The sequence below is a fragment of the Nonomuraea sp. NPDC050328 genome, assembly GCF_044459405.1.
Taxonomy (GTDB): Bacteria; Actinomycetota; Actinomycetes; order Streptosporangiales; family Streptosporangiaceae; genus Nonomuraea.
On sequence record NZ_JBITIW010000013.1, the window covers coordinates 167,493 to 223,607 of the forward strand.

Annotated in this window: 55 protein-coding genes and 1 pseudogene (2 of these 56 running past the window's edge); 19 read left to right on the plus strand and 37 right to left on the minus strand. The window is 72.2% G+C overall.

Annotation, left to right across the window (positions count from 1 at the left end; genetic code table 11):
* From ACIBG7_RS37360 to ACIBG7_RS37400, 9 genes are all read right to left on the minus strand, one after another.
* Window positions 1-545: the 5' end (the start) of an ornithine cyclodeaminase family protein gene (locus tag ACIBG7_RS37360; RefSeq protein WP_397339296.1), read on the minus strand. It extends 604 nt beyond the left edge of the window; 545 of the gene's 1,149 nt are visible here — the first part of the coding sequence; its start codon is at window positions 543-545; the stop codon falls past the left edge of the window.
* Window positions 546-633: 88 nt separating this feature from the next.
* Complete coding sequence (locus tag ACIBG7_RS37365) at window positions 634-1,593, minus strand: proline racemase family protein (RefSeq protein ID WP_397339297.1); 960 nt, start codon at window positions 1,591-1,593, stop codon at window positions 634-636.
* Window positions 1,590-2,591, minus strand: a complete 1,002-nt coding sequence (locus tag ACIBG7_RS37370) for a proline racemase family protein (protein ID WP_357931438.1) — start codon at window positions 2,589-2,591, stop codon at window positions 1,590-1,592. The genes ACIBG7_RS37365 and ACIBG7_RS37370 overlap by 4 nt, the downstream gene beginning before the upstream one ends.
* Window positions 2,588-3,481 (minus strand): dihydrodipicolinate synthase family protein, encoded by an 894-nt coding sequence (locus ACIBG7_RS37375; protein WP_397339299.1) that lies wholly within the window; start codon window positions 3,479-3,481, stop codon window positions 2,588-2,590. Before ACIBG7_RS37375 ends, ACIBG7_RS37370 begins: the two co-directional genes overlap by 4 nt.
* Window positions 3,465-4,829, minus strand: coding sequence for an NAD(P)/FAD-dependent oxidoreductase (locus tag ACIBG7_RS37380; protein ID WP_397339300.1), 1,365 nt, complete (start codon window positions 4,827-4,829; stop codon window positions 3,465-3,467). The genes ACIBG7_RS37375 and ACIBG7_RS37380 overlap by 17 nt, the downstream gene beginning before the upstream one ends.
* Window positions 4,826-5,077 (minus strand): (2Fe-2S)-binding protein, encoded by a 252-nt coding sequence (locus ACIBG7_RS37385; RefSeq protein WP_357931429.1) that lies wholly within the window; start codon window positions 5,075-5,077, stop codon window positions 4,826-4,828. The genes ACIBG7_RS37380 and ACIBG7_RS37385 overlap by 4 nt, the downstream gene beginning before the upstream one ends.
* On the minus strand, window positions 5,074-6,204 hold the full coding sequence (locus ACIBG7_RS37390; RefSeq protein ID WP_357931426.1) for an FAD-dependent oxidoreductase: 1,131 nt from the start codon (window positions 6,202-6,204) through the stop codon (window positions 5,074-5,076). The genes ACIBG7_RS37385 and ACIBG7_RS37390 overlap by 4 nt, the downstream gene beginning before the upstream one ends.
* Window positions 6,205-6,276: 72 nt before the next feature.
* The gene (locus tag ACIBG7_RS37395) at window positions 6,277-7,251 is read right to left on the minus strand and encodes a helix-turn-helix domain-containing protein (RefSeq protein WP_397339301.1); all 975 of its coding nucleotides are present in this window, start codon (window positions 7,249-7,251) and stop codon (window positions 6,277-6,279) included.
* 63 nt (window positions 7,252-7,314) lie between these two features.
* Window positions 7,315-7,863 (minus strand): hypothetical protein, encoded by a 549-nt coding sequence (locus tag ACIBG7_RS37400; protein WP_397339302.1) that lies wholly within the window; start codon window positions 7,861-7,863, stop codon window positions 7,315-7,317.
* Between the two features lie 51 nt (window positions 7,864-7,914).
* On the opposite strand from ACIBG7_RS37400, the gene ACIBG7_RS37405 reads away from it, so the two are divergent.
* Window positions 7,915-8,886, plus strand: coding sequence for a COX15/CtaA family protein (locus ACIBG7_RS37405; RefSeq protein ID WP_357931418.1), 972 nt, complete (start codon window positions 7,915-7,917; stop codon window positions 8,884-8,886).
* Window positions 8,887-8,894: 8 nt separating this feature from the next.
* Window positions 8,895-9,581, plus strand: coding sequence for an ElyC/SanA/YdcF family protein (locus ACIBG7_RS37410; RefSeq protein ID WP_357931415.1), 687 nt, complete (start codon window positions 8,895-8,897; stop codon window positions 9,579-9,581).
* On the opposite strand, the gene ACIBG7_RS37415 is transcribed toward ACIBG7_RS37410, so the two are convergent.
* The 4 genes from ACIBG7_RS37415 to ACIBG7_RS37430 form a co-directional block, all read right to left on the minus strand.
* Entirely contained in the window at window positions 9,554-10,750 is a 1,197-nt protein-coding gene (locus ACIBG7_RS37415; protein WP_397339303.1) for a PrsW family intramembrane metalloprotease, read from the minus strand. The genes ACIBG7_RS37410 and ACIBG7_RS37415 overlap by 28 nt on opposite strands.
* A 17-nt stretch (window positions 10,751-10,767) precedes the next feature.
* A complete protein-coding gene (locus ACIBG7_RS37420; protein ID WP_357931410.1) occupies window positions 10,768-11,709 on the minus strand; it encodes a cation diffusion facilitator family transporter in 942 nt (313 codons plus the stop codon).
* Window positions 11,699-12,001, minus strand: coding sequence for a metalloregulator ArsR/SmtB family transcription factor (locus ACIBG7_RS37425; RefSeq protein ID WP_357931407.1), 303 nt, complete (start codon window positions 11,999-12,001; stop codon window positions 11,699-11,701). Before ACIBG7_RS37425 ends, ACIBG7_RS37420 begins: the two co-directional genes overlap by 11 nt.
* A 120-nt stretch (window positions 12,002-12,121) precedes the next feature.
* The gene (locus ACIBG7_RS37430; protein WP_397339304.1) at window positions 12,122-13,075 is read right to left on the minus strand and encodes a heme o synthase; all 954 of its coding nucleotides are present in this window, start codon (window positions 13,073-13,075) and stop codon (window positions 12,122-12,124) included.
* 261 nt (window positions 13,076-13,336) lie between these two features.
* Here ACIBG7_RS37430 and tkt point away from each other — a divergent pair, with 261 nt between their 5' ends.
* From tkt to ACIBG7_RS37480, 10 genes are all read left to right on the plus strand, one after another.
* Window positions 13,337-15,367: a transketolase gene (gene tkt, locus ACIBG7_RS37435; protein ID WP_357931714.1), complete on the plus strand. Its 2,031-nt coding sequence runs from the start codon at window positions 13,337-13,339 to the stop codon at window positions 15,365-15,367.
* A 2-nt stretch (window positions 15,368-15,369) separates the two neighbouring features.
* The gene (gene tal, locus ACIBG7_RS37440) at window positions 15,370-16,464 is read left to right on the plus strand and encodes a transaldolase (protein WP_357931404.1); all 1,095 of its coding nucleotides are present in this window, start codon (window positions 15,370-15,372) and stop codon (window positions 16,462-16,464) included.
* Window positions 16,465-16,486: 22 nt separating this feature from the next.
* Window positions 16,487-18,067 carry a glucose-6-phosphate dehydrogenase gene (gene zwf / locus ACIBG7_RS37445; RefSeq protein WP_397339340.1) on the plus strand — a complete coding sequence of 527 codons (1,581 nt, stop codon included), beginning with the start codon at window positions 16,487-16,489 and terminating at the stop codon, window positions 18,065-18,067.
* Entirely contained in the window at window positions 18,067-18,981 is a 915-nt protein-coding gene (locus tag ACIBG7_RS37450) for a glucose-6-phosphate dehydrogenase assembly protein OpcA (protein ID WP_357931398.1), read from the plus strand. Before zwf ends, ACIBG7_RS37450 begins: the two co-directional genes overlap by 1 nt.
* Window positions 18,982-19,069: 88 nt before the next feature.
* Window positions 19,070-19,846, plus strand: a complete 777-nt coding sequence (gene pgl, locus ACIBG7_RS37455; protein ID WP_397339305.1) for a 6-phosphogluconolactonase — start codon at window positions 19,070-19,072, stop codon at window positions 19,844-19,846.
* A gap of 60 nt (window positions 19,847-19,906) precedes the next feature.
* The gene (locus tag ACIBG7_RS37460; RefSeq protein WP_397339306.1) at window positions 19,907-20,581 is read left to right on the plus strand and encodes a DUF4129 domain-containing protein; all 675 of its coding nucleotides are present in this window, start codon (window positions 19,907-19,909) and stop codon (window positions 20,579-20,581) included.
* Window positions 20,578-21,048 carry a hypothetical protein gene (locus ACIBG7_RS37465; RefSeq protein WP_357931389.1) on the plus strand — a complete coding sequence of 157 codons (471 nt, stop codon included), beginning with the start codon at window positions 20,578-20,580 and terminating at the stop codon, window positions 21,046-21,048. The genes ACIBG7_RS37460 and ACIBG7_RS37465 overlap by 4 nt, the downstream gene beginning before the upstream one ends.
* On the plus strand, window positions 21,049-22,023 hold the full coding sequence (locus tag ACIBG7_RS37470; RefSeq protein WP_357931386.1) for a MoxR family ATPase: 975 nt from the start codon (window positions 21,049-21,051) through the stop codon (window positions 22,021-22,023).
* A gap of 73 nt (window positions 22,024-22,096) precedes the next feature.
* Window positions 22,097-23,353 (plus strand): DUF58 domain-containing protein, encoded by a 1,257-nt coding sequence (locus ACIBG7_RS37475; RefSeq protein WP_397339308.1) that lies wholly within the window; start codon window positions 22,097-22,099, stop codon window positions 23,351-23,353.
* Between the two features lie 197 nt (window positions 23,354-23,550).
* A complete protein-coding gene (locus ACIBG7_RS37480) occupies window positions 23,551-24,039 on the plus strand; it encodes a hypothetical protein (protein WP_397339309.1) in 489 nt (162 codons plus the stop codon).
* Between the two features lie 19 nt (window positions 24,040-24,058).
* On the opposite strand, the gene ACIBG7_RS37485 is transcribed toward ACIBG7_RS37480, so the two are convergent.
* Entirely contained in the window at window positions 24,059-24,820 is a 762-nt protein-coding gene (locus ACIBG7_RS37485) for a hypothetical protein (protein WP_397339310.1), read from the minus strand.
* Window positions 24,821-24,880: 60 nt separating this feature from the next.
* Between ACIBG7_RS37485 and ACIBG7_RS37490 the strand changes: the two are divergent.
* Window positions 24,881-25,312: pseudogene (locus ACIBG7_RS37490) on the plus strand (Clp protease N-terminal domain-containing protein); the annotation flags it as partial.
* A gap of 210 nt (window positions 25,313-25,522) precedes the next feature.
* Here the strand turns inward: ACIBG7_RS37490 and ACIBG7_RS37495 are convergent.
* On the minus strand, window positions 25,523-26,575 hold the full coding sequence (locus ACIBG7_RS37495; RefSeq protein ID WP_397339311.1) for a GNAT family N-acetyltransferase: 1,053 nt from the start codon (window positions 26,573-26,575) through the stop codon (window positions 25,523-25,525).
* Window positions 26,576-26,641: 66 nt separating this feature from the next.
* Between ACIBG7_RS37495 and ACIBG7_RS37500 the strand changes: the two genes are divergently transcribed.
* A complete protein-coding gene (locus ACIBG7_RS37500; protein ID WP_397339313.1) occupies window positions 26,642-28,042 on the plus strand; it encodes an NAD(P)/FAD-dependent oxidoreductase in 1,401 nt (466 codons plus the stop codon).
* A gap of 47 nt (window positions 28,043-28,089) precedes the next feature.
* Complete coding sequence (locus tag ACIBG7_RS37505) at window positions 28,090-29,694, plus strand: amidohydrolase (protein ID WP_397339314.1); 1,605 nt, start codon at window positions 28,090-28,092, stop codon at window positions 29,692-29,694.
* 72 nt (window positions 29,695-29,766) lie between these two features.
* On the opposite strand, the gene ACIBG7_RS37510 is transcribed toward ACIBG7_RS37505, so the two are convergent.
* From ACIBG7_RS37510 to gap, 5 genes are all read right to left on the minus strand, one after another.
* The gene (locus tag ACIBG7_RS37510; RefSeq protein WP_357931366.1) at window positions 29,767-30,111 is read right to left on the minus strand and encodes an RNA polymerase-binding protein RbpA; all 345 of its coding nucleotides are present in this window, start codon (window positions 30,109-30,111) and stop codon (window positions 29,767-29,769) included.
* 65 nt (window positions 30,112-30,176) lie between these two features.
* A complete protein-coding gene (gene secG / locus ACIBG7_RS37515) occupies window positions 30,177-30,407 on the minus strand; it encodes a preprotein translocase subunit SecG (protein ID WP_357931363.1) in 231 nt (76 codons plus the stop codon).
* A 128-nt stretch (window positions 30,408-30,535) separates the two neighbouring features.
* Complete coding sequence (gene tpiA, locus ACIBG7_RS37520; RefSeq protein WP_357931711.1) at window positions 30,536-31,291, minus strand: triose-phosphate isomerase; 756 nt, start codon at window positions 31,289-31,291, stop codon at window positions 30,536-30,538.
* 17 nt (window positions 31,292-31,308) lie between these two features.
* On the minus strand, window positions 31,309-32,481 hold the full coding sequence (locus ACIBG7_RS37525; protein WP_397339316.1) for a phosphoglycerate kinase: 1,173 nt from the start codon (window positions 32,479-32,481) through the stop codon (window positions 31,309-31,311).
* Window positions 32,478-33,482 carry a type I glyceraldehyde-3-phosphate dehydrogenase gene (gap, locus tag ACIBG7_RS37530; protein WP_357931358.1) on the minus strand — a complete coding sequence of 335 codons (1,005 nt, stop codon included), beginning with the start codon at window positions 33,480-33,482 and terminating at the stop codon, window positions 32,478-32,480. Before gap ends, ACIBG7_RS37525 begins: the two co-directional genes overlap by 4 nt.
* A gap of 217 nt (window positions 33,483-33,699) precedes the next feature.
* Between gap and ACIBG7_RS37535 the strand changes: the two genes are divergently transcribed.
* Window positions 33,700-34,248 carry a hypothetical protein gene (locus ACIBG7_RS37535; RefSeq protein WP_397339317.1) on the plus strand — a complete coding sequence of 183 codons (549 nt, stop codon included), beginning with the start codon at window positions 33,700-33,702 and terminating at the stop codon, window positions 34,246-34,248.
* 4 nt (window positions 34,249-34,252) lie between these two features.
* Entirely contained in the window at window positions 34,253-34,702 is a 450-nt protein-coding gene (locus ACIBG7_RS37540) for a hypothetical protein (protein WP_397339318.1), read from the plus strand.
* Window positions 34,703-34,752: 50 nt separating this feature from the next.
* Here the strand turns inward: ACIBG7_RS37540 and whiA are convergent, their stop codons facing one another.
* The 8 genes from whiA to uvrA form a co-directional block, all read right to left on the minus strand.
* Window positions 34,753-35,733 (minus strand): DNA-binding protein WhiA, encoded by a 981-nt coding sequence (gene whiA, locus ACIBG7_RS37545; RefSeq protein ID WP_357931354.1) that lies wholly within the window; start codon window positions 35,731-35,733, stop codon window positions 34,753-34,755.
* An 84-nt stretch (window positions 35,734-35,817) separates the two neighbouring features.
* On the minus strand, window positions 35,818-36,753 hold the full coding sequence (yvcK, locus tag ACIBG7_RS37550) for a uridine diphosphate-N-acetylglucosamine-binding protein YvcK (RefSeq protein ID WP_357931708.1): 936 nt from the start codon (window positions 36,751-36,753) through the stop codon (window positions 35,818-35,820).
* Between the two features lie 608 nt (window positions 36,754-37,361).
* A complete protein-coding gene (gene rapZ, locus ACIBG7_RS37555; RefSeq protein ID WP_357931353.1) occupies window positions 37,362-38,225 on the minus strand; it encodes an RNase adapter RapZ in 864 nt (287 codons plus the stop codon).
* A gap of 20 nt (window positions 38,226-38,245) precedes the next feature.
* Entirely contained in the window at window positions 38,246-40,156 is a 1,911-nt protein-coding gene (gene uvrC, locus ACIBG7_RS37560; protein ID WP_357931350.1) for an excinuclease ABC subunit UvrC, read from the minus strand.
* A 32-nt stretch (window positions 40,157-40,188) separates the two neighbouring features.
* Window positions 40,189-40,683, minus strand: coding sequence for a Rieske (2Fe-2S) protein (locus ACIBG7_RS37565; protein WP_397339319.1), 495 nt, complete (start codon window positions 40,681-40,683; stop codon window positions 40,189-40,191).
* Window positions 40,684-40,714: 31 nt separating this feature from the next.
* Window positions 40,715-41,179 carry a Rieske (2Fe-2S) protein gene (locus ACIBG7_RS37570; protein WP_397339320.1) on the minus strand — a complete coding sequence of 155 codons (465 nt, stop codon included), beginning with the start codon at window positions 41,177-41,179 and terminating at the stop codon, window positions 40,715-40,717.
* Between the two features lie 117 nt (window positions 41,180-41,296).
* Window positions 41,297-41,722, minus strand: a complete 426-nt coding sequence (locus ACIBG7_RS37575) for a Rieske (2Fe-2S) protein (RefSeq protein WP_357931343.1) — start codon at window positions 41,720-41,722, stop codon at window positions 41,297-41,299.
* Between the two features lie 167 nt (window positions 41,723-41,889).
* Window positions 41,890-44,730 (minus strand): excinuclease ABC subunit UvrA, encoded by a 2,841-nt coding sequence (gene uvrA, locus ACIBG7_RS37580; protein ID WP_357931340.1) that lies wholly within the window; start codon window positions 44,728-44,730, stop codon window positions 41,890-41,892.
* A gap of 219 nt (window positions 44,731-44,949) precedes the next feature.
* On the opposite strand from uvrA, the gene ACIBG7_RS37585 reads away from it, so the two are divergent.
* Together ACIBG7_RS37585 and ACIBG7_RS37590 are read left to right on the plus strand one after the other, a co-directional pair.
* Window positions 44,950-45,738, plus strand: a complete 789-nt coding sequence (locus ACIBG7_RS37585) for a maleylpyruvate isomerase family mycothiol-dependent enzyme (RefSeq protein WP_397339322.1) — start codon at window positions 44,950-44,952, stop codon at window positions 45,736-45,738.
* 10 nt (window positions 45,739-45,748) lie between these two features.
* Window positions 45,749-46,390 carry an MBL fold metallo-hydrolase gene (locus ACIBG7_RS37590; protein WP_357931336.1) on the plus strand — a complete coding sequence of 214 codons (642 nt, stop codon included), beginning with the start codon at window positions 45,749-45,751 and terminating at the stop codon, window positions 46,388-46,390.
* A 151-nt stretch (window positions 46,391-46,541) separates the two neighbouring features.
* Here the strand turns inward: ACIBG7_RS37590 and ACIBG7_RS37595 are convergent, their stop codons facing one another.
* The 9 genes from ACIBG7_RS37595 to steA form a co-directional block, all read right to left on the minus strand.
* Window positions 46,542-46,796, minus strand: coding sequence for a hypothetical protein (locus tag ACIBG7_RS37595; protein ID WP_397339324.1), 255 nt, complete (start codon window positions 46,794-46,796; stop codon window positions 46,542-46,544).
* Window positions 46,797-46,881: 85 nt separating this feature from the next.
* The gene (locus tag ACIBG7_RS37600; protein ID WP_357931334.1) at window positions 46,882-47,703 is read right to left on the minus strand and encodes a CDP-alcohol phosphatidyltransferase family protein; all 822 of its coding nucleotides are present in this window, start codon (window positions 47,701-47,703) and stop codon (window positions 46,882-46,884) included.
* Window positions 47,690-48,331: a phosphatidylserine decarboxylase gene (locus ACIBG7_RS37605; RefSeq protein WP_357931331.1), complete on the minus strand. Its 642-nt coding sequence runs from the start codon at window positions 48,329-48,331 to the stop codon at window positions 47,690-47,692. Before ACIBG7_RS37605 ends, ACIBG7_RS37600 begins: the two co-directional genes overlap by 14 nt.
* Window positions 48,332-48,429: 98 nt before the next feature.
* Window positions 48,430-49,401, minus strand: a complete 972-nt coding sequence (locus ACIBG7_RS37610; RefSeq protein WP_397339325.1) for a TerC family protein — start codon at window positions 49,399-49,401, stop codon at window positions 48,430-48,432.
* 727 nt (window positions 49,402-50,128) lie between these two features.
* Window positions 50,129-51,538, minus strand: coding sequence for a glycosyltransferase (locus ACIBG7_RS37615; protein ID WP_397339326.1), 1,410 nt, complete (start codon window positions 51,536-51,538; stop codon window positions 50,129-50,131).
* Window positions 51,539-51,758: 220 nt separating this feature from the next.
* The gene (gene murJ / locus ACIBG7_RS37620; RefSeq protein ID WP_397339327.1) at window positions 51,759-53,468 is read right to left on the minus strand and encodes a murein biosynthesis integral membrane protein MurJ; all 1,710 of its coding nucleotides are present in this window, start codon (window positions 53,466-53,468) and stop codon (window positions 51,759-51,761) included.
* 88 nt (window positions 53,469-53,556) lie between these two features.
* Entirely contained in the window at window positions 53,557-54,396 is an 840-nt protein-coding gene (locus tag ACIBG7_RS37625) for a hypothetical protein (RefSeq protein WP_357931319.1), read from the minus strand.
* A 2-nt stretch (window positions 54,397-54,398) separates the two neighbouring features.
* Window positions 54,399-55,364 (minus strand): copper transporter, encoded by a 966-nt coding sequence (locus ACIBG7_RS37630; RefSeq protein WP_357931317.1) that lies wholly within the window; start codon window positions 55,362-55,364, stop codon window positions 54,399-54,401.
* Window positions 55,361-56,115 carry the 3' portion of a putative cytokinetic ring protein SteA gene (gene steA / locus ACIBG7_RS37635; RefSeq protein ID WP_357931314.1) on the minus strand. The gene runs 442 nt beyond the window's last position, so 755 of the gene's 1,197 nt are visible here — the last part of the coding sequence; its start codon lies beyond the right edge, outside the window; the stop codon is at window positions 55,361-55,363. Before steA ends, ACIBG7_RS37630 begins: the two co-directional genes overlap by 4 nt.

Here is a 56,115-nt window from a genome sequence, read left to right on the forward strand (position 1 = left end):
TACCCGGCCTCGACGGTGAGGCCGAGGGCGCGGCAGTGGTGGGCGAGGGCCTCGGCCCGGGCGACGTCGCGCCCGATGAGGGTGACGTGCTCGATGGGCCGGACGGCGCGGATGGCGGTGATGTGCGCCCAGGCCTGCGGCCCGGTCCCGAAGACGGTCAGCCGGCGGGCGTCGGGCGAGGCGAGGTGCCGCACGGCGACCGCGGAGACCGCCGGGGTGCGCAGCGAGGTGAGCGCGACCCCGTCGAGCACGGCGAGCGGCGCGAGGGTGTCCCGGTCGAACAGCAGGTACGTGCCCTGGATCCGGGGCAGCCCCCGCCGCGGGTTGTCCGGCGCGACGCTGACGATCTTGACCCCGGCGTAGGCCGGTCCCCCGGCGGGCATCATGAGCAACTGGCCGCCGGCCAGGTCGACGTGCGAGCGCGGCGGGGTGGTCTCGGGGTCGAGCCCGGCGCGCAGGGCGTTCTCGAGGACCTGGATCGCGTGGGACACCGGCACGAGGCGCGTGACGGTGTCGGCGTCCAGGTACGGCAGGGCGGCGGTCATGTGCCAAGTATGGAGTGATCGGGCGAACCGGAGCGAAGGGCGCGGTGCTTCACCCCGGTCCGCATAGAACTCATTCCCCCGAAACCACTCATCGAAGGCTGAAACCGGTGCCGATCGGGTCATCAGGATCCAGCTCGAACGTGTGCCGCCCGGTCCGGTAGGCCATGCCCTCGATCTCCGGCACGATCCCGCCGTCCACGACCTCGGCCACCCGCCCGGTGAAGACGCTGCCGACGATGCTCTCGTGCGTGAGCGGCCCCTCGAAGCCGTCCTCGTGCAGCAGCGCGAGCCGGGCGGCGGTGCCGGAGCCGCACGGCGAGCGGTCGACCTCGCCGTCGGCGAAGACGGTGACGTTGCGCTGGTGCCCGGGGCCGAGCTCCTCGTGGAAGATCACGCCGTAGACGCCGGACAGCCGGGGCTCCTCCGGGTGCGCGGTGGCCGGGTGCCCGGCCAGCTCCGCCTTGATCCGGCGGCCCAGCGCGATCAGCTCGGGCAGGTCGCCGGGCGTCACCGAGAGCCCGAAGGCGGCCGCGGGCACCGAGGCGTAGACGGCTCCGCCGTACGCCAGGTCGGCCTCGGCCCCGGCGGCGGGCACGCCGCGGGCCAGCACGGAGGAGACGACGTTGCGGAAGACGACGCCGGTGACCCGCCCGCCGGAGCACCGCACCCGGGCCGTGACGCGGCCGGAGGGCACGTCGACGACGACGTCGGTCTCGCCGTCGGCGGCCGCCTCGACCAGGCCCTCCTGCACGGCGTGCACGCCCAGCGCGATGGTGCCGTGCCCGCAGGCGGTGGAGTAGCCGTCCTTGTGCCAGAACAGCACGCCCAGGTGCGCGCCGGGCGAGTCCGGCGGGACGAGGAAGCAGCCGTACATGTCGTCGTGCCCGCGCGGCTCGTGGCACAGCAGCCGCCGGACCGCGTCGAACTCCGGCCGGGCCGCGTTGGCCCGCCGGTCAAGCACGGAGGCGCCGGGGATGTCCGGCCCGCCACCGGTGACGATCCGGAACGGCTCGCCACCGGTGTGGTAGTCGACAGTCTCGATGATCACAGGATGAAGCCCTCGGGGAACGGGTCGCGGGGGTCGAGGAAGTACTGGGCGGTCCCGGTGACCCAGGCCCGCCCGGTGATCGTCGGCAGCACGGCCGGCCGCCCGCCGACGGTGGTCTCGCCGATCAGCCGGCCGATGAAGCGGGTGCCGATGAACGACTCGTTGACGAAGTCGCGCTCCAGGGGCAGCTCGCCGCGCGCGTGCAACTGGGCCAGCCGGGCGCTGGTGCCGGTGCCGCACGGCGAGCGGTCGAACCAGCCGGGGTGGATGGCCATGGCGTGCCGGGAGTGCTCGGCGGTGGAGCCGGGCGCGGCGAAGTAGACGTGGTGGCAGCCGCGGATGCGCTCGTCCTCGGCGTGCACGGGCTCGCCGGCGGCGTTGATCGCCTCCATCGTGGCCAGGCCGGCCGCGATGATCTCGTTCTTCGCGGCCCGGTCGAAGGGCAGCTTGTAGTCGTCCAGCGAGACGATGGCGTAGAAGTTGCCGCCGTAGGCCAGGTCGTAGCGGATGGCGCCGAAGCCCGGCACCTCGACCGAGGCGTCGAGCCGGTCGGCGTAGGCCGGCACGTTCCGCAGCGTGACCGCCATCGCCCGGCCGTCGTCCACGGCCACGTCCACCTCGACCAGCCCGGCCGGCACCTCCAGGCGCACGGTGGTGACCGGCTCGGTCACCTCGACCATGCCGGTCTCCACCAGCACGGTCGCCACCCCGATGGTGCCGTGCCCGCACATCGGCAGGTAGCCGGACACCTCGATGAACAGCACGCCCCAGTCGGCGTCGGGCCGGGTGGGCGGCTGCAGGATGGCGCCGCTCATCGCCGCGTGCCCGCGCGGCTCGTTCATCAGCAACTGCTTGATGTGGTCGTAGTTGTCGCGGAAGTAGATGCGGCGCTCGGCCATCGAGGCGCCCGGGATCACCCCGACGCCGCCGACGATCACCCGGGTGGGCATGCCCTCGGTGTGGGAGTCGACGGCGTGGAAGACGCGCTTGGTCCTCATCGCAGCCCCTCCGCCAGCGCCTTCTCGGTGGCCGCGCGGATCGAGGTCTCCATGTCGGGCAGCAGCGGCAGCCGCGGCGCGCGGCACGGGCCGCCGTAGCGGCCGGCGAGGTCCATGGAGAGCTTGATCGCCTGGACGAACTCGGTCTTGGCGTCCCAGCGCAGCAGCTCGTGCAGCTTGCGGTAGAGCGGCAGCGCCGTCTCCAGGTCACCGGCGAGGGCGGCGTGGTAGAGCTCGGCGCTGGAGACCGGCAGCGCGTTCGGGTAGCCGGCGATCCAGCCCACCGCGCCGGCCAGGGCCAGCTCCAGCAGCGCGTCGTCGGAGCCGATCAGCAGGTCCAGGCCCGGGGCGAGCTCGGCCAGTTCGTAGGCCCGGCGCGGGTCGCCGGTGAACTCCTTGACCGCGACCGCCAGCCCCTCCTCGTGCAGAGTGGCCAGCAGCCGCGGAGTCAGGTCGACCTTGGTGTCGAAGGGGTTGTTGTAGGCCACGATCGGCACGCCCGCCTCGGCCACCTCGCGGTAGTGGGCGATCACCGTGCGCTCGTCGGCGCGGTAGGCGTTCGGCGGCAGCAGCAGCACAGACCCGCAGCCCAGCGAGGCGGCGTGCTCGGCCCAGCGGCGCGACTCGGCCGAGCCGTAGGCGCCCACGCCCGGCATCACGTTGCGCCCGCCGACGGCCTCCACCGCGACCTCGACCACGCGGGCGCGCTCCTCGGGGGTCAGCGTCTGGTACTCGCCCAGCGAGCCGTTGGGCACCACGCCGTCGCAACCGCTGTCCACCAGCCACCGGCAGTGCTCGGCGTAGGCGTCGTAGTCGACCGACAGGTCGGCGCGCAGGGGCAGCGCCGTGGCGACCATGATGCCCTGCCAGGGCTTAACGCGGTTGGTCATCGGAGATCCTCTCAAGCGAGCCGAGCGTGATCGGCTGGGCGACGGGACGCCGGGGAGCCTGGGGCGCCTCCCCGGCGAGGCAGGAGACGGCGTAGCCGCACATCCGGCCCTGGCACCAGCCCATGCCTGGGCGGGCCAGCAGTTTGATGGAGCGCGCGTCGGTGGCGCCGAGCTCCTGCGCCTCGCGGACGGCGCTGAGCGGCACCTCCTCGCAGCGGCACACGAGGGTGTCGGCGGCCAGCCAGTCCTGCCAGCCGGGCCGCACGGGGTAGGCCTCCTGCAGCGCGCGGGCGAAGGAGCGCAGTCTGGTACGGCGCAGCAGCAGGTGCTCGGGGACGGCGAGTCCGGCGACCGCGTGACCGGCGATGCGGCCCTCGATCTCGGCCAGTGCCGCGCCGCCCACCCCGGCGGGCTCGCCCGCCGCGTAGACGCCCGGGACGCTGGTGCGCTGCTCCTGGTCCACGGTGAGGATCGGGCTGCCGTCGGCGTCGTTGGCACTGGCGCAGCCGAGCTGGGTGGCGAGCTCGATCTGCGGCAGGAAGCCGTAGCCGACCGCCACGGTGTCGCACTCGACGGTCTCGGTGGAGCGCACGCGCCAGTCGCGGTCCAGCCGGGCGACGGTGACGTGGGTGACCTCATCGTCGCCGTGCGCCCGTACCACAGCGCTTCTCGTGCGGTACGGCACGCGGTGCCGTACCAGGGTGGCGGCGTACCCGGCCGCCTCGCCCGCCTTGGCGGCGGCCAGGACCGGGTGCCTGGCCAGGCCGAGCCCGCCGGAGGCCTCCAGCACCGCGGCCACCTTCACCCCGGCGCGGGCCAGCCCGGCGGCCACGGGGAGCAGGAACGGGCCGGTGCCGGCGACGACCACGCGCCGCCCGGCGGCGACGCCGTGTCCCTTGAGCAACGCCTGCGCGCCGCCGGGGGTGAGCACGCCGGGCAGGTCCCAGCCGGGGAAGGGCAGGGGCCGGTCGTGGGCGCCGGTGGCGATCAGCACCGCCGCGCCGCGCAGGGCGACCGGTTCCTCCTCACGCTCGCCGGCCAGCGCCTGCACGGTGAAGCCGGCCGGGTCGCGGATGATCGTCCAGACCCGGTGTCCGAGGAGCACGTCGGCCGAGGCGTGCAGGGCGTCGCTCTGCCGGAGGAACCGGTCGAGGCCGTGGTGGAGTTTGCCGTCGGTGGCGCCGGGCAGGTGGCGGAAGTACTGGCCGCCCAGGCGCGGGCCGGCGTCGAGCAGGGCGACGCGCAGGCCCGCCCGGGCCGCGGTCAGCGCGCCGGCGACGCCCGCCGGGCCGCCTCCGACGACGAGCAGGTCGTAGCCGGTCATGTAGCCGGTCATGGTGCCGGTCATGAGGTGCTCACCGAGTCTCCGGGCCGGGCCTCCACCAGGCAGGCGCGTTGTTCGGGCGCGCCGTTGACGCTGAGGAGGCAGTCGAAGCAGACGCCGATGCCGCAGAACAGGCCGCGAGGCCGCGCGCCGAAGCGGGTGCGCCGCCACGAGCGGATGCCGGCGGCGTGCAGGGCGGCGCCGATGCTCTGCCCGGGCCGCACCGGCACGGGACGGCCGTCCACCGTGATCTCGAATCCGTCCTGGTTCATGCGTCCTCGAAACGGTCGGGGCGAAACGGGTGCAGGTCGAGCGCGGGCGACTGGCCGCTGAGGAGCTGGGCCAGCAGGGCGCCGGTGGCCGGCGCCAGGCCGATGCCCGCGCCCTCGTGCCCGCAGGCGTGGTAGAGCCCGCGCACGCGCGGATCGGCGCCGATGACCGGCAGGTGATCGGGGCAGTAGGGGCGGAAGCCGCAGTAGGTGCGGATCACGCGCCGCTCCCGCAGGACCGGGAAGAGCGCCACGGCCTGGGCGGCCAGCCGCTTGAGCACGGTGAGCGAGAGCGTGCGGTCGAAGCCGACCCGCTCGCGGCTGGCCCCGATGAGGACCGTCCCGGCGGGCGTGCCCTCGACCACGGCGGAGGTCTCCAGCCCGGCGTTGTCGCTGGCCACGTTGGTCACGTAGGCCGCGGTGTAGACCTTGTGCCGCACCAGGGGCTCGGCCAGCGGCTCGGTGACCAGGATGAAGCCGCGCCTGGGCATGATCGGCAGGCTGACCCCGGCCAGGGCGGCGACCTCGCCGCCCCAGGTGCCGGCGGCGTTGATCACGGCTCCGGCCAGGATGTCGCCGGCGGAGGTGCGCACGCCGGTGACGCGCCCGCGCTCGACGCGCACACCACGCACCTCGACGCCGGTGCGCAGTTGCAGCGCGCCGTGCCCGTAGTTGTCCTGCGCGGCGCGGATCAGCCGGGCGGCGGCGAGCATGGGCTGCACCTGGGCGTCCTGCGGGTAGAACACCCCGCCGGCCAGCCCGCCGGCCAGGTGCGGCTCGTAGGCGTGCAGGCCGGCGGCGACGGTGTGCTCGACGTCCTGCTTGGCGGCCAGCGCGGTGAGCTGGGCGAGCACCTCGGGCGTCTCGGCGACGACCAGGCCGCCCTTGGCCTCGAACTCGAAGTCGGCGACCTCGGCCAGCTCGCGCCAGAGGCGGTTGGAGTGCACGGCCAGGTCGAGCTCGGGTCCGGGCTCCTTGTCGGAGACCAGGATGTTGCCCTCGCCGGCGCCGGTGGTCCCGCCGGACACCGGCCCGCGGTCCAGCACGGCCACGTCGAGGCCCGCGCGCGCCGCGTAGTACGCGCAGGCGGCCCCGACGACGCCGGCGCCGACGACGATCACGTCCGGCATCCCTCACCTCCTCAGTAATATGTCACATACCTTAACCCATCGGCGTGTGCTACTGGGAGGGTCAATACCCGTTTATCCGGTCTGGCGGAGCAACTCGGTCGCCAGCGACGTCCGCTGGTACAACACCGCCCTGCCGTCCCGCCGCGAAGTCACCAGGCTGGTACGGCGCAGCACCGACAGATGCTGGCTGACCGCGGCCGGCGTGAGCCCCACCTCGGCGGCGAGCTGCGTGGTCGACAACGGCAGGTCCAGATGGGCCAGCAGCCGCGCCCGGCTGTGCCCGATCAGCTCGCCCAGCGGCTCCCCCCTGGTCCGCGGCGCGCGGTCCCAGACCGTGGCGAACCCGCGCGGCGGATAGGCGAACATCGACGGCCTCGGCTCGTCGAAGCGCATCACCAGCCGCGGCCAGGCGAACACGCACGGCACCAGCACCAGCCCGCACCCGCGCAGCAGATGCTCCCCGTCCCACGCGGGCGTCAGGATCCGCATGCCGGGCCCGCCGCGCTCGATGCCCGGGTGCAGGTCGGCCAGCAGCTTGGCCAGCCCGCCCGTGGTCACCGCCTGCGCCCGGTAGCCCAGGTCGGCGTCGGCCAGCGCGCGCAGCCGCGGCCACACCGGCCGCACCGCGGCCCGCCAGTAGGCGGCCAGCTCCTCGGCCAGCCGGCCGAGCTCGCGCTCCGGGTCGTCGTACAGGCCCGCCAGCCGCTCCGGCACCGGGCCGTCGCCGCGCAGCTCGTCGATCGAGGCGCGCACCTCGGCCGCGGGGGTGGCGCGGACCCGCTCCAGCTCGGCCTCGAACTCCGCGCCCGCCACCTCCGGGGCCGGCGTCAGGAAGTCGGCCGAGAAGTGCGGGCCGCCCACCAGGGCGCCCAGCAGCTCCAGCCGCAGCCCGCCGAGCAGCGGCGTGACCGAGGCCAGCCAGGGGCGGAAGGCCTCCTGCCGGCTCGGGTCGCCCAGCACGTGCACGCTGGCCACCGTCTCGGCCAGCGGGGAGCGCGCGAACCGGATGCGGGCCAGGTCGTCGGGACCGAGATGCACGTCGATCACGCTTGCGACGGTACCGGCGTCACATCCAGACCCGGTCACGAGCCGGCGACTTTTGGGCCGGGGCTAGAAGCGCCAGGTGTAGACGTACCAGTCGCCCGACAAGTGCTCGTAGGCCGTCGGGTCCGGCTTTGCCGGCACCCCCTCGGGGAACCAGGCGAAGCCGTACCGGTCGATGAACCCGGAGTCCCGCACCACGAGCAGCGCCCCCTCGGGGAGGTTCTCGGCGAACTCGATGTCGTAGAGCCCGACCGACGCCCCCTGGACCCCGGCGGTGAAGCCGGAGGAGGCGAAGGCCGTCAGCGCCGGCTCCGACAGGTGGAAGCGGACGAGCAGCGGCACGTCGGCCTTGACCAGCCCGTAAGTCGCCACGAGCAGCACGGGGGCCACCGCCCAGCTCCAGAGCCTGGCCGGCCGCAGGCGCAGGGCCAGCACGGTGACCAGCCCGGCGAGCCACGCCAGGCCCACCACCAGCCACGCCGTCCCGGCCGCCAGCAGTACGCCGAACCACCCGCCGGGGATGCTCGTGGCCCACCAGGTCACCAGTGCCGCCGCCGTCGCGGCGCCGGCCGTCAGCAGGCCGACGCGGCCCGTCCATAAGGATCCTCGCTGCATGCCGTCACCCTAAGGGCGGGACCGGTCACCCCGCCGCCTACCATCGAGGACGTGAAACTGCTCCAGCCTCGGACGATGACCGCGTGGGCGTTGGCCGCCGTGGTGGTCAACTCGCTCATCACCGTGACCGGCGCCGCCGTGCGGGTGACCGGCTCGGGACTGGGCTGCCCGACCTGGCCCAAGTGCACCCCGGACAGCTACGTCCCGGCCGCGCACGAGGACATCCCGCTGATCAACACGCTGATCGAGTTCGGGAACCGGCTGCTGACCTTCCTGGTGCTCGCGGTGGGCGTGGCCGTGCTGGTGGTGGCGATGCGGCAGTTCCCGCGCCGCCCGGTGCTGGTCAGGCTGGCCTGGCTGCAGCCGATCGGCTGCGCGGTGCAGGGCCTGTGGGGCGGCCTGGTGGTGAAGACGGCGCTCAACCCGGTGACGGTGAGCGTGCACTTCCTGCTGTCGATCCTGATGACGGCGGCGGCCTGGATGCTCTACGCCCGTGCCAAGGAGGGCGACGGCCCGGTGCGGCGGCTGGTGCACCGGGACATCGTGCGCCTGGGGTACGTCCTGGTCGGGGCGGTGGCGGTGCTGCTGGTGGCGGGCGTGGTGGTCACCGGGACCGGACCGCACTCGGGCGACGCGATCGCCTCGCGCTTCGACTTCGACATCGAGACCGTCGCGCGGCTGCACGCCGACGTGGTCTACCTGGTCGTGGGCCTGACCTTCGCGTTGCTGTTCGCGCTGCACGTGACCGACGCGCCCAAGCCGGCCCGGCGGGCCGCGCTGGCGCTGCTCGGCATCGAGCTGGCCCAGGGCTTCATCGGCTACCTGCAGTACTTCCTCGCGGTGCCGGCCGCGCTGGTGGGCCTGCACGTGCTGGGCGCCTCGCTGGTGTGGATCTTCACCTGCCGGCTGGTCACCTCGCTGCGCACCCGCGGGCCCCTCCCCTCCCCCGCGGTTTCCGGCGCGGAGCAGGGGGAGTATGTCAAGGTTGGTAGCGAAAGGTCGGCCACTCCCCCACCTGCCTGAGGTGCCGTTTGTCACGAAAAGTGCTTCGTCGTAGCTTTCAAGGCGTCGCCGTCCTGAGCCTGCTCGCACTCGCCCCGCTCACCTGGGCGTGGCTGACCAGCGACCGGCACCGGGTGATCGCCCAGGCGCCGGACTGGCCGGGGAGCGTGCCGTACGCGCCGACCGCGCTGGTGCTCGGCGCCGGGCTGTACGGCGGCCGGCCCTCCCCCATGCTGGCGGCCCGCCTCGACCTGGCCGCCGAGCTGTACCGCACCGGCAAGGTGAAGGCCCTGCTGCTGTCGGGCGACAACAGCCGGGTCGGCTACGACGAGCCGAGCGCGATGCGCGACTACCTGACCGCGCGCGGCGTGCCCGCCGGGCGCATGGTGCTCGACTACGCCGGCTTCGACACCTGGGACTCCTGCGTGCGGGCCAGGCACGTCTTCGGCGCCGCCAAGGTGACCGTGATCACGCAGGCCTTCCACCTGCCCCGCGCGGTCGCGCTGTGCCGTACGGCCGGCCTGGACGCCTTCGGCGTGGGCGACGACTCGGCCGCCAAGTGGCCGGAGAGCACCTACCTGTACGCCGCCCGCGAGCTGCTGGCCACCGCCAAGGGCCTGAGCGACGCCCTGCTGAGCTCCGAGCCGGTCTTCCCCGGTCCGCCCGAGCGCTCCCTGGACGCCATCCTTCAGGCGGGCGGCGCGCCCGGCGCGTAGCCGGGCGGCGGGGTGCCCATCGCCATCGAGGCGGCGTGCTGGTCGGGCACCGGGAAGCGCGAGCGCGCGGCGGCCATGCACTCCAGCAGCGCCCGCTGCTCCTCGTGGAAGGTGTGATCGTCCACGATGTGCCGCTCGGCGCGCTCGTGCAGCAGGCCGAGCTCGGTGGCGGCGAGCTGGTAGTCGCTCATCGCGCGCAGCCCCTCCTTGCCCCCGTGCGCCTGCGCCCACTGCCGGGCCTGCCGCCGCCGGGAGATCGCCGACAGCATGTAGATGTCGGCCTGGTCCACCAGCTTGGTCGGCTCGTACGGCGGCAGGTAGCGCTGCAGCAGCCGGACGATGCGCCGCCGGTCGCGCCAGACGACCACCATCAGGGCCAGCAGCACCACCAGCAGCGTGCCGTAGGCGATCGCCAGGCCGGCCGCCCCGCCGTAGGAGGCCAGGCCGTTCCAGAGCCCGTGCAGCAGCATGGCGCCGACCCAGCCGGCCAGGATGATCAGCGCCCGGTCGGGCCCGCGGCGCTGGGCGGCGTAGGCGACGGCGATGCCGATCATCGAGGTGAACAGCGGGTGCGCGAAGGGCGACAGGATGCCGCGCAGCACGACGGTGACGGCCAGCCCCTGCACGCCCTGCTCGGAGTTGAGTGCGGCGATGTAGTAGCTGACGTTCTCGCTCATCGCGAAGCCGAGGCCGACCATGGAGGCGTAGATGATGCCGTCGGTGGGGCCGTCGAGCTCGGCGCGGCGGAAGCGCAGCAGGCCGAGCAGGACCAGGCCCTTCATCGTCTCCTCGACGACCGGGGCGCCGAAGGTGGCGGCGATGCTGCGCGCGTCGGCGGGGCCGAGCGCGGCGGCGCTCATCAGGTAGCGCAGGTTGAGCGAGTTGATGACGCCCGCCACGAGCACCGCCACGCCCGCGCCCCAGGCGAAGGCGAAGACCAGGTTGCTGCGCGGCTCCGGCTCCATGCGGTCGAGCGCCAGGACCGCCGCCAGCAGCAGCGGCACCGGCGCCAGAGCGAGGCCGAGAGAGACGATGAAGGCCACCGGCGCGCCGTTGATCACATCGAAGGAGAAGGAGACGATCGCGCACAGACCGGCCAGGACCAGCCCGATGATCAGAGAGACCGACGGGCGGTCCTTGAACACCCAGCGTGGATCACGGGACGCCATAGTGTGACTGTAACGGACTAGGTCAGAGGTGTCCCGCCCAGGTGACGCGGTCCGTGGGGATCGGCGCAGTGGGCCTCGGCGCCATGATCCACCTGAAGCGTGGTGTGCTCGATCCCGAACCGGTCGTGGAGCAGGCCGGCGAGCCGCTCGCGCACCTCGTGGCAGGTGTCGCAGCTCTCCTTGACGATGACGTGCGCCGACAGCGTCGGGTAGCCGCTGGTCACCGTCCAGACGTGCAGGTCGTGCACCTCCAGCACCTCGGGCTCGGCGGCGAGGACCGCGCCGATCTCGTCGGGGTCGAGGTCGCTGGGCGCGGCCTGGAGCAGCACGCGGCCCGAGTCGCGGATCAGGCCCCAGCCGGCGTAGGCCATCAGCGCGGCCACCACGAGCGCGGCGATGGCGTCGGCCTGCGCGAAGCCGGTCAGCCAGACGATCAGGCCGGAGGCGGCGGTGGCGATGAAGGCGTACATGTCGTTGAGCACGTGCTGGAAGGCGCCCTCGACGTTGAGGCTGCGCCGGTTGGCCTTGGACAGCAGCCACGCGGCCAGGGCGTTGATCGCCACCCCGGTGAGCGCGGTGACCAGCACCAGCGGGCCCTTGACCTCGGGGGGATCGATGATCCGGTTGATGCCCTCGTAGACGAAGTAGACCGTCAGCAGGAGCAGCGTCGCGCCGTTGATCTGCGCGGACAGGATCTCGGCGCGCTTGTAGCCGAAGGTGTAGGCGCCGCGCGCGGGCCGGGCGGCGATGCGCATGGCGATCAGGGCCAGCACGATCGCGCTGGCGTCGGTCAGCATGTGGGCGGCGTCGGCGATAAGCGCCATCGAGTTGGCGATGAAGCCGATGACGACCTCGACCGCCATGTAGCCGACCAGCAGGAGCAGCGCGCCCCACAGGTAGCGCTTGTCCGCGTTCGCCTCCACGGCGTGGCCGTGGCCGTGCCCGTGCTCACCGGCCATCGGAGACCTCCCTCAGGTGCTCACGGCTCAGGTCGAGCAGCATGCGGACGTGCGCGTCGGCCAGCCGGTAGTAGATCATCCGGCCGGCGCGGCGGGTGGAGACGATCTCCGCCGTGCGCAGCAGCCGCAACGCGTGCGACACCGCGGTGTCGGTCACCTCGACCTCGGCCGCCAGGTCGTGCACGCACATCTCCCCCGCCTCCAGCAGGGCGTAGAGCAGCCTCGCACGGGTGGGGTCGCCCAGCAGGCGGAACAGGTCGGCCAGCCGGGTGGCCTCCTCCATCGTCACCATGTGCGGTCTCGCCGCCTCGGCCCGCGCCGCGCAAGAATCCAAAACATCTGAATAGGTATTCACATGTTCAGCATAGAGGATCCTCCGGCGTACGGCCAAGCCGTACCGTCCGGAGGATCGTCAGGCCAGCAGCGGGTCGATCGCGACGGCGAGGAAGAGCAACGCCAGATAGGCGTTGGACCAGTGGAAGAAGCGCATGGGCCGCAGCGCCACGCCGCTCTTGCCGGAGTTGAGGCGGCGCAGCAGCGCGTACACCTCCCACAGGCACACGACGCCGAGCACGGCGGCGACGGCGGGATAGAAGAGCGTGGTCTGCGCGACCGGCCACAGCAGCAGCGAGCAGGCCACCGTCGCCCAGGTGTAGGCGATCGACTCCAGCACCACGCGGCGCTCGGTGGCGACCACCGGCAGCATCGGCACCTCGGCCGCCGCGTAGTCCTCCTTGTACCGCATCGCCAGCGTCCAGGTGTGCGGCGGCGTCCAGAAGAACACCACGCCGAACAGCACGAACGGCGCCCAGGCCAGTTCGCCGGTGATGCCGGCCCAGCCGATCATGACCGGCATGCAGCCGGCGATGCCGCCCCACACGATGTTCTGCTTGGTGCGGCGCTTGAGCCACATCGAGTAGACGAAGACGTAGAACAGGATGGCGCCGGTGGACATGGCCGCGGCCAGCCAGTTGGTGGTCACCCAGAGCCCGACCAGCGACAGGAAGCCGAGCACGATGCCGAAGATCAGCGCGTTGCGCGGCTCGACGGTGTGCCTGGCCAGCGGCCGCTTGCGGGTGCGGCGCATCTTGACGTCGATGTCACGGTCGACGTAGCAGTTGAGCACGTTGGCGCTGCCGGCCGACAGGGTGCCGAAGACCATCACGGACAGGGACGTCCACAGGTCGGGCAGCCCCTTGGCGGCGAGGAACATCACCGGTAGCGTCGTGATCAGCAACAGCTCGATGATCCGGGGTTTGGTCAGGGCGACATAGGCCCCGAGGACCGCGCCGAACGATCGGGAAGCCTGGCGTGGGGCGCCGGTCCCCGGGGGGACGGTCGCCTGCCTGTTGGTCAGCACCGCCAAGGCGCTTCCGGCTGTTGCGGAGTCAACGCGTAACCTCTGATGTAGCGGATCCCTTACGAACACAGCAACTGTAGTCGCCGGGAGCCGCGGTCCGGTCAACGGGGTGTTGGGAACAGCCTGCAAGGTCGACTCGGTTATGGTCCCGTGTGGGCGGGAAAAGCCGAACACCTAAGACAACGAGATTGCGGAGATAGGCACGTGAGCATCCTGGAGTGGACGGATCTCGACCGTAAGGCGGTCGACGTCGTCCGTGCCCTGGCAATGGACGCAGTGGAGAAGGCGGGCTCGGGTCACCCCGGCACCGCCATGAGCCTGGCCCCTGCCGCATATCTGCTTTTCCAGCGCACCATGCGCCACGACCCGGCCGACCCCACGTGGGCGGGCCGAGACCGGTTCGTCCTGTCCGCGGGGCATTCCAGCCTGACCCTTTACATCCAGCTCTACCTGTCCGGTTACGGGCTGGGCCTGGAGGACCTCAAGCGGCTGCGCCAGTGGGACAGCCTCACCCCCGGCCACCCCGAGCACGGGCACACCGCGGGCGTCGAGACCACCACCGGCCCGCTCGGGCAGGGCATCGGCAACGCGGTCGGCATGGCGATGGCCGCCCGCCGCGAGCGCGGCCTGTTCGACCCGGACGCCGAGGCCGGCGCCAGCCCCTTCGACCACCACATCTGGTGCATCGCCTCCGAGGGCGACATCGAGGAGGGCATCAGCCACGAGGTCAGCGCCCTGGCCGGCCACCAGAAGCTGGGCAACCTGACGGTCGTCTTCGACAGCAACCACATCTCCATCGAGGACGACACGCAGATCGCCCTGTCGGAGGACATCACCAAGCGCTACGAGGCCTACGGCTGGCACGTCCAGACCGTCGACTGGACCGAGGGCGGCTCCTACGTGGAGAACGTCCAGGCCCTGCACGAGGCGCTGGAGGCCAGCCGCGAGGAGACCGACCGGCCCTCCTTCATCCGGCTGCGCACCATCATCGGCTGGCCCTCGCCCGGCAAGCAGAACACCGGCAAGATCCACGGCTCGGCGCTCGGCGCCGCCGAGGTCGCCGCCACCAAGCAGGTCATGGGCATGGACCCGGAGAAGTCCTTCGACGTCCCGGCCGAGGTGCTGGAGCACGCCCGCGCCGTCGCCGACCGCGCGCAGGCCGTGCGCGCCGACTGGGACAAGGCCTACGCCGACTGGCGGGTCAACAACCCCGAGCGCGCCGAGCTCTTCGACCGCCTGGGCCGCCACGAGCTGCCCCAGGGCTGGAGCGAGGCCCTGCCGACCTTCGAGCCCGGCGCCTCGATCGCCACCCGCAAGGCCTCCGGCGAGGTGCTCAACGCGCTCGCGCCGGTGCTGCCCGAGCTGTGGGGCGGCAGCGCCGACCTGGCCGAGTCGAACAACACCACGATGAAGGGCGAGCCGAGCTTCATCCCGGACGAGCACCAGACCAAGGAGTTCCCGGGCAACCGCTACGGCCGCACGCTGCACTTCGGCATCCGCGAGCACGGCATGGGCGCGATCCTCAACGGCATCGCGCTGCACGGCAAGACCCGCCCCTACGGCGGCACCTTCCTGGTCTTCTCCGACTACATGCGGCCTGCCGTACGGCTCGCGGCCCTGATGAAGCTGCCGGTCACCTACGTGTGGACGCACGACTCCATCGGCCTCGGCGAGGACGGCCCGACGCACCAGCCGGTCGAGCACCTGTGGGCGCTGCGCGCGATCCCCGGTCTCGACGTGGTACGGCCGGCCGACGCCACCGAGACGGCGGCCGCCTGGAAGACCATCCTGGAGCACACCGACCGCCCGGCGGCGCTGGCGCTGACCCGCCAGAACCTCCCGGTCTACGAGGGCTCCGCCGCCGACGGCGTGGCCCGCGGCGGTTACGTGCTCAGCGAGTCCTCCGCCCCGCAGCCGAAGGTGATCCTGATCGCCACCGGCAGCGAGGTCGAGATCGCCATGGACGCGCAGAAACTACTGGAGGCCCAGGACATCCCGGCACGAGTGGTCTCGATGCCGTGTGTCGAGTGGTTCCAGGGGCAGGACTCCGCATACCGGCAGACGGTGCTGCCGCCCTCGGTGAAGGCGCGCGTCGCCGTCGAGGCGGGCATCGCGCTGGGCTGGCGCGAGTTCGTCGGGGAGCACGGCGAGGTGGTCTCGCTGGAGCACTTCGGCGCCTCCGCGCCGTACAAGACGCTGTACGAGCAGTTCGGCCTCACGGCCGAGCGCGTGGCCGCGGCCGCCAAGGCCTCGCTGGCCAAGCTCGGTCACGACAAGGGCGAGACGACGGGAAACTGACAATGAGCGAGAACCTTCGCAAGCTGGCCGCCAGCGGTGTGGCCATCTGGCTGGACGACATCAGCCGCGAGCGCCTGCGCAGCGGCAACCTGGAGCAGCTGATCCGCGAGAAGAACGTGGTCGGCGTCACCTCCAACCCGACGATCTTCGCCTCGGCGCTGGCCAAGGGCGATGCCTACGACACCCAGTTGCACGACCTGCACGTGCGCGGTGTCGACGTCGGCGAGGCCGTGCGGGCGATCACCGCCTACGACATCCGCTGGGCCGCCGACGTGCTGCGCCCGGTCTACGACGCCACCGGCGGCGTGGACGGCCGCGTGTCGCTGGAGGTGGACCCGCGCCTGGCGCGCGACACCGACAAGACCATCGCCGAGGCGCGCGCGCTGTGGTGGCTGGTCGACCGCCCCAACCTGCACATCAAGATCCCGGCCACCGTCGAGGGCCTGCCGGCCATCACGCAGGCGCTCTCGGAGGGCATCAGCGTCAACGTCACGCTGATCTTCTCCCTGGAGCGCTACCGCCAGGTCATGGACGCCTGGCTGGCCGGCCTGGAGGCCGCGCAGGCCAAGGGGCTCAACCTGGCCGCGATCGAGTCGGTCGCCTCCTTCTTCGTCAGCCGCGTCGACACCGAGATCGACAAGCGGCTCGACGGCCTGGGCAAGCCGGAGCTCAAGGGCAAGGCCGGCATCGCCAACGCCCGCCTGGCCTTCGCCGCCTTCGAGGAGGTCATGGGCTCCGAGCGCTGGCAGCGCCTGGCCGCCGCCGGCGCCCGGCCGCAGCGCCCGCTGTGGGCCTCGACCGGCGTGAAGAACCCGGAGTACTCCGACACCATGTACGTCGACCAGCTCGTCGCCGCGGGCACGGTCAACACCATGCCGGAGAAGACGCTCGACTCCGTGGCCGACCACGCCAACGTCACCGGTGACACGATCCGCCCCTTCTACCAGGACGCCTGGAACACCATGGCGGCCCTGCGCGAGGCCGGGATCGACTACGACGACGTGGTGCGCGTCCTGGAGGACGAGGGCGTCGACAAGTTCGAGGTCTCCTGGAACGAGCTGCTGGAGAGCCTCGCCAAGAAGCTGGCCGGGGCCTGACATGAGCGAACCGGTCGCACCGATGCCGGAGGCCGTCACGGCCGCGGTGGCGGTCGCCGAGACCTCCACGACGCTGGAGGTCGCGGCGGCCAACCCGCTGCGCGACCCGCGTGACAAGCGCCTGCCCCGCGTGGCGGGGCCGTGCGTGCTGGTCCTGTTCGGCGTCACCGGTGACCTGGCCAAGCGCAAGCTGCTGCCGGCGATCTACGACCTGGGCAACCGGGGGCTGCTGCCCCCGGGCTTCTCCCTGGTCGGCTTCGCCCGCCGCGACTGGGCCAACGAGGACTTCGCCCAGGTCACCCACGACGCGGTGAAGGCCAACGCCCGGACGCCCTTCCGCGAGGAGGTCTGGAAGCAGCTCTCCGAGGGCATCCACTTCGTGCCGGGCGAGTTCACCGACGACGGCGCCTTCGACGCGCTGCAGATGGTGCTCAAGGAGGTCGACCAGACCCGGGGCACCGGCGGCAACTACGCGTTTTACCTGTCGGTGCCGCCGAAGTTCTTCCCGACCGTCATCAAGCAGCTCAAGCGGACCGGGCTGGCCGACGCCCCGCCCGGCTCGTGGCGGCGCGTGGTGATCGAGAAGCCCTTCGGCCACGACCTGAAGAGCGCGCACGAGCTCAACGAGATCACCACGGAAGCCTTCCCGGAGTCGTCGATCTTCCGGATCGACCACTACCTGGGCAAGGAGACCGTCCAGAACATCATGGCCCTGAGGTTCGCCAACAACCTCTACGAGCCGATCTGGAACCGCTCCTACGTCGACCACGTGCAGATCACCATGGCCGAGGACATCGGCCTGGCCGGGCGCGCGGGCTACTACGACGGCATCGGCGCGGCCCGTGACGTGATCCAGAACCACCTGCTCCAGTTGCTGGCCCTGGTGGCGATGGAGGATCCGACCTCCTTCGACGCCAAGGCGCTGCGGCGGGAGAAGGAGAAGGTGCTGCAGGCCGTACGGCTGCCGGCCGACCTGGCCGCCGAGACCGCCCGCGGGCAGTACGCGGCCGGCTGGCAGGGCGGCGAGAAGGTCGTCGGCTACCTGCAGGAGGACGGCATCCCCGCCGACTCCACCACCGAGACCTACGCCGCCATCAAGCTGGAGATCGCCAACCGGCGCTGGGCGGGCGTGCCGTTCTACCTGCGCACCGGCAAGCGGCTCGGCCGCCGCGTCACCGAGGTGGCCGTGGTCTTCCAGCGCGCGCCGCACCTGCCCTTCAGCAAGGACGACACCGAGATCCTCGGCCAGAACGCCCTGGTCATCCGGGTGCAGCCGGACGAGGGCATCACGGTGCGCTTCGGCTCGAAGGTGCCGGGCACCGCGATGGAGGTGCGCGACGTCTCGATGGACTTCGCCTACGGCGAGTCGTTCATGGAGTCCTCCCCCGAGGCCTACGAGCGGCTCCTGCTGGACGTGATGATCGGCGACCCGCCGCTCTTCCCGCACCAGCGCGAGGTGGAGCTGTCGTGGGAGATCCTCGACCCGATCGAGGAGTTCTGGGCCACGCAGGGCCAGCCGGAGCCCTACCCCTCCGGCACCTGGGGCCCGCCCTCGGCCGACGCCATGATGGCCCGAGACGGGCGGACCTGGAGGAGGTTGTAATGACCGCCTTCGCACTGTCCGGCACGACCGCCGGCAAGATCTCCGGGCAGCTCACCCACCTGCGGCACCAGATGGGCGCCCCGGCCATCGGCATGGTGCTCACCCTGGTCGTGGTCACCGACGAGCGCGACCAGTACGACGCGCTCAGGGCGGCGACCGAGGCGGCGCGCGAGCATCCCTCGCGCATCCTCGCGGTGATCAACCGGGAGGCCGACGAGGCGTCCCGGCTCGACGCCGAGATCCGCATCGGCGAGTCCACCCCGGGCGAGGTCGTGATACTGCGGTTGTACGGCGAGCTGACCGCGCACGCCGACTCCGTGGTCAGCCCGCTGCTGCTGCCCGACACGCCGGTCGTCGTCTGGTGGCCGGGGGCGGCGCCTGCCGTACCGGCCCAGGACCCGATCGGCGAGCTGGCCCAGCGGCGGATCACCAACGCCAAGGCCGCCGCGCCCGACGGGATCAAGGCGCTGGCGCACTTCGGCAAGGTCTACGCGCCCGGCGACACCGACCTGGCCTGGACCCGGCTGACGCCGTGGCGCAGCCTGCTGGCCGCCGCCTTCGACCAGCACGTGGGCAAGGTCAAGAAGGGCTTCGTCGAGGCGGCCTCGGGCAACGCCAGCGCGCCGCTGCTGGCGGCGTGGCTGTCGGAGCGGCTGGGCGCGCCGATCAAGGTCGCCGAGTCCTCCGGTCCCGGTCTCACCGCGGTACGGCTGGCGCTGGCCGACGGGGAGCTGTCGGTGGTGCGCAACGACGCCCGCCTGGCCACCCTCGCCCGGCCCGGCCAGCCCGACCGGCACGTCGCGCTGGCCCGCCGGCAGACCTCGGAGCTGCTGGCCGAGGAGCTGCGGCGGCTCGACTACGACGAGATCTACGAGTCGGCGGTCAAGCGGCTGGCCCGCTCGCACAAGGTCTGACCCCTTCACCGGCTGTGGCCCCGGACGCGTGCGTCCGGGGCCACACCCGTGTCCTGGGCGTACTGCCGGGACGTGAGAGGGTAGCCGGGTGACCGAAGTTCCCAACGTCGTCGTCCACCGTGACGCCGAGGTGCTGGCCAACGCCGTCGCGGCGCGGATCATCACCCGGCTGGTGGACGCCCAGTCCGCCAAGGGCTCAGCCTCGCTCGTCCTCACCGGCGGCAGCGTCGGCATCGCCACGCTGGCCGCCATCGCCGCCACCCCCGCCCGCGACGCCGTCGACTGGCGGCGCCTGGACATCTGGTGGGGTGACGAGCGCTTCCTGCCGGCCGGCGACCCCGAGCGCAACGAGACCGGCGCCCGCGAGGCGCTGCTCGACCACGTCGACCTCGATCCGGCGCGCGTGCACGTGATGCGCGGGCCCGACTCCGGCCTCAGCGCCGAGGAGTCGGCCGACGCCTACGCCGCCGAGCTGCGCCAGGCGGCCCGGCCCGAGGACCACGGCCCGGTGCCCGGCTTCGACGTGCTGCTGCTCGGCATGGGCCCCGACAGCCACGTCGCCTCGCTCTTCCCCGGCATGCCCGCGCTCTACGACACCCGGCCCGCGGTCGCGGTGCACGGCGCGCCCAAGCCGCCGCCCACCCGCATCTCGCTCACCCTCCCGTCCATCCAGGCCGCGCGGGAGGTCTGGGTGGTGGCCGCCGGCGCGGAGAAGGCCGGCGCGGTACGGCTGGCGCTGGCCGGGTCGGGTCCCGTCCAGGTGCCCGCGGCCGGGGCTCGTGGGCGGCAGCGCACGCTCTTCCTGCTCGACCGGGCCGCCGCGGGCAAGATCCCGCCGGGGCTGGGACGGATCGCCTCGCCCTAGCCCGTACCGGACATGTCCTGGCAGAGTGTCCTGCGAGATTCGGCCGGGGGTGAGGGTGTGGTGCGGACCTGGGGTCCGGTGGCGCTGGCCGCCGCCGCCCTCCTCGCCGTCGGCCTGGCCGCCGGTACGGCAGGCGGCGTCGAGGGCCGCTTCGACCCCGCCGGCCTGAGCTGGGAGCGGCCCACCGGGCTGCCGACGATGCCGCCGCAGACGGCGACGGCCGGACCGCTGGGCGAGCTGCCGCCGGTCACCGCCGCGCCCTGGGCCTCGGCGGTCGGGTCGGGGCTGCTGGCGCTCTTCGGGTTGCTCCTGCTGGTCCTGGCGGGGTTCGCGCTCCGGGCGCTGCTCTCGCGGCTGCGCCGGCCCTCGTGGGGGCCGGTGGCGGGGCGGGGGCCCGCCGTACGGGACGAGGCCGGGGAGCAGGCGCGGGCCGCGGTCCGGGCCGGGCTGGCCGAACTCGACGCCGAGGGCGATCCCCGGCGGGCGGTGATCGCCTGCTGGCTGCGCCTGGAGCGGGCCGCCGCCGAGGCCGGCGTGCCCCGCCTGGCCACCGACACCCCCGGCGACCTGGTGACCCGCCTCCTGGCCGGCCTGCCCAGCAGCGCAGGCGTGGATGGCGCGGCGCTGGAGCGCCTGTATGACGCCTACCGGCAGGCCCGTTACGCCCCGCACGAGGTGCCCGAGGCCCTGCGCACCACCGCCCGCGCCGCCCTGGCCCAGGTGATGACCCGATGAGAGCCGTCCTGCTGCTGACGGCGGGCGGCGTCACCGCCTGGCTGGGCGGCCCGCCCCTGGCCGCGCTGATCGGCTTCCGGCTGCCCGCCTGGCACGCCGCCCTCCTGGTGGTCGCCGCCCTGGCCGTCACGCTCCTGACCCGCGGCCTGCCCCGTCCCCCGGAAACCGGCCCCGTCCCCGCCGGCCGGGTCCGCCGCGAACCCTCCCCCCGTACCCCGGGCGGCGTGAGCACCTGGGAACGCCGGCTCCGCGCCGGCGCCAAGGACGCCGCCCGCTTCGAACTGACCGTCCGCGACCACCTGCGCCCCCTGGTCGAGTCCAGGCTGCGCCGCCATCGCGAACTCACCCTGGAGCACGCCCGCGACGTGCTCGGCACCGAACTGCACACCCTGCTGACCCGACCGGTCACCGCCGTCCCCGACGAGGCGGCGCTGGCCCGGATGATCACGCGCATCGAGGAGATCTAGATGGAGCTGCCGGAGGTCGGCCGCCTGGCGCGAGCCGTACTCGACCAGGTCGAGACGGTCGTGGTCGGCAAGCGGGAGGCCCTGGAGACAGTCCTCACCGGCGTGCTGGCCGGGGGCCACGTGCTGCTGGAGGACTTCCCGGGGCTGGCCAAGACGCTGACCGCGCGCAGCCTGGCGCAGAGCCTCGGGCTCGGCTTCCGCCGCCTGCAGTTCACCCCCGACCTGCTGCCCGCCGACGTGACCGGCTCCTACCTGTACAACCAGCGCAGCGGTGAGTTCGAGTTCCGGCCCGGACCGGTCTTCACCGAGCTGCTGCTGGCCGACGAGATCAACCGCACCCCGCCCAAGACGCAGGCGGCCCTGCTGGAGGCCATGCAGGAGCGGCAGGTCAGCGTCGAGGGCGTCACGCACCCGCTGGGCTCGCCCTTCCACGTGCTGGCCACCGCCAACCCGGTCGAGTACGAGGGGACCTATCCGCTGCCGGAGGCCCAGCTCGACCGCTTCCTGCTGCGGGTGTCGTTCGGCTACCCGACGCCCGAGCAGGAGTGGGAGGTGCTGAGCCGGCGCATGGCGCGCCGCCGCGAGGACAGCACCCTGGAGCCGGTGGTGGACGCCGCGACCCTGGGGCGGATGCAGCGGGCCCTGGAGGAGGTCGCGGTGGACGACTCGGTCGGGCACTACATGGTCGCCTTGACCGCCGCCACCCGTACGCACCCGCAGCTCCAGATGGGCGCCTCGCCGCGTGGCTCGCTGGCCTTGCTCCTCGCCTCGCGGGCGCGGGCCGTCCTCCAGGGGCGCGACTACGTCATCCCCGAGGACGTCAAGCACCTGGCGGTGGCGGCGCTGGCGCACCGCGTCAGCCTCCGGCCGGAGGTCTGGCTGCGCAAGGTGGACCCGGCCACGGTCATCACCGAGATCTGCGCCCAGGTCCCCGCCCCCGGCTCGGCCCAACTCCCCACCTACAGCGCCCGATGAACGACCTCTGGCAGCCTTTCCACCCACTGCGCGCGATGAGCGGGTCCGGCGGCTTCCCCATCCGCGGTGCGCGATGAGCGGGCTCTGGCGGCCCACGCGGGCACTGCGGCGGGCGCTTGTGCTCGTGGCTGTGGCGCCGCTGGCCGCGCTCCTGCTCGGCCGGCCCGGGCTGCTCGTGCTCGCCGCGCCCTTCGCCCTCGGCACGGTCCTGGCCCTCGCCCGCCGCCCCGCCGGCCCACCGGAGGCGGCCCTGGAGCTGGCCGCGGCCTCCGTCCCCGAGGGCGAGCACGCCGAGGCCACCGTCCGCCTGACCGTCCCCACCGCGACACCCGCAGGACCGTCCGCCGAGGCGGCCGTCGTCTGCCTGGTCACCCCGCGCGCCACAAGCGCCCTGGAGCCCGCGTACGGCTCGCGCCACCACCTCGTCCAGGTACGCCCCGGCCGGGCCGTCACCGTCGCGTTCGGCTACACGGCGACCGTGTGGGGCGCCCACGAGGTAGGCCCGGTCGAGGTGGCGGTCTCCGCCAGTGACGGCCTCCTGGAGCACCCGCCCCTCCGCCTCCCGGTGCAGCGCGTGGTGGCCCTGCCCGACGCCGGCGCGTTCACCTCCCGCGCCCAGCTCCCCCACGCCGACGGCCTGTCCGGCGCCCACCGCTCCCGGCGTCCAGGCGAGGGCGGCGAACTGGCCGGGGTGCGGCGCTTCCAGAGCGGCGACCGGTTGCGCCGCATCGACTGGCGCACCACCCTGCGCACCGGCGAGACGCACGTCAACGCCACCTACTCCGAACGCGACGCCGAGGTGCTCATCCTCGTCGACGTCCTGCACGAGGGACCCCTCGACACCGCCGTCCGGGCCGCGGCGGCCCTGGCCGGGCACTACACCAGCCGGGGCGACCGGGTGAGCATCGCCGAGTACGGCTCGCTGCGGCACCGGCTGCGGCCCGGCACCGGGCGGCGCCACTACCTGGCCGCCCTGGAGTGGCTGGCCGCGGTCCGCGTCAACGGCGGCGCCGGGGACGAGCTCGGCCGGCGCCTCCTGGCACCCACGCTGGCCGGCGGGCGGGGGCTGGTGTTCATGCTCACCCCGCTGCTGGACGAGCGCAGTGCCGACGGGCTGGCCCGGCTGGCCCGCTCCCGCCGGCCGCTCGTCGCGGTCGACACCCTGCCCGACCGGCCGGGCACCGGGGTGGCCGAGCGGCTGTGGTGGCTCGACCGCGAGAACCTCATCGGCTCCCTGCGCGAAGCCGGCGTCCCGGTCGAGCCCTGGCGAGGCTCGGGCAGCCTGGACGTCGTCCTGCGCGACGTCACCCGCCTGGAGCACACCCGATGACCACCCCCGCTTCTGGCCCCGACTCCACTCCTGGCTCCGGCCCCACCTCCGGCGCTGGCCCCACCCCGGCTCCGGCCCGAGCCCTGGCCCCCGGCCAGCCGGGAGTGCCTGGGTCGCCGTTCTCCGGGCTGCGTCGGCGGATTTGGTGGGGGCGGCCGGGGGTCGGGTGGGCGCGGGTCTCGGGTGGGGCGTTGCTGATGCGGGTGCTTGTGGCGGCGACGGGGGTGGCGGCGTTGCTGGTCGCCCTGCCTGCCGGTCTGCTGGCCGTACCGGTCTGGCCTGCGGGGGCGGTCCTGGTGGGGCTGTGTGCGGCGGTCCTGCCGGGGTCGGCGGCACCCGGTGTGACGGTGGCCGCCGGAGCCGTGGCGTGGACGCTCGGCGGGGGCGGGCTGGGCAGCGCTCTGACCGTGGGCACGCTCCTGTACCTCCATCACACCAGCGCCGCCCTCGCCGCCCTCACCCCCGTGTCGAGCGCGCTGTCCACGAGCCTCGTCCGGGGCTGGGCGGCCAGGACCGCGCTCGTGCTCGCCGCCTCCGCCCTGCTGAGCGTGGTGATCGGCACGGTGCCGCCGCTCCTGCGTGACCTGCCGGCCGCCGCACTGCTCACCCTGGGCGCCGCCGCGGCCGTCGCCCTGGTGGCGCTGGTCCGCCGCCTCCTGCGCACCGACCCACCCCCGGCCCCTTAGACCGGCCCGCGCCGGCCCGCTAGGACCCGGTCTGGCCCTTCTCCAGGCGTTGCCTGGCCAGGCGTTCCTCGCGGCGGGCGACGTCGAGGCGTTGGCGGGCCTCGGTCTCGCGGCGGCGGGCCTTCTCCAGTTTCTTGGTCAGCCGCGCCACCTTGTCGGCCCGTTCCTGGTGCTCCTGCGCCGCCTGAGCCAGGAGGTCGCGCCACTCGGTGTAGGCCGCCTCGGCCTCCTCCCGCTCGCGGGCCTTCTTGGCCTCGGCCTCCCGCACCTCGTCCTCGGACGCCTCCTTGGGCTTGCGCCCCGGCCGCTCCCGGGGCACGGGCGCGGGGGCGAAGCCGGTGTAGCTGAGCGGCTTGGCCAGGTGGCCCCGCCGTACCTGCTCGGCCGCGTCGGCGTCCACCACCGCGGCGTCGAGCGTCTGGTCCACCTCGGCGGAGGCGGCGGCGGAGAGCCCGGCGAGCTCGCGCGCCTGGCGCGAGAGCCGCCCGGTGAGCCGGGAGCGGCGCTGGGTGAGCTCGGCGAGGGCGTCGGCGTCGTGCGCGCTCCAGGCGGCCCGCAGTTCCTCGCCGAGCGCGAGCAGCTCGCCCAGGTCGTCGGGGTGCTCGTGGGCCAGCCGGTTCACCGCCCAGGCCGAGACCGTGGGCTTGCGCAGCGCGCCGATCTCGCGGGCGAGCGCGGCCTCGCCGGCGGCCCGCGCGGCCTGCACCTCCGCCTGGCGCGCGGCGGTGAACTCGGCGGGCGGCAGGGCGTAGAGGCGGCCGGCGACCTCATCAAGATCCACATAACAGGAATACCCCACTTGGCCGGTTTTCTAGCGCATAGTGGAGGCAGGGAGGCCGCCGTGTTTGAACGCTTCACCGACCGTGCCCGCCGGGTCGTGGTTCTCGCGCAGGAGGAGGCGCGGCTGCTGAACCACCCCTACATCGGCACCGAACATCTCCTGCTCGGCCTGATCCACGAGGGCGACGGGGTGGCCGCGACGGTGCTGCGGGGCAAGGAGATCGATCTGGCCTCCGTGCGGGAGCGAGTCGAGGAGATCATCGGCCAGGGCGACGCACCGTCCGAGGGGCACATCCCGTTCACGCCGCGGGCCAAGCGGGTGATGGAGCTGTCCTTCCGCGAGGCGCTGCAGCTCAGCCACAACTACATCGGCACCGAGCACATCCTGCTCGGGCTGATCCGCGAGGGTGAGGGCGTGGCGGCCCAGGTGCTGGTCGCGCAGGGGCTGAGCCTCGCCCGGCTGCGCGAGGCGGTGATCGCCACGCTGCGCGGGCAGACGCGGGCGGCGGAGGAGGACCGGCTGCACGAGCTGCTGCGGCGCGGCGGGCCGCCGCCGGGCGGGTACGAGCTGACCGAGCGGCTGCATCGCATCCAGGAGAGCCTCGACCGGATCGAGAGCCGGCTGCACGAGCTCGACCCCGGCGAACGGGACCCGGGCAAGGGCGAGCGCGACCACGGCTAGGCCCATACCGGGAGCTGCCGCTCAGGCGGGTGCGAGGGCCGCGACGGCCAGGCGGGCCTCGATCACCCCGGGGTCCTCGGTGTAGCCGAGGGTGGCGCCGAGCCGTACCAGCAGCCCGCGCATGCGCGCGTTGTCCGACAACATGCTCGCCCGCACCTCGGCGTAGCCCAGGTCGCGGGCCAGCTCGACCAGCATCCGCGCCAGCGCGGTGCCCAGCCCGCGGCCCTGCCAGCGGTCCTCGACCAGGAAGGCCATCTCGGCCGTGCCCGGCTCGGCGCCGAACATCAGGTTGGCCATCGCCACGACCTGCCCGTCGAAGCAGGCCACCAGCGACTGGCCGCGGTCGCGGTCCACCAGGCGCTCGAACACGCGCGGCGGCAGCGCGGGCATGCTGGTGAAGTAGCGGAAGCGGCGGCTCTCCGGCGAGCAGCGGTCGTGCAGGTCGCGCACGGCCTCCCGGTAGATCGCGGTGAGCGGCCGCACGTCCAGCTCGGCGCCGTCGGCGAGGGTGATCGCCCGCTCGGCGCCGCTGCGCGCCGCGGCGGGCTGCGCCAGGCGCGCGAACGCCGCCGCCCGCGCCGCCTCGGTCAACGTGAACGGCAGGTCCGTACGGCGGAGCCGTACCGACCGCTCGCCGGTGACGCGGACGATCAACTGGGTCGGGTCGGGCAGCTCGCTCACCGCATCACCATAGATCCACCGCGCGTCGTCGGCGCGCAGCAGCTCCCCCAGCAGCTCGGGCAGCCGCCAGTGCGGCGACCCCCCGGAGCCCGCCTCGTGCTGGAGCGCGGCCAGCCGCGTGGCCAGCAGCAGCGCCCGCGTGGGCTCGTCGGTCAGCTCGTGCGCGGTCGCCGGCACGACCTGCACGCGCCGGCCCCCCGCGGCCTCCAGAGCCTCGCGCACCGCCTCGGGCGCGGCCGGGATCTCGGCCACGAACTCGTCCACCGTGCCGTCGGTGTCCGGCTGCACGCTCAGGCCCAGGATGTTGCCGCCCCGTTCGGCGAGCGCCGCCGCGAGCTGGGCCAGCCGTCCGGGACGCTCGTCCACCGTCGTTCTGATCCGAAGGAATGCCATGTGTCGGATAATGCCTGGTGACTGTTACACCGTGGCTACGTGGGTGTTTCCCTATGCTGTGCTGTCATGAGTACGTATGTCCCCCTTTCGGCCGGATTCACTAACGGCGACGTCTCCTACTGGTACCGCAGCTCCGGCGTGCCCGCGCCCGGCCCACGGCTGGACGGGCCGCTGTCCGCGGACGTGGTGATCGTCGGGGCCGGGTACACGGGACTGTGGACCGCGTACTACCTCAAGAAGGCCGCGCCCGGCCTGCGCGTGGTCGTGCTGGAGCAGGAGTTCGCCGGCTTCGGCGCCTCGGGCCGCAACGGCGGCTGGCTGACCGGCGACATGGCCGGTTCGGCCGAGCGCTACGCCAAGACGCACGGCCGCCCGGCCGCCAGGGCGCTGCAGCGGGAGATGTTCGCCTCCGTCGACGAGGTGATCGCGGTGTGCGAGGCCGAGGGCATCGACGCGGACGTGGTCAAGGGCGGCGTGCTCACCGTCGCGCGCAACACCGCGCAGGCGGCCCGGCTGCGCGAGTCGGTCGAGGAGGCGCGCGCCTGGGGCTTCGACGAGCCGGACCTGCGCCTGCTGGAGCCCGCCGAGCAGCAGCGGAGGCTGCGGGTGGCGGGCACCGTCCAGGCGTCGTGGAGCCCGCACTGCGCGCGCATCCAGCCGGCCAAGCTGATCCGCGGGCTGGCCCGGGTCGTGCGCGACCTCGGGGTGGAGCTGTACGAGGGCACGCCGGTGCTGTCCATCGAGCCCAAGAAGGCGGTCACCCCCTACGGCACGGTGAGCGGGCAGTTCGTGATCCGGGCGACGGAGGGCTTCACCTCGCGGCTGCGCGGCCTGCGCCGGCAGTGGCTGCCGATGAACAGCTCGATGATCGTGACCGAGCCGCTGCCGGACTCCTTCTGGGAGACGGTCGGCTGGGACGACGCCGAACTGCTCGGCGACATGGCCCACTACTACATGTACGCCCAGCGCACCGCCGACGGCCGCATCGCCTTCGGCGGCCGGGGCCGCCCCTACCTGTACGGCTCGCGCGTGGACGCCCGCGGCCACACCCACGAGTGGACCGTCGAGGCGCTCTGGCAGCTCCTGGTCGACTTCTTCCCCGCCGCCGCCTCCTCCTCGGTCGCGCACGCGTGGTCGGGCGTGCTGGGCGTGCCGCGCGACTGGTGCTCGACGGTGCACATCGACCCGGCCACCGGTCTGGGCTGGGCGGGCGGCTACACCGGCCACGGCGTCACCACGGCCAACCTGGCCGGCCGTACCCTGCGCGACCTGGTCCTGGGCCAGGAGACCGAGCTCACCGCGCTGCCCTGGGTGGGCCGGAAGGTGCGCGCCTGGGAGCCGGAGCCGCTGCGCTGGCTCGGCGTGCACTCGATGTACCGCCTCTACCGCGTGGCCGACTCCCGCGAGCGCTCGATGCGCCACACGTCCGCCCTGGCCCGCTTCGCCGACCTCATCACGGGTCACTGAGCCGGCCCGGCGGCCCTACGATCTTCGCAGCGATTCAAGGAGACTGAATGGACATCCTCTTCCGCGGCGGGCGCGTCTTCACCGCCCGGGGCGATCTCGGCTTCGCCGAGGCGGTGCTGGTGCGCGACGGCGTGATCGCGGCGGTGGGCACGGAGGCGGACCTGGCCCGGGCGGCCGGGCCGCACGAGACGGTGGACCTCGACGGCGGGCTGCTGACCCCCGGCTTCACCGACGCGCACATCCACCCGGTGCAGGCCGGGCTGGAGCGGGCCAAGTGCGACCTGGCCGAGGTCTACGGCCTGGACGCGTACGTGGCCAAGGTCGCCGACTATGCCACGAAAAATCCGGACAAGGAGTGGGTCGACGGCGGCGGCTGGGACATGTCCGCCTTCCCCGGCGGCCTCCCCCACCGCAGCCAGCTCGACTTCGTCACCCGCCCGGTCTACCTGATCCAGCGCGACCACCACGCCGCCTGGGTCAACACCCGCGCGCTGGAACTGGCCGGGATCACCAAGGACACCCCCGACCCGGCCGACGGCCGCATCGAGCGCGACGCCGACGGCACCCCCAGCGGGGTGCTGCACGAGGGCGCGATGGACCTGGTGGGCCTGCTCACCCCGCGCCCGAGCGCCCAGGACCAGGAGGCGGCGCTGCTGGAGGCGCAGCGCTACCTGTTCGCGCTGGGCATCACCGGCTGGCAGGACGCCATCGTCGGCTCCTACGCCGGCTCCGACGACCAGCTCCCGACCTACGTCGCGGCGGCCGAGGCCGGCACGCTCAAGGCGCGGGTGGTGGGCGCGCTGTGGTGGGACCGCACCCGGGGCGCGGAGCAGATCGAGGACCTGATCGAACGGCGCAAGCGCTCCGTCGGCCGCTTCCAGGCCACCTCGGTCAAGATCATGCAGGACGGCATCACGGAGAACTTCACCGCCGCGGTGCTGGAGCCGTACTGCCGCTGCGGCGGCACGGGCCTGTCCTACATCGAGCCGCGCGCGCTCAACGGCTACGTGGCCGAACTCGACCGGCACGGCTTCCAGGTGCACTTCCACGCCATCGGCGAGCGGGCGGTGCGCGAGGCGCTCGACAGCCTGGAAGGCAGCGACCCGGCCAACCGGCACCACATCGCGCACCTGCAGATCATCGAGCCCTCCGACGTGCCGCGCTTCGCCCGGCTCGGCGTGACGGCCAACCTGCAGCCGCTGTGGGCCACCCACCACGCGCAGATGGACGAGCTGACCATCCCCTTCCTCGGCGAGGAGCGCTCCGCCTGGCAGTACCCCTTCGCCGACCTGCAGCGCAGCGGGGCGCGGTTCTGCGCGGGCAGCGACTGGCCGGTGTCCAACGCCGACCCGCTGCAGGCCATGCACGTCGCGGTCAACCGCACCGAGCCCGGAAGCTCCGTGCACGCCGGCTACCCGACCGCGCAGACGCCGTTCCTGCCCGGCCAGCGGCTCGACCTGGCCACCGCGCTGAGCGCGTACACGGCCGGCTCGGCGTGGATCAACCGCTCGCCGGCCGGGGTGATCGAGCCGGGCCGCCCGGCCGACCTGGTCGTGCTGGACCGCGACCCGTTCGCCCTGCCGCCGCAGGAGATCTGGACGGCCAAGGTCCGGATGACCTTCGTGGACGGCGAAGCGGTCCACGGCGCGTGACCCGCCGCTGAACGGCCGAGCCCCCGCCGGACGCAGTGTCCGGCGGGGGCTCGGTCGAAAGCCGCGGCAGATCTACCAGGGGCTCTTGTTCGTGCGCAGACGCTCCAGCGCCTCTTCGAGAATGGCCTTGCCGTCGCGGTCGCTCCGGCGCTCCTTCACGTAGGCCAGGTGCGTCTTGTAGGGCTCGTTCCTGGGCGGAGCGGGCGGGTTGGCCTGGTCCTGGCCGGCGGGCAGGCCGCAGCGCGGGCAGTCCCACAGCTCCGGAACGGCGGCGTCGCTGGCGAAGCTGGGACGCGTCTCGTGCATGTTGGCACACCAGAACGCAACGCGGACGCGCGGGGCGGCCTCGCCGCGCTCGGCCTCGCCCATCGGCCCGGCGCCTACCCGGCTGCCACGGATCGCGTTTCCACTACCCACGGATGAACTCCTCGCTCGAACGCCCCGCGAGAGGCGGGGGGTGAATCACTGTCGCACGCAAGCCACTACTGCTTGAGCAGCAGACCCAGAGCGATGATGCAGACGAACCAGACCGTGCCCGTGATGACGGTCAGCCGGTCGAGGTTGCGCTCCACCACCGAGGAACCGCCGAAGTTCGACGAGAAGCCGCCGCCGAACATGTCGCTCAGACCGCCACCCTTGCCCTTGTGGAGCAGAACCAGCAGGATCATGAGGCAGCTCGCCAGGATCAGGGCGATGGAGATTCCGATGACCACGGTAGACCTTGCTTTCAGATGCTCTGTACGCGTGACGACTCAAATGGATCATCCCCGCGCCTGAACGCGGGGTTGACTGTGCTTTCTAGAGGGTACGACCTGGTGTCAAGTCGCGCCCCCGTTATGCCTTAGTTAGCGGCAAAACGGCAGATCTTGACGAACTCGCCCGCATCGATGCTCGCCCCACCCACGAGAGCGCCGTCGACATCGGGCTGCGCCATGATCCCGGCGATGTTGCCGGACTTCACCGAACCTCCGTAAAGGATACGGATGCCGTCGGCCACCTGGGCGTCGTAGAGCTCGGCGAGTCGCTGCCGCAGCGCCGCGCAGACCTCCTGGGCGTCCTCCGGGGTGGCCACCTCGCCGGTGCCGATCGCCCACACCGGTTCGTAGGCCACCACCAACGATTCTGCCTGCTCCCGGGAGACTTTGCGCAGGGCTCCGTCGAGCTGGGACAGCGCGAAGGCCACGTGCCCCCCGGCCTGGCGCACCGGCAGGCCCTCGCCCACGCACAGGATCGGCGTGATCGAGTGGCGCAGCGCCGCGTGCACCTTGGCGTTGACGAGCGCGTCGTCCTCGTTGTGGTACTCGCGGCGCTCGGAGTGCCCGACCGTCGCGAAGGTGCAGCCCAGCTTGGCGAGCATCGCGCCGGAGATCTCCCCGGTGTAGGCGCCCGCCTCGTGCTGCGACAGATCCTGCGCACCGTAGACGATCTTGAGCTTGTCGCCGTCCACCAGCGTCTGCACGCTGCGCAGATCGGTGAAGGGCGGCAGGACGGCGACCTCGACGCGGTCGAAGTCCTTGTCCGACAGGGCGAAAGCGAGCTTCTGGACCAGAGCGATGGCCTCGAGGTGGTTGAGGTTCATCTTCCAGTTGCCCGCCATGAGCGGCTTGCGCACGTCTACTCCTCCAGCGCGGCGAGTCCGGGCAGCGTCTTACCTTCGAGGTACTCCAGGCTGGCACCGCCGCCGGTGGAGATGTGCGAGAACCCGTCCTCCGGAAGACCGAGCTGGCGTACGGCTGCCGCCGAGTCGCCGCCGCCGACCACGGTGTACGCGTCAGAGCCGATCAGCGCCTCGGCGACGGCACGGGTGCCGCCGGAGAAGGCCTCGAACTCGAACACGCCCATCGGGCCGTTCCAGAAGACCGTGCGCGCGTCGGCCAGCTTGGTCGCGAACAGCTCGCGGGTCCTGGGGCCGATGTCGAGCCCCTGCCGGTCGGCGGGGATCGCGGTGGCCTCGACCACCTCGTGCTCGGCGTCCTCGGCGAACTCGGTGGCGGCCAGGACGTCCACCGGCAGCACCAGGTCGACGCCGCGCTTGGCGGCCTCGTTGAGGAAGCCGCGCACCTGGTCGAGCTGGTCCTCCTGCAGCAGCGAGCCGCCGACCTCGTAGCCCTGGGCCTTGAGGAAGGTGTAGGCCATGCCGCCGCCGATGAGCAGCCGGTCGACCTTGGTGAGCAGGTTGGCGATGACGCCCAGCTTGTCGGAGACCTTGGCGCCGCCGAGCACGACCACGTAGGGGCGGTCGGGGTTCTCGGTGAGCTTCTTCAGCACCTCGACCTCGGCCGCGACCAGCCCGCCCATGCGGTGGGGCAGCAGCTTGGGCACGTCGTAGACGCTGGCGTGCTTGCGGTGGACCGCGCCGAAGCCGTCGCCCACGTACAGCTCGGCCAGCGCGGCCAGCTCGCGGGCGAACGCCTGCCGTACGGTGTCGTCCTTGGACTCCTCGCCCGGGTGGTAGCGGAGGTTCTCCAGGAGCGCCACCTGGCCGTCGCCCAGGCCCTCGACGAGGTCGCGGTCGACGACCTCGCCGGAGAAGGCGACCTCCTGGCCCAGCAGCTCGCCCAGGCGGGCGGCGACGGGGCGCAGGGAGTACTTCGGGTTGGCCTCGCCCTTCGGGCGGCCCAGGTGGGCGCAGACGACGACCCGGGCGCCCTGCTCGGCCAGCGCCTTGATGGTCGGGACCGAGGCCCGGATGCGCCCGTCGTCGGTGATGACGTCCCCGTCGAGGGGGACGTTGAGGTCGGCGCGCACCAGGACGCGCCGGCCCTTCACGTCGTCGAAACCGGTCACAGGTCCTTGCCCACCAGCTCGATCAGGTCGACCAGGCGGTTGGAGTAGCCCCACTCGTTGTCGTACCAGCCGATGACCTTGACCTGGTTGCCGATCACCTTGGTCAGGCCGGCGTCGAAGATGCAGGACGCGGGGTCGGTGACGATGTCACTGGAGACGATGTCGTCCTCGGTGTACGTCAGGATGCCCTTGAGCGGGCCCTCGGCGGCGGCCTTGTAGGCGGCGTTGATCTCCTCGACACCGGCCTCGCGCTTGAGCTCGACGGTCAGGTCGGTGGCCGAGCCGGTGGGGATCGGCACGCGCATCGCGAAGCCGTCCAGCTTGCCCTTGAGCTCGGGCAGGACCAGGCCGATGGCCTTGGCGGCGCCGGTGGAGGTCGGCACCACGTTCAGCGCGGCGGCGCGGGCGCGGCGCAGGTCGGCGTGCGGGCCGTCCTGCAGGTTCTGGTCCTGCGTGTAGGCGTGGATCGTGGTCATGAGGCCCTTGTCGATGCCGAAGGTGTCGTTGAGCACCTTCGCCAGCGGGGCCAGGCAGTTGGTCGTGCAGGAGGCGTTCGAGATGACGGTGTGCGACGCCGGGTCGTACTTGTCATGGTTGACGCCCATCACGATGGTGACGTCTTCGTTCTTCGCCGGGGCGGAGATGATGACCTTCTTCGCGCCGTTCTCGGCGTGCACCTTGGCCTTGGTGGCGTCGGTGAAGAAGCCGGTCGACTCCACCACGACGTCCACGCCCAGGTCGCCCCAGGGCAGCTTGGCCGGGTCGCGCTCGGCGAAAGCCTTGATCGTCTTCCCGTCGACGACGATCTCGTCGGCGGTGGCCTTCACCTCGTACGGCAGGCGGCCCAGGATGCTGTCGTACTTCAGCAGGTGGGCGAGCGTCGCGTTGTCGGTCAGGTCGTTGACGGCGACGATCTCGATGTCCTTGCCGCTGGCGGCGACCGCCCGCCAGAAGTTACGGCCGATGCGGCCGAAGCCGTTGACGCCTACGCGGATGCTCACGGGAACCGATCTCCTTGAACGTGATGCGGGCTGAAACCTCAACCACGAACCCTATCGGACCCGGATTGGTTTAGACCTCTTCAGGGGGCACCCTGTTTTGCCTTGTTCTTTACGTGGTCTTTGTGGCGATCAAGTACAGTATCTGACTCGTCAGAGTTACTAACGGGGCACTCTGGGAGCAAACGTGCTAAAGCGAAAAACCAGGTTGATCGCTACGGTGATCGTCGGGACCCTGGCCGCCATACCTGCCGCGATCGCCGTGCTGGTCTTCGTACAGCTGACCAACCGCAAGGTGATCGCCCTGCCGGGCGGGGTCGACCTCGCCTGGCCGCCGTCCGTGTGGATCATCGCGGGGGCGATCTGCGGGCTGCTCGTCGGACTGGCCGCCTGGTTCGTCCGGCCCGGCTCGCTGGTCGCGCCCCTGCTGACCGCCGCGCTCGCCGCCGCCGCGGCCCTCGCCGGCTGCTTCGGCGTCATGGCCGTCGGGCAGGACCCCTCTTTCACCGTCGCCGCCCTGGTCGAAGGGCTGTCGTTCGCGCGGCACCAGTTCCTGGAGTGGCTCATGCTCTCCGGGCTCTTCCACTACACGGCCGAGACCGCCACCGTTGTGGCCTTCCTGCTGGTGTCCGTCCGGGTTCTCCTGGTGCGCGCCGCCCAGCGCCGGGAGGTGCCACCGCCGGCCGCCGAGGAGCCGGCGGAGCAGGAGTCCGGCCTCGAGTACCGCGGCGCCTTCGAGCCCGCCCAGCCGGTCTCCCAGGAGGGCTGATCCCATGTCGACCACCCCCTCGCGGCTGGTTCCCGGCCTGCTCGTCGCCCTCGTCGCGGCCTTGCTCGGCGCGGCCGGATGCGTGGCGCTCATGGCCCTCACCGTGCACGGGTACGGCCTGGCCTACCTGACCGCCGGCGCCCTCACCGGGCTCGCCGTGGCGGCGCTGAAGCCCGCCAGCCGGGCTCTGCCCTACCTCGCCGGGCTCTTCACCCTGCTCGCCGGGCCGGTCGTCCACCTGGCGGGGACCAGCCTCGGCCTCGTCGTGGCCTACGCGCGCAACGGGAGCGAGCTCGGGTTCGGGGAGGCGCTCGACGACCTCCTCGCCTACGGCTTGCTGAAGGTGTGGCCGATGACGCAGGGGTTCTGGGTGCTCGCCGCGCTCACCACCTTCGTGCTCGTCCGGCTGAAGGTCACCGAGATGCGGCGCACCGCCGTACAACCCGCTTCATAGCAGTACGGCCGGGCCGCCCCGTGACGGGGTGGCCCGGCCGCAGCCACGACTCACTGAGCCAGCATCTCCGCCGTGAGGTTCGCCTCGGTGTTGGGGATGCCCAGGTCGGAGGCGCGCTTGTCGGCCATGGCGAGCAGCCGCCGGATCCGGCCGGCGATGGCGTCCTTGGTCAGCGGCGGGTCGGCGAGCTGGCCGAGCTCCTCCAGCGACGCCTGCTTGTGCTCCACGCGCAGCCGCCCGGCGGTGACCAGGTGCTCGGGCGCGTCGTCGGCGAGGATCTCCAGCGCCCGCTGCACCCGCGCCCCGGCGGCCACGGCGGCACGTGCCGAGCGGCGCAGGTTGGCGTCGTCGAAGTTGGCCAGCCGGTTGGCGGTGGCGCGCACCTCGCGGCGCATCCGCCGCTCCTCCCAGGCCAGCACGCTGTCGTGCGCCCCCAACCGGGTGAGCAGCGCCGAGATGGCGTCGCCGTCCCGGACGACCACCCGGTCGACACCCCGCACCTCACGCGCCTTGGCGTGGATCTTCAGGCGCCGCGCCGCCCCCACGAGCGCGAGCGCCGCCTCGGGACCCGGGCAGGTGACCTCCAGCGACATGGACCGGCCCGGCTCGGTGAGCGAGCCGTGCGCCAGGAAAGCACCCCGCCACGCGGCCTCGGCGTCGCACGAGGCCCCCGACACGACCTGCCGGGGCAGGCCGCGCACCGGCCGCCCGTGGTTGTCGATCAGCCCGGTCTGCCGCGCCAGCGCCTCGCCGTCCTTGTAGACGCGCACCACGTAGCGCGAACCCTTGCGCAATCCGGCGGGCGCGAGCACCATCACCTCGGCCTTGTGCCCGAACACCTCGCCGATGTCCTTGATCAGCCTTCGCGCCGTCGCGTTGGTGTCAAGTTCGGCCTCTATCACGATCCGCCCGCCCACCAGGTGCAGCCCGCTAGCGAACCGCAACAGCGTGGACACCTCCGCCTTGCGGCAGCAAGGCTTCAGCACGGGCAGTCGGCTCAGCTCGTCCTTCACCACACCCGTCATCGCCATAAGCGTAAGTCCTCCCCCATTCAGACCGGCTCTCCAGCAGTCTCTCGCACCTTTGCTGCGCCCACGTCGGATCTCCGGCCAGGATCAACGCTGCTGGAGGAAAATCTCGTCCAGTACGGAGGCAAGGCGGCGTGCGTCGTGACGAGGTGACCCGTCTTCGGCGGCAACGTCTGACATGACCAGGCGTGCCCCCATAGTCGCGGCTGCCTTCTCCAGCGCGTCCTGGTCCTCGACGACGCCCGTGTCGGCCAGGACGACGTCGAGTGCCAGGTCGGGGGCGTGCTGCCGGAGCACGTCGAGGTGCTGCTGGGGGGAGAAGTCGTCGGTCTCGCCCGGCTGCGGCGCCAGGTTGAGCGTCACCAGCCGGCGGGCGGGGGTGTCGTGCAGCGCGCGGGCGAGTTCGGGGACCATCAGGTGCGGCAGGACGCTGGTGAACCAGCTTCCCGGGCCGAACACCACCCAGTCGGCCTCCAGGATCGCCTGGACGGCCTCGGGGCGGGCCGGCGGGTTCTCCGGCACCAGCGAGATCGACCGGACGCGGCCAGGGGTGAGCGCGCAGGCCACCTGGCCCCGGACCGTTCCGATCCGGCCGTCGAGATCGACCTCGGCGACGATGTCGAGCGGCACCGACGCCATCGGCAACACCCTGCCGTGCGCGCCCAGCAGCCGTCCCACCCAGTCGAGGCCCGCCACCGGGTCGCCGAGCAGCTCCCACAGCGCCACGATCAGCAGGTTGCCGACCGCGTGGCCGTGCAGGCCGCCCTCGCTCCTGAACCGGTGCTGGACCACCTCGCTCCAGGTGGAGCCCCACTCGTCGTCGCCGCACAGCGCGGCCAGCGCCATCCGCAGGTCACCCGGGGGCAGCACGCCCAGCTCGCGGCGGAGCCGGCCGCTCGATCCGCCGTCGTCTGCCACCGTCACCACGGCGGTCAGGTCGCCGGTGACGGCTCTCAGCGCCGACAGCGAGGCGTACAGGCCGTGGCCGCCGCCGAGCGCGACCACCTTCGGCCCGCCGCTCATCCGCCCGCGGCCGCCGTCCCAGACCTCCCCCACTTCACCGACCCGTCCCTCCACCGACTTGCGCTGTGCCACCCCGCCTGCCCCGACCGTGGCCCGATCAACCGGCCCACCCTCATAAACCTCCTCGGCACCGCCGTACGCCCCTTCACCGAGCGCAGCAAACAGCCGTGTCGAGGTGACGGGCGACTCGCCTGTGAGCGCCCGCGATCCGGTGGTGGGGGGCGGCTCGGCAGAGGGATGCCGCGAGGCGGTGGCAGGCCCCAGGGTGGTCGCGGGCCCCAAGGTGGTGGCGGGCCCCGAGGTAGTCGCGGGCCTCGATGTGGTCGCGGGCCTCGATGTGGTCGCGGGTCCCGAGGTGGTCGTGGGCCCCGAGGCGGCGGGCCGCGACACCGTGACGGGGCGCGACGCCGTGACGGGGCGCGAGGGGGCGGGGGTTTCTGATGCGGGGAGAAGCCGTGCGGCGGGTGATGATCCTGTCCGGTCCCGACCACCTGGCAGCCGGTCCCCCGAACCACCCAGATCCCCGGCAAAACCACCGGTCAACAGGTACGGCGAGGCGGCCGGCTCGCCCACGGGGTCAGGGGCAGGCACGGCATGCGGTACGTGAGTCACTCGCGGCCCACATCCCGGTGCCCGACCTGAACCTCCATACCCCGGTCCCGAAGCCGCCCCGCGATCTGCTCGGCCATCGCGACGCTCCGGTGCTTGCCACCGGTACACCCGACCGCGAGGGTGGCGTAGCTCTTGCCCTCCCGCGCATACCCCGCGGCCACCACCCCCAGCACCTCTTCGTAGGCGTCGAGGAACTCCTTGGCCCCCCGCTGGTTGAGCACGTAGTCACGCACCGGCGAGTCGAGCCCGTTCATCGGCCGCAACTCCGGCACCCAGTGCGGGTTGGGCAGGAACCGGCAGTCGACCACCAGGTCGGCGTCGACCGGCAGGCCGTACTTGAACCCGAAGGACACCACGTTGACCCGCACCCCGGGCTTCTGCTCCCCGCCGAAGTAGGCGACGATCTTGCCGCGCAGCTCGTGCACGTTGAGCGCGGAGGTGTCGATGACGAGGTCGGCGTTGGCCCGGACCTCACGCAGGATGCCGCGCTCGCGGGCGATCCCGTCGACCAGCCGCCCCTCCCCCTGCAGGGGATGCGGCCGCCGGACGTTCTCGAACCGGCGCACCAGCTCCTCATCGCTGGCCTCCAGGAAGACCACGCGGACCGGCACGCCCCGCCCTTCGAGCTCCTCGATGGCGGCGTTGAGGTCGGTGGTGAAGGCGAGGCTGCGCACGTCGACGACGGCGGCCACCTTGTCCGCGGCGAGCTTGACGCGCCCGGCCTCCTCGGCCATGGCGAACAGCAGACCGGGCGGGAGGTTGTCGATGACGAACCAGCCGAGGTCCTCCAGGGCCTTGGCCGCCGTGCTCCGTCCCGCGCCGGACATGCCGGTGACGATGACGAACGCGGATTCGGTCACCGGACCAAGACTGGGCTCGGTCACTGCCTCTCCCCCTTCAGAGTCGACACGATCACCTCGGCGATCGCGGGGCCGATGCCCTGGACCTCGCAGATCTCGCTGACGCTGGCGTCACGCAGGCGCTTCACGGACCCGAAATGCCTGAGCAGTGCCTGCTTACGGGCGGGGCCGAGCCCGGGAACGCTGTCGAGCGCGCTCTCCTTGAGACTCTTGGCCCTCTTGGAACGATGGTATGTGATGGCGAAGCGATGCGCTTCGTCACGGACTCGCTGCAGCAAGTAGAGGCCCTCGCTGGAGCGCGGCATGATGACCGGCTGGTCCTCGCCGGGCAGCCAGACCTCCTCGAGCCGTTTGGCCAGGCCGCAGACGGCCACGTCGTCGATGCCGAGCTCGTCGAGCGCTCGCTGGGCGGCGGTGGCCTGGGCGAGGGCGCCGTCGACGACGACCAGGTTGGGCGGGTAGGCGAACTTGCGCGGCCGGCCGGTCTCGGGATCGATCGGCCCGCTGGGCCCCTCGTCGTCGGCGGCGGTGATCTCGCCGGTCGCCGAGCGTTCCTCCAGGTAGCGCTTGAAGCGGCGCTGGATGACCTCGTAGATCGAGGCGACGTCGCCTTCCTTGGACCGGACCGCGAAGCGCCGGTACTCGCTCTTGCGCGCCAGCCCGTCCTCGAAGACGACCATGGAGGCGACGACGTTCTCGCCCTGCAGGTGGGAGACGTCGTAGCACTCGATGCGCAGCGGCGCCTGGTCGAGCTCGAGCGCCTCGGCGATCTCCTGGAGCGCGACGCTGCGCGTGGTCAGGTCGCTCGCCCGGCGCACCTTGTGCTGGGCGAGCGACTCCTTGGCGTTGCGCTCGACGGTCTCCATGAGCGACTTCTTGTCGCCGCGTTGCGGCACGCGCACCTCGACGCGGCTGCCGCGCTGCTCGGCCAGGAGTTCGGTGACCGCCTCCACGTCGGGCGGCAGCGAGGGCACGAGCACCTCGCGCGGGATCTCGGCCTCGGCGTAGATCTGCAGCAGGAAGTGCTCGACCAGCTCGCCGGGCGTGGTCTCCTCGACCTTGTCGACCACCCATCCCCGCTGCCCGCGGATGCGCCCGCCGCGCACGTAGAAGACCTGGATGGCGGCTTCGAGCTGGTCCTCGGCCAGCGCGATGACATCGGCGTCGGTGGCTTCGGCCAGCACCACGGCCTGCTTCTCCAGCGCGCGCTGGAGCGCCTGGATGTCGTCGCGCAGCCGGGCGGCGCGTTCGTACTCCTGCTCCGCGGCGGCCTCGCGCATCTGCTTCTCCAGCCGCTTGATGAAGCGGCCGGTGTTGCCCGCCATGAAGTCGCAGAACTCGTCGGCCAGCTCGCGGTGCTCGGCTTCGGAGACGCGGCCGACGCACGGCGCCGAGCACTTGTCGATGTAGCCCAGCAGGCACGGCCGCCCGATCTGGCCCGCGCGCTTGAAGACGCCGGAGCTGCAGGTGCGCACCGGGAAGACGCGCAGCAGCAGGTCGACGGTCTCGCGGATGGCCCAGGCGTGGGAGTAGGGGCCGAAGTAGCGGTTGCCCTTGCGCCGGGCGCCGCGCATGACCTGGACGCGCGGATACTCCTCGCTCATCGTGACCGCGAGGTAGGGGTAGGACTTGTCGTCGCGGTACTTCACGTTGAAGCGCGGGTCGAACTCCTTGATCCAGGAGTATTCGAGCTGCAGCGCCTCGACTTCGGTGCCCACCACCGTCCAGTCCACGGAGGCGGCGGTGGTGAGCATCGTCTGCGTGCGCGGGTGGAGCGCCGCGAAGTCGGCGAAGTAGGAGTTGAGCCGCTGGCGCAGGCTCTTGGCCTTGCCGACGTAGATCACACGCGAGCCCGCGTCCCGGAACCGGTAGACCCCCGGCGAGTCGGGAATGGAGCCCGGTTTGGGGCGGAAACTCAAGGTGCTTGCCACGCCCTGAAGCCTAGCGGCCCCCACCGACGGAATCAGGCGAGCGAGATCGTATCCCCCTCGACCTTGATCGCCTGCTCGGGCAGCGGCTTGGTGGCCGGTCCGCCCTTCACCGAGCCGTCGGCGATGCTGAACCTGCTGTTGTGGCACGGGCAGACGATCGTGCCGTCGGTGACGCTGCCGACCGCGCAGCCCTGGTGGGTGCACATGGCGCTGAAGCACTTGAACTCGCCCGCCGTGGGCTGGGTGACGACGACCTTCTTGTCCTTGAAGATCGTGCCGCCGCCGACCGGGACCTCCGCGGTCGTGGTCAGCGCATCGGCCCCGCCGGCCGGCGACGAGGCCGGGGCCGAGGCAGGGGCCGAGGCAGGGGTCGAGGCGGCGGCCGACTCCGGGGCGGAGGCCGGCGCGGACGAGGCCGGGGCCGCGCCCGTCCCGCCGTCGGCTCCGCACGCGGCGAGCGTGACCGCCAGTCCGCCCGCGCCCACGCCCGCGATCAGGGCCCTGCGTGTGTGTAGTTCCTCTCGCATGCGGTCAGCCAACCGCACAGCGATGAGAGATTCATGAAAGCGTGATGGTGTCTCCCTCAACTTTGATCTTCTTTTCCGGCAGCGGCTCGGACGCGGGCCCGTTCGCGACCGAGCCGTCGGCGATGTCGAACTTGCTCCCGTGGCACGGGCAGTTGATCGTGCCGCCGGACACGCTGCCGACCGTGCAGCCCTGGTGGGTGCACACGGCGCTGAAACACTTGAACTCACCGGCCGTCGGCTGCGTCACGACGACCTTGGCGTCCTTGAAGATCTTGCCGCCGCCCTCGGGGATGTCGCCCGCCGAGGCCAGCGCCTTGCCCTTGGAGCCGCCGCCCTTGCCCTGGGGCTTGGGCGCCTTGGTCTCGCCGGCGCCGCCGTCCTCGACCTGGGCGCTGGTATCGGCCTGCTGGCCGTACCCGGAGCAGGCGGTGAGCACCGCCGCCAGCCCTGCTCCGCTCGCTCCCAGCACCACCGCGCGGCGCGTCTTGTCAGCCATGATCCGGTCCTCCCAGGTTCGCCGTCATCTTCGGGTACGGCTCGCGCCGTCACGCCGGTTCAGCGTGCAGCACCCGGATCGCAGCGAACAGGGAAAAATACCGGCTCGGCGGCGGACCTAGATGATGACGAGGCCGTCGCCCTCGACCTTGAGCGGGAACGTGGCCAGGGGCGCGTCGGCGGGCCCCTTCAGGCAGGCGCCGGTCGTGGCGTCGAACTCGCTGCCGTGGCACGGGCAGGTCATCTTGCCGTCCTTGGGCCGGCCCACCGCGCAGCCCTTGTGCGGGCAGGCCGCGCTGAACGCCTTGTAGACCCCCGCCGACGGCTGGGTGATCACGATCTTCCACTTCTGGATGACCATACCGCCGCCCACCGGCACGTCGGCCGTCTTGGCGATCACCTTGCCCTTGATGCCCGGCGCCGGTCCGGTCGCCCGCGCGTCCCCGCCGCACCCGGCGAGCGCCAGCCCGCAGGCCGCGACGCCGGCTGCTCCCAGCACCTCGCGCCGCCCGACTCCGGGCACGCCGGAACCGCTCTCTGCCATGTCCCCTCCACAGTCCCCGTTGCCTGTTCCAGGCAGGAGCTTTGCCGTGCTTTCAACTGTAGTGAGCCCCCCTGCCGGTCCCCCAACCAGGACCCCGGCGGGCGGGCATGCGAAAGGCGTGGCCCCGGCGCGGGATCACCCCGTGCCGGGCCACGCCCGATCCGCCGCTAGACCGAGAGGATCTTGCGCAGGAACCGCCCGGTGTGGGACTCCTCGACCAGCGCGACCTCCTCCGGCGTGCCGGTCGCCAGGACCGTGCCGCCGCGGGAGCCGCCCTCGGGGCCCATGTCGATCAGCCAGTCGGCCGTCTTGATCACGTCGAGGTTGTGCTCGATGACGATCACCGTGTTGCCGCCGTCGACCAGCCGCCCGAGCACGCCGAGCAGGCGCCGGATGTCCTCGAAGTGCAGGCCGGTGGTCGGCTCGTCGAGCACGTAGATGGTCCGGCCGGTCTGCCGCCGCTGGAGCTCGGAGGCGAGCTTGACGCGCTGTGCCTCGCCGCCGGACAGCGTGGTGGCCGGCTGGCCGAGCCGTACGTAGCCCAGGCCCACGTCGTTGAGCGTCTGCAGGTGGCGCTTGATCGCCGGGATGGCGTCGAAGAAGTGCAGCGCCTCCTCGATCGGCATGTCCAGCACCTCGGAGATGGTCTTGCCCTTGTAGTGGACCTCCAGGGTCTCCCGGTTGTACCGGGCGCCATGGCAGACCTCGCAGGGGACGTAGACGTCCGGCAGGAAGTTCATCTCGATCTTGATGGTGCCGTCGCCGGAGCACGCCTCGCAGCGCCCGCCCTTGACGTTGAAGCTGAAGCGCCCGGGCTGGTAGCCGCGGACCTTCGCCTCGGTGGTGGCCGCGAACAGCTTGCGGACGTGGTCGAAGACGCCGGTGTAGGTCGCCGGGTTGGACCGCGGGGTGCGCCCGATCGGCGACTGGTCGACGTGCACCACCTTGTCGACCTGGTCGATGCCGGTCACCCGCGAGTGCCGGCCGGGCACCGTGCGGGCGCCGTTGAGCTCCTTGGCCAGCGCGTTGTAGAGGATGTCGTTGACCAGGGTGGACTTGCCCGACCCGGACACGCCGGTGACGGCGGTGAACACGCCCAGCGGGAAGTCGACGTCGACGCCCTTGAGGTTGTGCTCGCGCGCGCCCTTGACGGTGATCTGCCGCTTCTTGTTGCGCGGCCGCCGGATCTGCGGCACCGCGATCTCGCGCCGGCCCGAGAGGTACTGGCCGGTCAGCGACTCCTCGCTGGACAGCAGGTCCTGGACCGTGCCGGAGACGACGACCTGGCCGCCGTGCTCGCCGGCGCCCGGGCCGATGTCCACGACCCAGTCGGCCGCGCCGATGGTGTCCTCGTCGTGCTCGACGACGATGAGCGTGTTGCCCATGTCGCGCAGCCGGATGAGGGTGTCGAGCAGCCGCATGTTGTCGCGCTGGTGCAGCCCGATGGAGGGCTCGTCCAGCACGTACAGCACGCCGACCAGGCCGGAGCCGATCTGCGTGGCCAGCCGGATGCGCTGCGCCTCGCCGCCGGCGAGGGTGCCGGCCGCGCGGTCCATGGTCAGGTAGTCGAGGCCGACGTCGAGCAGGAAGCCCATGCGGGCGTTGATCTCCTTGACCACCCGCTCGGCGATCTGCATGTCACGGTCGGACAGCCGCAGCTCGGCCAGGAAGGTGGCGCACTCGCCGATCGACATGCCGGAGACGTCGGCGATGGACTTGCCGTCGACGGTGACCGCGAGCGAGACCGGCTTGAGGCGCTTGCCCTGGCAGGCCGGGCACGGCACCTCGCGCATGTAGCCCTCGAAGCGCTCGCGCGAGGCGTCGCTCTCGGCCTCGGCGTGACGGCGCTGGACCCAGGCGATGACGCCCTCGTAGGTCGTGTAGTAGCTGCGCTGCCTGCCGTACCGGTTGGAGTAGCGGACGTGGACCTGCTCGTCGTGCCCGTACAGCAGCGACTTCTGGGCCTTCTTCGGCAGCTTCTCCCACGGGGTGTCGAGGTTGAAGCCCATGGTCAGGCCGAGCGCCTCGATCAGCCGGCCGAAGTACTCGCTGGTGTGGCCGCCGGCCCACGGGTGCAGCGCGCCGTCGCCGAGCGTCTTCTCCGGGTCGGGCACGACGAGGTCGGGGTCGACCTCCATCTTGGTGCCGAGACCGGTGCACTCCGGGCAGGCGCCGAAGGGCGAGTTGAAGGAGAACGAGCGCGGCTCCAGCTCCTCGAACGACAGGTCGTCGTAGGGGCAGTAGAGGTGCTCGGAGTAGAAGCGCTCGCGGCCCGGGTCGTCTTCGGGCAGGTCGACGAACTCCAGCGTGATGGTGCCGCCGGACAGCTGCAGCGCGGTCTCGACCGAGTCGTTGAGCCGCCGCTGCGAGGCCGCCTTGACCGAGAGCCGGTCGACGATCACCTCGATGGTGTGCTTCTCGTACTTCTTCAGCGTGGGCGGCTCCTCCAGCCGCACCACCACGCCGTCGACGCGCGCCCGGGCGAAGCCCTTGGTCTGCAGCTCGCGGAAGAGCTCGCCGTACTCGCCCTTGCGCTCGCGGATGACCGGCGCGAGCACCTGGAAGCGGGTGCCCTCGGGCAGCTCCATCACCCGGTCGACGATCTGCTGCGGCGTCTGCCGCGCGATCGGCCGGTGACAGACCGGGCAGTGCGGCTTGCCGATGCGCGCCCACAGCAGCCGCAGGTAGTCGTAGACCTCGGTGATGGTGCCGACGGTCGAGCGGGGGTTGCGGCTGGTGGACTTCTGGTCGATCGAGACCGCGGGCGACAGGCCCTCGATGAAGTCGACGTCCGGCTTGTCCATCTGGCCCAGGAACTGGCGGGCGTAGGAGGACAACGACTCCACGTAGCGCCGCTGACCCTCGGCGAAGATCGTGTCGAAGGCCAGGCTCGACTTGCCCGAGCCGGACAGGCCGGTGAAAACGATCAGAGAGTCTCGCGGAAGGTCAAGCGAGACGTCTTTGAGGTTGTGCTCTCGTGCACCACGCACGATCAAGCGGTCTGCCACGGCGATCCCGGATCAACTAGAGAGTGGATAGGTCCACGGGGAGCATAGGTGGGGGGTCCGACAATTTTCGGCGGCGCCGGCCGGCGCGGGCTCGGGGACACCGGAAAACAGCCGCCCCTCCAGGTTACGGCCTTCCCGGCGACGACGGCCGCCCTTCCGTTTCACAACCCCGCGAGCTGGGCTTTTATGCCCGAGGCCGGGATGCGGCAGGATCGGCGCATGACCCTCATCGACGACTTCGCCGCCGAGCTGGCGACGGCGACCGGGCGGCTGCTGGACACCGCGGCCCGGCTCACCGACGCCGACCTGGCGGCCGCCTCGCCGCTGCCCGGCTGGACGCGCGGCCACGTGGTGACCCATCTGTCGCGCAACGCCGACAGCCTGGTCCGGCTGCTGACCTGGGCCCGTACCGGCGTCCGCACGCCGCAGTACCCGTCGGTGGCGGCGCGCAACGCCGACATCGAGGCGGGCGCGGTACGGCAGGCGGAGCGGCAACTGCCCGACCTGCGCGACAGTGCCGCCCGGCTGGCCGGGGAGATCGCCGCCCTGCCCGCCGAGGCGTGGTCCCGCCCGGTCGCCGAGCCTTCGCATCCCGCCTGGTACGTCGTGGTGCGCCGGCTGCGCGAGGTGTACGTGCACCATGTGGACCTGGACTTCGGGTACGGCCCGGCGGACTGGCCGGAGGTCTTCCTGACGCGGGAACTGCACGACATCCGGGCGGTGTGGCCGGTCGCGGAGAGCACCATCAGCGGCGTGCGCTTCCTCGACGGCGCGGCCCCGGCGGCCTGGACGGGGCTGGGCGAGGGGCCGGTCGTCCAGGGGCGGCGCCACGCCATCCTGGCCTGGCTCATCGGCCGATCCGGGGGCGAAGGCGTTACCGTGGTGGCCGAGCAGGGACCCGGCGAGACCGTGCCGGCCGAGGGACCCGGCGAGCCGCCCGCGGCCCCGCCCTGGCCCAACACGAGCCCGGCCGGACTGCCTGCCGTACCGCCCCGGCACTACCCGTGAAGGAGATCCCATGACTTACACCGGTGACGTCCAGGTCGGCGGCCCCGCCGACGTCCGTGAGCTGCCCGGGCTGACGATCTCCAAGCTGGCGGTCGGCCCCTGGGAGAACAACGCCTACCTGCTCCGCTGTACGGCGAGCGGCGAGCAGTTGCTGATCGACGCCGCCAACGAGGCCGACCGGCTGCTGGCCCTCCTCGGCGACCAGCCGCTGGCCACCATCGTCACCACCCACCAGCACGGCGACCACTGGCAGGCGCTGGAGCAGGTGGCCAAGGTGACCGGCGCGCGCACCGTCGCCCACCCCCTCGACGCGCCCGTCCTGCCCGTCCAGCCCGACGTGCTGGTCGAGCACGGCGACACCGTCAAGGTCGGCGAGGTCGTCCTGGAGGTGATCCACCTGCGCGGCCACACCCCCGGCTCGATCGCCCTGCACCACGACGGGCACCTGTTCACCGGCGACTCGCTCTTCCCCGGCGGCGTCGGCAACACCAACAAGGACCCGGACCGCTTCACCCAGCTCTACACCGACGTCGTCGAGCGCCTCTTCGACCGCCTCCCCGACGACACCTGGTTCTACCCCGGCCACGGCAAGGACTCCACCCTCGGCACCGAACGCCCCAATCTCCCCGAATGGCAGTCCCGCGGCTGGTAACCGCTCATGAAGAAGGGCTGGGTGTGAACCACCACCCAGCCCCGCAGACCTCCCCGAACCCCGGGCCCCTTGAACCAATGCGGCGAGCACCCCCGCACCGGGAAATGCCCCTGCACGCCGGCCAACCCCTTACGGCGCCCCCACCCAGTCCTCACCGAAACAACCGCACGATCCGTCCAGCCGCCCCCACCGGATCATCAGCCAGCCCCAGAACCTCCCCCCAAGACCACCGATAGAACCACCCATCCGACAGGGCCACACAATCCACCGTCTCACTCAACACGGCCACCTCAGGGTCACTGACCCGCAACGCCGGCGGATCGGCCCGCAACGTGGCTTCCAGCCCCCGCGCCCGCACCTCATCAGCCAACCGCCCCAGAAAATACGTCCGGGTGTGCTCACGCATGAGTCCATAAAAGCCGATGGCCGGGGAAATGTCCCCGGCCATCGGCGAAGCAATCAGGCGAGCAACCGCAATCAGGCGAGCGACGTCAGACCCCGACGTTCTCCCGCTTCTTCTCCCGCTTGTAGAACAGCATCCGCAGCGGAATCACCGCCACCAGCGCGATCTGCATCGCTCCACCCACCTTGATCGGCAGGTCGCCGCCCTCAGGGAAGGCCACCCAGAAGGTGAGGAAGGCGACGTTCACCAGGATCCACCCCAGCACCACGGCCAGAAGCTGACCCTTCGGCTTGGGGTACTCGATCCGGCTGACCATCAGCCAGGCCACCCCGAGCAGCGCCGCCAGCACCAGGTAGCTGGGCGTGGTGAAGAGCATGACCAGCGAGATGACCGTCATGGCGCCCATCGGGATGGGCAGGCCCATGAAGTCGCCGCTCTTGGTCTTGACGCAGGCGAAGCGGGCGAGCCGTACGACGCCCGCGAGCAGGACGGCGCCGGCGGTCAGCAGGACCGCCCAGAGGGCGACCTTGTCCGGCCGCGCGCTGCCCCAGATGACGATCATGAAGGCCGGCGCGAAGCCGAAGCTGATGACGTCGGCCAGGTTGTCGAGTTCGGCGCCCATGGCCGAGGCGCGGAAGCGCCGCGCGACCAGGCCGTCGAACAGGTCACAGGTGGCGCCGATGAGCAGCAGGACCACCGCGGTCGCGAAGAAGCGCGGCTGGACCTCCAGCTTGCCTCCGCTCGACAGCGACTGGATCACCGCTGTGGCGAGCACGCACACCGACAGGAACCCGCACAGGGCGTTGCCCAGCGAGAGCGAGTCGGCCGCCGACAGCCGGAAGGCCTTGCCGACCGGTCCGCGCTGCTCTTCTTCGGCCTCTTGCCAGCTTCCTGCGTCAGCCGCGGTCAATTCTGGTCACCCCCGCAACCGTCTTCTCTCCGACGGAGACCGCCGGGGAGATGCCTTCGGGAAGGTAGATGTCGACGCGCGAGCCGAACCTGATCAGCCCGATCCGGTCGGCCCTGGCCACCTTGGCGCCTGCCGTCAGGTAGGGCACGATCCTGCGCGCCACCGCGCCCGCGATCTGCACCATCTCGATGTCGCCGAGGGCGGTCTCGAAATGCCACACCACGCGCTCGTTCTGGTCACTGTCCTTGTTGAACGCCGGCAGGAACCCACCCGCCACATGCTCCACGGAAGTGACCGTGCCCGCAAGGGGAGCCCGGTTGACGTGCACGTTCAGCGGGCTCATGAAGATGGCGACGCGGGTGCGGCCGTCCGGCCACGGGTCGATGCTCTGCACGACGCCGTCAGCGGGCGAGAGCACCCGCCCCTCGCCCGGCTCGCGCTCCGGGTCGCGGAAGAACCAGAGCATGCCTCCGGTCAGCGCGGTCAGCGGCACCGCCGCCAGCGCCCAACGCCGGTCACGGCGCGTGAGCAGCGCAGTCGCGGTCGCCGCGGCGACCGTCGGGAGGAACCACGGAGTGACGCCGCGCGCGAGGCGGACGCGGCTGGTCTTGGCAGAATCGACTGACACGGACAACCTTTGGTGGTGACAACGGACTGGCGCTTTGCCGTGATGTTACCTGTGACACGGCAGGACCAGATAAGCAAAGCGCCTCGGAAGCCGTTGCGCTAGATCTGCTTCGCGGGGCTTTCCTTGCCCTTACGCAGATCGCTTCTGGCCTTGAGCAGACTGGCGACAGTGGTGATGACCATCGTGGCGCCGATGACCGACAGCGACACCGAGATCGGGATCTCCGGCGCCCAGGAGACGTGGCTGGCGTGCAGCGCCTCCATGACCAGCTTAACCCCGATGAAGGCGAGGATGAACGCGAGACCGTAGCTGATGTAGACCAGCCGCTCCAGCAGCCCGCCCAGCAGGAAGTAGAGCTGACGCAGTCCCATCAGGGCGAACGCGTTGGCGGTGAAGACGATGAACGGGTCCTTCGTCAGCCCGAAGATGGCCGGGATGGAGTCGAGCGCGAACAGCAGGTCGGTGGTGCCGATCGCGACCATCACGATGAGCATCGGGGTGACCATGCGCTTGCCGTCGATCTTGACGGTGATCTTGGTGCCGACGTAGCTGTTCGTGGTGGGGAAGGCCCGGCGCACCCAGCGCAGCAGCGCGTTCTCCTTGAACTCCTCCTCCTCGCCCTTCATGTGCCCGCGCACGATGTTGTAGGCGGTGTAGAGGAGGAAGGCGCCGAAGACGTAGAACAGCCAGCTGAAGCGGGTCAGCGCGGCGGCGCCGAGCGCGATGAAGATGCCGCGCATCACCAGCGCCAGCATGATGCCGACCAGCAGCACCTTGTGCTGGTAGGCGCGGGGGACGGCGAACCTGCTCATGATGATGAAGAAGATGAACAGGTTGTCGACGCTCAGGGAGTATTCGGTGATGTACCCGGCGAAGAACTCACCCGCTTTGGCGCTGCCCTCCGTCACCCAGAGGAGGATGCCGAAGGCGATCGCGAGGACGACGTAGAAGGAGACCCAGAAGCTCGCCTGCTTCATGGAGAACTCTCTGGCCTCACCCCGGTCGACGATCCACAAGTCGACGGCGATGACCACCAGCAATCCCGCGATGACGGCGATCCATGCCCACATAGGTACGACCACGTTCAACAACCTTCCGGCGCGCATGACAGACAGCCGGAGGTCTCTCCCGCCAGCGAAACAGGCGCGGACCGGCAGCCCCGGGGGCCCGGTGTCGCCGGGCTTGACCGTGATGACGAGGCTGCCGCGAAGGGATACTCCCCTCCCTAACCCAAGCAGTATAGAGGAACGCCTGGCCGCCCCCCTCTCTTCCCAGCCCCGGCGACCGCTTCCGGACACCCGCCCGTTCGGTGCGCCGCACCTCCTCTAGACGCCCCTTTTCCCGAGCCCACCTCACCTCCGCCCCGCCCCAGCCTGGCCACACCGGCCTCGGCGCCCTCAGCGGCCACTTGCGTGCCGACCGAACATTCGTCCGCCGATTCCTCTGCACACAAAGTTGGCCACCAGCTCGGGCACCGCCCTGTCGCGCCTTTCGGAGGGGGTCCGCCGACCGTGGAAGGGCCCGTGGGTGGCGGGCCGGCAGTGAGCGGCTCACCCGGACGACCCGGCGCGGCCCACCCACACCTCCGGCGCCCTGACCAGCTCACTCGCCGGACACCTGGAGCACCGCCGCAGCGACGCCGGGATCAGGCCACCTCGCCGCACGCGTGCCGCGCTGCCGGGGTCAGGCCACCTCGCCGCACGCGTGCCGCGCCGCCGGGGTCAGGCCACCTCGCCGCACGCGTGCCGCGCCGCCGGGGTCAGGTCACCTCGCCGTAAGCGTGCCGCGCCGCCTGGGTCAGGTCACCTCGCCGTACGCCTGCAGCGCCGCGGCCACTGCTGCGGCGTCGTCGGGCAGCTCGCGGCCGCGTGCCGCGGCCGCCGCCGCCAGCCGCTCGCCGTCCTTCAGAGCTTCGAGTACGGCGGTGCGCATCGCCTGGGCGTCGCCGTACGGCACCAGCAGCCCCGCTCCGCCCATCAGCGCCGGGATCCCGCCCACCTCGGTGGCCACCACCGGACGCCCCGCCTTCAGCGCCTCGCTCAGGCTGAGCGGCTGGCCCTCCCACCGGCTGGCCCAGAGCACCACATCGGCCGCGGCCAGCAGGTCGGGGATGTCCTGGCGCGCACCGATGAGCGAGACGGGCAGCTTCTCCCGGTCGATCCGCTCCTGCAGCACGCCCCGCAACGGCCCCTCCCCGGCGACCACGAAGAGCGGCTCGACCCCTGGCGGCCAGGGGCCTGCGGCTACGTCGAGGAGCAGTTCCAGCCCCTTCTGCTGCGCCAGCCGTCCCACAGTGAGCACCACCGCCCGCCCACCGGCCCCACCTTCGCCCTGCCAGGCAGCCACCTCGTCACCCACACGTTCAGGGGCGCCCTCAGCGGTGTACGGCTGAGCCCTGCTGTCCGTCTGAGCCCGCCTGTCCGTGGAGCTCGGCTGAGCCCGGCCGACAGCGGGGTCGCGGCTGTCCGGCAGCGCGTGGCTCGGATCCGGGTGGCTGGGATCCGAGTGGCTGGGATCCGAGTGGCTGGGATCCGAGTGGCTGAGATCCGAGTGGCTGAGATCCGAGTGGCTGAGATCCGAGTGGCTGAGATCCGAGTGGACGGACGGTTCGGCCTCCTCGGTTGGCCGGGGAACTGCGGTGGCGCGGGGCAGGGAGGTCGCGGCGGTGGCTTCGAGTTCGGCTCGGACCTCCGCGCGGGGGCGGGTCGGGGGACGGAGGGCGGGGGCCGGGACGACGGCGGCGGCGACCCGGCGGGCGCCGAGGGCGGTCATGCGCGCTTCCAGGTCGGGCGAGACGCCCAGCACCAGGTCCGCCCGGCGGGCCACAACCCGCTCCAGCACCCCGTACACGGCTCCGATCGCACCCCCGGCAGTGAGGGCGTTGTGGAGGGTGACCACCAGCGGCACCCCGGAGGGACGGGCCAGCCCGGCCAACGCACCGGCACGCAGGCCGTGGGCGTGGACCAGGTCCGCCTCCCGGACGATCCGCCGCAGCGCCGCGAGGGTCCGGAGGTCGTTGACCGGGTGGGGCCGGTCGGAGATGGCGACCTCGGCGAAACGGGCGCCCACCTGGGAGTACCCGTAGGCCTCCTCGGTGCTGCGCGGCCCCGCGACCACCACCTGGATGCCACGCCGTACCAGCCCCTCGGCCAGCATGCGGACGTGCGTGCCGGTGCCGCCCGCGCTGGTGCCGACCACGAACACCACCCGCCGGACGTTGGGCGCTCCCCCAGGAACCCCGGCCGCCCTCGTACGGTCACCAGCCTCCGTCGTCCTGCGGTCACCAGCCTCCGTCCTCTGGGGGGAATCAGTCACCGTCGCCGGCGGGTCGCCGGCCGTCCCCTTGAGGTCGCCCGCCACCCCTTGAGGGTCGCCGGCCCCGCTCCGAGAGCCACCCGTTTCCTTCCCCGAGTCGCCCGTCACCGCTTCACCCATCCGTGCCTCCCACTCCACCATCTCCCGTCCCGGCGGCCGGCGGCCGGGCCGCGCTCTGTGCAGCCTCCCGATCCGAGGGCTCGGCAGGTGGGCCGCCGCGGGGCAGGAGGCGGTGGAGGGCGGAGCGGACGTCGGCCCGGTCGAGCAGGAAGGCGACCCCGAGGAAAAGCCCCGCCGACACCACGCCCACCAGCAAGGCGACCGCGACACTCCCCCAAACCCCCAGCCCGCCCAACGGCCACGCCACCGCGAACCCCCCGGCGAACCCCGCCACCAGCCCGGCCACCGAAGCGGCCAGCGCCCGGCCGAACCCGCCGAGAGCCGCGGGGCCGTGCGCGGACCGGACGGCCAGGCAGATCAAGACCCCGCCCACGGTCATGCCCAGGCTGCTGCCCAGCCCGAGCGCCCCCACCACGTACTCCCGGGAGGCGCCCAGGGCCAGCAGCGGTTGCGCGACGACGGTGACGACCCAGCCGGTCACGGTGGCGGTAGCCGCGGCGCGCCCGTGGCCGGACGAGTACAGGACCCGGCCCAGGTGGTAAAGCAGCCCGTACCCCACCAGACCGGGAGCGAAGAGCGCGACCGCCCACGCCATCATCTCCGGCGTCGCCCCACCGTCGTCGGACATGAACACCCGCGACACCGGGATCGCCACCGCGGCCATCACCCCGGCGGCCAGCCCCGACAGCAGCAGCACCGCCCGCGTGGTCGTGGCCGCCAGGAGCGAGAAGCCGGGCTTGTCGCCGAGAGCGGCCTTGGTGGAGAGCGCGGGAAAGGCACTGGTGCCGATGGGCACGGCGAGCACCGCGTAAGGCAACTGGAACAACGCCCACGCGTAGTTGTAGACCGGCACCGCACCCTCCCCGGCCTGCTCGTTGGCCAGCCGGATGGCGACGATCAACGCCACCTGCTGCGCGATGAGCACGGCCAGCCCGGCCACGCCGAGCCGCCGGGCCTCGACGGCCACGCCGGGCGGGAAGCGGAAGGTGGGCCGCCAGCGCAGCCCCAGCCGCCGGACCGGCCCGAGCACGGTCACGACCATGGCCGCGGCGGCGATGGTCGCCCCCAGCGACAGGGTGAGCTCGCCCGCCTTGGTCAGCGCCCTCAGGTCCGTCTGGGCACCCGAGGCGACCGGCAGGAAGGCCAGGTAGGAGCCGATGATCAGCAGGCTCGACACCAGCGGCGCGAGCGCGGGCCCGAGGAAGCGCCGGTGCGCCTGGAGCACGCCGTACAACACGACCGCCAGCCCGAAGAAGAGCATGCGCGGTGCGAAGACCCGCAACATCTCCACGCCGACGGCGACCACCACATCGGTCTCGCACTTCGGCACCGAGGGCCCGGTCAGCAGCCGCACGATCGGTTCGGCGAACACCGCGATGAGCACGGTCAGCGGCAGCAGCACCACGGTGACCCAGGTCAGCAACGCGGAAGCGGTCCGCCCGGCCTCCGTGCGCCGGGCGGGGTCAGCCGCGGCGGCGGACAGGACGGGCACCACCATGCCCGCCAGTGCCCCGCCCGCGACCAGCTCGAAGACGATGTTGGGGACGTAGTTGGCGGTGCTGTAGGCGGTGTTGAGGCAGCCGTTCTCCAGCGTCACCGACTGCACGAGGTAGCGGCCGAAGCCCACAACCCGCGCGACCATGGTGATCAGCGCGATGAGGACGGCGGCTCCCGCCACCCCTCGCAGCGCCCGCGCCGCCATCACCGTCCCCCTCGCCCCGTTCGATCAAGCCGGACAGCATCCTGGCAGAAGCCACCGACAACCCCGGCCTCGCCCGCTCCGGCGGGAGTCAGGCGCGGCGGCCGAGCAGGTCGATCCGGTTGAGCACCCGGTTGCCCGCGATCACCTTGGTGAAGCTGATCTTCTCCGAGGCCGCCGTGAGCGCCACGACCGTCCCGAGCAGCACCAGGCGTCCCGGCCGGCCGAGCTGGGTGGCCGCGGCCAGCCCCAGCAGCGCGCCGAGCGCGTTCGCCCCGCCGTCGCCCAGCATGGCCCGCTCGCCGAGGTCCTCCGGCAGCAGCGCCGCCGCGGCGCCGAGCGGGACCGAGGCCAGCACGGCGGCGGCCGGCCGGTCCCGCAGCACCGAGAGCGCCAGCAGCGGCCCGCCGGTGAGCAGCCCGACCTTGATCGCCCGGCCGGGCCGCAGGTCGAAGAGGTTGGCCAGGTTCGCGCTGCCCGCGACGAGCGCCCCGTTGACCAGGCTGTCGACCGGCCCGCGCGAGACCAGCGCGGCGGCGGCCAGTCCGGTGGCCCCGATGCCGAGGATCTTCACCGCTCCGCTGGTGACCTCGCCCTTGGCCAGCGCGCCGAGATGGCCCTTGAAGCCCTTGGAGGCCGTCGTGCCGTACAGGTCGTCGTAGCAGCCCAGCGCCCCGCTGCCGCCCGCGGCCAGCAGGCCGGCCAGCCGTACCCGGCCGGGCAGCCCCGGCGCGGCCAGCACGCCGGTGGCGGCGCCGGCGACCAGAGCGGGGCCTTCGAGCAGCGTGAGCTGCTCGCCGCGGTGGTTGGTGCGGTTCCAGACGCTGTCCTTGCCCTCGCGGCGGGTGGCGAAGGTGTAGGCGGCCCGCGCGGCGGCGGCGCCGATCGCGGCGCCGGCCAGGGCGCACAGCAGCGTGGAGGCTCGGGACACGGTCAGCTCCCTGAGGAGGTGGGGGTCGGGGTGGCGGTCGGGGCGACGACCGGCGGCTGGAAGCCGGAGGCGCCGGTGCCGACGCCGTACTGGCCCGCGCCGCCCGCCTGCTGTTCCTGGAGAGCGTAGACGACCACGATCCGGCCTGCGGGCAGATCGGGGGTGTCCACGGTGGAGACGGTGCGGGCGGCGTCGCCGTCGCGGACCGCGGCCAGCACACCGCCGGTGGCGGTGGCGGTGATCGTCGCGGTGACGACGGTGCCGCGTCCGGCCTGGTCGAGTCCGGCGGCCAGCGCGACCAGGCCGTCGGCCTGGAGTTCGGCGTTGTCGCCCTTGAAGACGGTCTCGGGCGCGAACAGCACGGCGAGGCTCGCGCGGGCGGTCAGGTCCTGCTCGACGGAGATGAGCCCGGCGGTCTCGAAGGCGCTGATCACGGTGTCGCCGACCGGTGCGGGCGGCTCCTCGCCGCCCTGCGTCATCAGCGCGCCGCCGAGCACCGCCGCCGCCTTCTCGTACGGCGTAGCCGTGGCCGGGAAGGTGGTGGCGACCGGCTTGAGCTGCGCGGAGAGCTGGTCGAGCAACGTCGACTTGGGGTCGAGGTAGCGCTCGGCGATCGAGATGCGCCCCACGACCTTGGCCCCGGCCTCCTCCAGCACCGCCTGCTGCTGCTCACGCAGGGACGCGGTCGACCCGGGCGTCTCGACCAGCACCACGTTCTGCCCGGTCAGCCCGCCGGCGACGAGCTGCCCGGTCATGGCGGTGACGAAGGAGTCGTTGCCGGTCTCGCGGCGGCGCAGCTCGTCGAGCTGGGTGCGCAGCTCCTGCTTCTCGGTCGTCAGTTGCTCGCTCAGCTTCTCGGCGGCGTCGAGGGCCGGGTCCTGGAGCAGCGTGGTGCCCAGCAGGATGCCGGTCGCCAGGGCCAGGAAGATGGCGACGATGGAGACGAGGTGATAGCGGAAATCGATCACGAGAAGAGTCCGACCAGCCAGAAGATGAAGCCGTTCCAGAAGTCCTGCAGGCCGTTCAGCCACGTCTGGCCCAGCGGGGAGACGCCCAGGGAGACCCCCATGGTGACCAGTGCGGCCAGGACCAGGAGGATCAGGGACGACCAGGAGATCCTGCTGCGGTACAGCAGGCTGACGCCCTTGGGCTCGATGAGTTTGCTGCCCACCCGCAGGCGGGTGAGCCAGGTGCTGGCCATGCCGGAGCGCCCCTTGTCGAGGAACTCCTCCAGCGTCCAGTGGGTGCCGACCGCGACCATCAGCTCGGCGCCCTTGTCGTCGGCCAGCAGCATCGCGATGTCCTCGCTGGTGCCGATGGCCGGGAAGATGATCGCCTCGCGGCCGAGCTGGTGCACGCGCTCCAGGCCGGGCGCGCGCCCGTCGCGGTAGGCGTGCACGATGAGCTCGGCGCCGCTGGTCAGGGCCTTGGTGGAGACCGAGTCGAAGTCGCCGATGATGATGTCGGGCAGGTAGCCCGCCTCCAGCAGCGCGTCGGCGCCGCCGTCGACGCCGATGAGCACCGGGCGGAACTCGCGGATGTAGGGGCGCAGCATCGCCAGGTCTTCGCGGTAGTGGTGCCCGCGGACCACGATCAGGACGTGCCGGCCCTCGACGGGCGTCCTGATCGCGGGCACGCTGACGCCGTCGATGAGGAGCTTGCCCTCACCCCGGACGAATTCCATGGTGTTGACGGCGAAGGCCTCGATCTGTACCGACA

What these genes read in the sequence shown, in the direction of transcription:
- ACIBG7_RS37370 (WP_357931438.1), bottom strand. Translation starts at nt 2,591, where the DNA reads ATGAGGACCAAGCGCGTCTTCCACGCCGTCGACTCCCACACCGAGGGC.
- ACIBG7_RS37375 (WP_397339299.1), bottom strand. Translation starts at nt 3,481, where the DNA reads ATGACCAACCGCGTTAAGCCCTGGCAGGGCATCATGGTCGCCACGGCG.
- ACIBG7_RS37380 (WP_397339300.1), bottom strand. Translation starts at nt 4,829, where the DNA reads ATGACCGGCACCATGACCGGCTACATGACCGGCTACGACCTGCTCGTC.
- ACIBG7_RS37385 (WP_357931429.1), bottom strand. Translation starts at nt 5,077, where the DNA reads ATGAACCAGGACGGATTCGAGATCACGGTGGACGGCCGTCCCGTGCCG.
- ACIBG7_RS37390 (WP_357931426.1), bottom strand. Translation starts at nt 6,204, where the DNA reads ATGCCGGACGTGATCGTCGTCGGCGCCGGCGTCGTCGGGGCCGCCTGC.
- ACIBG7_RS37400 (WP_397339302.1), bottom strand. Translation starts at nt 7,863, where the DNA reads ATGCAGCGAGGATCCTTATGGACGGGCCGCGTCGGCCTGCTGACGGCC.
- ACIBG7_RS37415 (WP_397339303.1), bottom strand. Translation starts at nt 10,750, where the DNA reads ATGGCGTCCCGTGATCCACGCTGGGTGTTCAAGGACCGCCCGTCGGTC.
- ACIBG7_RS37420 (WP_357931410.1), bottom strand. Translation starts at nt 11,709, where the DNA reads ATGGCCGGTGAGCACGGGCACGGCCACGGCCACGCCGTGGAGGCGAAC.
- ACIBG7_RS37425 (WP_357931407.1), bottom strand. Translation starts at nt 12,001, where the DNA reads ATGGTGACGATGGAGGAGGCCACCCGGCTGGCCGACCTGTTCCGCCTG.
- tkt (WP_357931714.1), top strand. Translation starts at nt 13,337, where the DNA reads ATGGACGCAGTGGAGAAGGCGGGCTCGGGTCACCCCGGCACCGCCATG.
- tal (WP_357931404.1), top strand. Translation starts at nt 15,370, where the DNA reads ATGAGCGAGAACCTTCGCAAGCTGGCCGCCAGCGGTGTGGCCATCTGG.
- zwf (WP_397339340.1), top strand. Translation starts at nt 16,487, where the DNA reads ATGCCGGAGGCCGTCACGGCCGCGGTGGCGGTCGCCGAGACCTCCACG.
- ACIBG7_RS37450 (WP_357931398.1), top strand. Translation starts at nt 18,067, where the DNA reads ATGACCGCCTTCGCACTGTCCGGCACGACCGCCGGCAAGATCTCCGGG.
- ACIBG7_RS37465 (WP_357931389.1), top strand. Translation starts at nt 20,578, where the DNA reads ATGAGAGCCGTCCTGCTGCTGACGGCGGGCGGCGTCACCGCCTGGCTG.
- ACIBG7_RS37470 (WP_357931386.1), top strand. Translation starts at nt 21,049, where the DNA reads ATGGAGCTGCCGGAGGTCGGCCGCCTGGCGCGAGCCGTACTCGACCAG.
- ACIBG7_RS37475 (WP_397339308.1), top strand. Translation starts at nt 22,097, where the DNA reads ATGAGCGGGCTCTGGCGGCCCACGCGGGCACTGCGGCGGGCGCTTGTG.
- ACIBG7_RS37480 (WP_397339309.1), top strand. Translation starts at nt 23,551, where the DNA reads ATGCGGGTGCTTGTGGCGGCGACGGGGGTGGCGGCGTTGCTGGTCGCC.
- ACIBG7_RS37495 (WP_397339311.1), bottom strand. Translation starts at nt 26,575, where the DNA reads ATGGCATTCCTTCGGATCAGAACGACGGTGGACGAGCGTCCCGGACGG.
- ACIBG7_RS37500 (WP_397339313.1), top strand. Translation starts at nt 26,642, where the DNA reads ATGAGTACGTATGTCCCCCTTTCGGCCGGATTCACTAACGGCGACGTC.
- ACIBG7_RS37505 (WP_397339314.1), top strand. Translation starts at nt 28,090, where the DNA reads ATGGACATCCTCTTCCGCGGCGGGCGCGTCTTCACCGCCCGGGGCGAT.
- tpiA (WP_357931711.1), bottom strand. Translation starts at nt 31,291, where the DNA reads ATGGCGGGCAACTGGAAGATGAACCTCAACCACCTCGAGGCCATCGCT.
- ACIBG7_RS37540 (WP_397339318.1), top strand. Translation starts at nt 34,253, where the DNA reads ATGTCGACCACCCCCTCGCGGCTGGTTCCCGGCCTGCTCGTCGCCCTC.
- whiA (WP_357931354.1), bottom strand. Translation starts at nt 35,733, where the DNA reads ATGGCGATGACGGGTGTGGTGAAGGACGAGCTGAGCCGACTGCCCGTG.
- yvcK (WP_357931708.1), bottom strand. Translation starts at nt 36,753, where the DNA reads ATGAGCGGCGGGCCGAAGGTGGTCGCGCTCGGCGGCGGCCACGGCCTG.
- ACIBG7_RS37565 (WP_397339319.1), bottom strand. Translation starts at nt 40,683, where the DNA reads ATGCGAGAGGAACTACACACACGCAGGGCCCTGATCGCGGGCGTGGGC.
- ACIBG7_RS37570 (WP_397339320.1), bottom strand. Translation starts at nt 41,179, where the DNA reads ATGGCTGACAAGACGCGCCGCGCGGTGGTGCTGGGAGCGAGCGGAGCA.
- ACIBG7_RS37575 (WP_357931343.1), bottom strand. Translation starts at nt 41,722, where the DNA reads ATGGCAGAGAGCGGTTCCGGCGTGCCCGGAGTCGGGCGGCGCGAGGTG.
- ACIBG7_RS37585 (WP_397339322.1), top strand. Translation starts at nt 44,950, where the DNA reads ATGACCCTCATCGACGACTTCGCCGCCGAGCTGGCGACGGCGACCGGG.
- ACIBG7_RS37590 (WP_357931336.1), top strand. Translation starts at nt 45,749, where the DNA reads ATGACTTACACCGGTGACGTCCAGGTCGGCGGCCCCGCCGACGTCCGT.
- ACIBG7_RS37595 (WP_397339324.1), bottom strand. Translation starts at nt 46,796, where the DNA reads ATGCGTGAGCACACCCGGACGTATTTTCTGGGGCGGTTGGCTGATGAG.
- ACIBG7_RS37610 (WP_397339325.1), bottom strand. Translation starts at nt 49,401, where the DNA reads ATGTGGGCATGGATCGCCGTCATCGCGGGATTGCTGGTGGTCATCGCC.
- murJ (WP_397339327.1), bottom strand. Translation starts at nt 53,468, where the DNA reads ATGGCGGCGCGGGCGCTGCGAGGGGTGGCGGGAGCCGCCGTCCTCATC.